At 60.6% G+C, this 46,387-nt stretch carries 47 protein-coding genes, 1 tRNA gene and 2 pseudogenes (1 of these 50 running past the window's edge); 29 read left to right on the top strand and 21 right to left on the bottom strand.

Annotated elements, in window-relative coordinates; translation table 11 throughout:
* Positions 1 to 132 precede the first annotated feature (132 nt).
* Positions 133 to 675 carry a recombinase family protein gene (locus tag GRI72_RS09455; RefSeq protein WP_160733641.1) on the top strand — a complete coding sequence of 181 codons (543 nt, stop codon included), beginning with the start codon at positions 133 to 135 and terminating at the stop codon, positions 673 to 675.
* A 588-nt stretch (positions 676 to 1,263) separates the two neighbouring features.
* Here the strand turns inward: GRI72_RS09455 and GRI72_RS09450 are convergent.
* Together GRI72_RS09450 and GRI72_RS15010 are read right to left on the bottom strand one after the other, a co-directional pair.
* Positions 1,264 to 2,391 carry a site-specific integrase gene (locus tag GRI72_RS09450; protein ID WP_160733640.1) on the bottom strand — a complete coding sequence of 376 codons (1,128 nt, stop codon included), beginning with the start codon at positions 2,389 to 2,391 and terminating at the stop codon, positions 1,264 to 1,266.
* Between the two features lie 78 nt (positions 2,392 to 2,469).
* Positions 2,470 to 2,655 (bottom strand): annotated as a pseudogene (locus GRI72_RS15010) (DUF6538 domain-containing protein); the annotation flags it as partial.
* A gap of 252 nt (positions 2,656 to 2,907) precedes the next feature.
* Between GRI72_RS15010 and GRI72_RS09445 the strand changes: the two are divergent.
* The 7 genes from GRI72_RS09445 to GRI72_RS09415 all read left to right on the top strand — a co-directional run bounded on the left by GRI72_RS09445 (position 2,908) and on the right by GRI72_RS09415 (position 12,758).
* Positions 2,908 to 3,336: a plasmid mobilization protein gene (locus GRI72_RS09445; RefSeq protein ID WP_160733639.1), complete on the top strand. Its 429-nt coding sequence runs from the start codon at positions 2,908 to 2,910 to the stop codon at positions 3,334 to 3,336.
* Entirely contained in the window at positions 3,333 to 4,577 is a 1,245-nt protein-coding gene (locus GRI72_RS09440; RefSeq protein WP_160733638.1) for a relaxase/mobilization nuclease domain-containing protein, read from the top strand. Before GRI72_RS09445 ends, GRI72_RS09440 begins: the two co-directional genes overlap by 4 nt.
* A gap of 415 nt (positions 4,578 to 4,992) precedes the next feature.
* Complete coding sequence (locus GRI72_RS09435) at positions 4,993 to 5,163, top strand: ribbon-helix-helix protein, CopG family (protein WP_202389031.1); 171 nt, start codon at positions 4,993 to 4,995, stop codon at positions 5,161 to 5,163.
* Positions 5,160 to 6,908 (top strand): Eco57I restriction-modification methylase domain-containing protein, encoded by a 1,749-nt coding sequence (locus GRI72_RS09430; RefSeq protein ID WP_160733636.1) that lies wholly within the window; start codon positions 5,160 to 5,162, stop codon positions 6,906 to 6,908. The genes GRI72_RS09435 and GRI72_RS09430 overlap by 4 nt, the downstream gene beginning before the upstream one ends.
* Positions 6,905 to 9,973, top strand: a complete 3,069-nt coding sequence (locus GRI72_RS09425) for an Eco57I restriction-modification methylase domain-containing protein (protein WP_160733635.1) — start codon at positions 6,905 to 6,907, stop codon at positions 9,971 to 9,973. The genes GRI72_RS09430 and GRI72_RS09425 overlap by 4 nt, the downstream gene beginning before the upstream one ends.
* A gap of 29 nt (positions 9,974 to 10,002) precedes the next feature.
* Positions 10,003 to 11,082, top strand: coding sequence for an SIR2 family protein (locus GRI72_RS09420; protein ID WP_160733634.1), 1,080 nt, complete (start codon positions 10,003 to 10,005; stop codon positions 11,080 to 11,082).
* Positions 11,079 to 12,758, top strand: coding sequence for an ATP-binding protein (locus tag GRI72_RS09415; protein WP_160733633.1), 1,680 nt, complete (start codon positions 11,079 to 11,081; stop codon positions 12,756 to 12,758). Before GRI72_RS09420 ends, GRI72_RS09415 begins: the two co-directional genes overlap by 4 nt.
* Positions 12,759 to 13,170: 412 nt before the next feature.
* On the opposite strand, the gene GRI72_RS09410 is transcribed toward GRI72_RS09415, so the two are convergent.
* The 4 genes from GRI72_RS09410 to GRI72_RS09395 all read right to left on the bottom strand — a co-directional run bounded on the left by GRI72_RS09410 (position 13,171) and on the right by GRI72_RS09395 (position 15,573).
* On the bottom strand, positions 13,171 to 14,229 hold the full coding sequence (locus GRI72_RS09410) for a Fic family protein (protein WP_202389030.1): 1,059 nt from the start codon (positions 14,227 to 14,229) through the stop codon (positions 13,171 to 13,173).
* Positions 14,230 to 14,313: 84 nt separating this feature from the next.
* Positions 14,314 to 14,655, bottom strand: a complete 342-nt coding sequence (locus tag GRI72_RS09405; RefSeq protein ID WP_160733632.1) for a hypothetical protein — start codon at positions 14,653 to 14,655, stop codon at positions 14,314 to 14,316.
* Complete coding sequence (locus tag GRI72_RS09400; protein WP_160733631.1) at positions 14,652 to 14,882, bottom strand: hypothetical protein; 231 nt, start codon at positions 14,880 to 14,882, stop codon at positions 14,652 to 14,654. Before GRI72_RS09400 ends, GRI72_RS09405 begins: the two co-directional genes overlap by 4 nt.
* A gap of 310 nt (positions 14,883 to 15,192) precedes the next feature.
* Positions 15,193 to 15,573 (bottom strand): hypothetical protein, encoded by a 381-nt coding sequence (locus tag GRI72_RS09395; RefSeq protein WP_160733630.1) that lies wholly within the window; start codon positions 15,571 to 15,573, stop codon positions 15,193 to 15,195.
* 120 nt (positions 15,574 to 15,693) lie between these two features.
* On the opposite strand from GRI72_RS09395, the gene GRI72_RS09390 reads away from it, so the two are divergent.
* From GRI72_RS09390 to GRI72_RS09375, 4 genes are all read left to right on the top strand, one after another.
* A complete protein-coding gene (locus GRI72_RS09390) occupies positions 15,694 to 16,557 on the top strand; it encodes a hypothetical protein (RefSeq protein ID WP_160733629.1) in 864 nt (287 codons plus the stop codon).
* 83 nt (positions 16,558 to 16,640) lie between these two features.
* On the top strand, positions 16,641 to 17,306 hold the full coding sequence (locus GRI72_RS09385; protein ID WP_160733628.1) for a hypothetical protein: 666 nt from the start codon (positions 16,641 to 16,643) through the stop codon (positions 17,304 to 17,306).
* 232 nt (positions 17,307 to 17,538) lie between these two features.
* On the top strand, positions 17,539 to 18,138 hold the full coding sequence (locus tag GRI72_RS09380) for a hypothetical protein (protein ID WP_160733627.1): 600 nt from the start codon (positions 17,539 to 17,541) through the stop codon (positions 18,136 to 18,138).
* Positions 18,139 to 18,200: 62 nt separating this feature from the next.
* Positions 18,201 to 18,602, top strand: a complete 402-nt coding sequence (locus GRI72_RS09375; protein ID WP_160733626.1) for a hypothetical protein — start codon at positions 18,201 to 18,203, stop codon at positions 18,600 to 18,602.
* Here GRI72_RS09375 and GRI72_RS09370 read toward each other — a convergent pair.
* The 4 genes from GRI72_RS09370 to GRI72_RS09355 all read right to left on the bottom strand — a co-directional run bounded on the left by GRI72_RS09370 (position 18,599) and on the right by GRI72_RS09355 (position 21,960).
* A complete protein-coding gene (locus GRI72_RS09370) occupies positions 18,599 to 20,335 on the bottom strand; it encodes a type IV secretory system conjugative DNA transfer family protein (protein ID WP_160733625.1) in 1,737 nt (578 codons plus the stop codon). The two genes, GRI72_RS09375 and GRI72_RS09370, sit on opposite strands and share 4 nt — an antisense overlap.
* Positions 20,336 to 20,453: 118 nt before the next feature.
* The gene (locus GRI72_RS09365; protein ID WP_160733624.1) at positions 20,454 to 21,182 is read right to left on the bottom strand and encodes a Fic family protein; all 729 of its coding nucleotides are present in this window, start codon (positions 21,180 to 21,182) and stop codon (positions 20,454 to 20,456) included.
* On the bottom strand, positions 21,179 to 21,472 hold the full coding sequence (locus GRI72_RS09360) for a hypothetical protein (protein ID WP_160733623.1): 294 nt from the start codon (positions 21,470 to 21,472) through the stop codon (positions 21,179 to 21,181). Before GRI72_RS09360 ends, GRI72_RS09365 begins: the two co-directional genes overlap by 4 nt.
* Positions 21,463 to 21,960, bottom strand: a complete 498-nt coding sequence (locus GRI72_RS09355) for an antirestriction protein ArdA (protein WP_160733622.1) — start codon at positions 21,958 to 21,960, stop codon at positions 21,463 to 21,465. Before GRI72_RS09355 ends, GRI72_RS09360 begins: the two co-directional genes overlap by 10 nt.
* A 260-nt stretch (positions 21,961 to 22,220) precedes the next feature.
* Here GRI72_RS09355 and GRI72_RS09350 point away from each other — a divergent pair, with 260 nt between their 5' ends.
* Complete coding sequence (locus GRI72_RS09350) at positions 22,221 to 22,703, top strand: hypothetical protein (RefSeq protein WP_160733621.1); 483 nt, start codon at positions 22,221 to 22,223, stop codon at positions 22,701 to 22,703.
* Between the two features lie 91 nt (positions 22,704 to 22,794).
* On the top strand, positions 22,795 to 23,703 hold the full coding sequence (locus GRI72_RS09345; RefSeq protein WP_160733620.1) for a hypothetical protein: 909 nt from the start codon (positions 22,795 to 22,797) through the stop codon (positions 23,701 to 23,703).
* Here GRI72_RS09345 and GRI72_RS09340 read toward each other — a convergent pair.
* Positions 23,693 to 24,193, bottom strand: a complete 501-nt coding sequence (locus GRI72_RS09340; protein WP_160733619.1) for a hypothetical protein — start codon at positions 24,191 to 24,193, stop codon at positions 23,693 to 23,695. The two genes, GRI72_RS09345 and GRI72_RS09340, sit on opposite strands and share 11 nt — an antisense overlap.
* Positions 24,194 to 24,331: 138 nt before the next feature.
* Between GRI72_RS09340 and GRI72_RS09335 the strand changes: the two genes are divergently transcribed.
* Positions 24,332 to 25,006: a recombinase family protein gene (locus tag GRI72_RS09335; RefSeq protein ID WP_202389029.1), complete on the top strand. Its 675-nt coding sequence runs from the start codon at positions 24,332 to 24,334 to the stop codon at positions 25,004 to 25,006.
* On the opposite strand, the gene GRI72_RS09330 is transcribed toward GRI72_RS09335, so the two are convergent.
* A complete protein-coding gene (locus GRI72_RS09330) occupies positions 25,003 to 25,419 on the bottom strand; it encodes a hypothetical protein (RefSeq protein ID WP_160733618.1) in 417 nt (138 codons plus the stop codon). The two genes, GRI72_RS09335 and GRI72_RS09330, sit on opposite strands and share 4 nt — an antisense overlap.
* 269 nt (positions 25,420 to 25,688) lie before the next feature.
* Positions 25,689 to 26,435, bottom strand: a complete 747-nt coding sequence (locus GRI72_RS09325; protein ID WP_160733617.1) for a hypothetical protein — start codon at positions 26,433 to 26,435, stop codon at positions 25,689 to 25,691.
* A gap of 35 nt (positions 26,436 to 26,470) precedes the next feature.
* Between GRI72_RS09325 and GRI72_RS09320 the strand changes: the two genes are divergently transcribed.
* The 6 genes and pseudogenes from GRI72_RS09320 to GRI72_RS15005 form a co-directional block, all read left to right on the top strand.
* Entirely contained in the window at positions 26,471 to 27,664 is a 1,194-nt protein-coding gene (locus tag GRI72_RS09320) for a CBASS cGAMP synthase (RefSeq protein WP_160733616.1), read from the top strand.
* Complete coding sequence (locus GRI72_RS09315) at positions 27,665 to 29,323, top strand: E2/UBC family protein (RefSeq protein WP_160733615.1); 1,659 nt, start codon at positions 27,665 to 27,667, stop codon at positions 29,321 to 29,323.
* Positions 29,324 to 29,342: 19 nt separating this feature from the next.
* Entirely contained in the window at positions 29,343 to 29,786 is a 444-nt protein-coding gene (locus GRI72_RS09310; RefSeq protein WP_160733614.1) for a Mov34/MPN/PAD-1 family protein, read from the top strand.
* 213 nt (positions 29,787 to 29,999) lie between these two features.
* On the top strand, positions 30,000 to 30,179 hold the full coding sequence (locus GRI72_RS09305; protein ID WP_160733613.1) for a hypothetical protein: 180 nt from the start codon (positions 30,000 to 30,002) through the stop codon (positions 30,177 to 30,179).
* Positions 30,180 to 30,548: 369 nt separating this feature from the next.
* Positions 30,549 to 30,812, top strand: coding sequence for a hypothetical protein (locus tag GRI72_RS09300; RefSeq protein WP_160733612.1), 264 nt, complete (start codon positions 30,549 to 30,551; stop codon positions 30,810 to 30,812).
* Positions 30,784 to 31,809, top strand: a pseudogene (locus GRI72_RS15005) (recombinase family protein); the annotation flags it as partial. The gene GRI72_RS09300 and the pseudogene GRI72_RS15005, both read left to right, overlap by 29 nt.
* A 505-nt stretch (positions 31,810 to 32,314) precedes the next feature.
* Here GRI72_RS15005 and GRI72_RS09290 read toward each other — a convergent pair.
* Positions 32,315 to 32,391, bottom strand: a tRNA-Arg gene (locus tag GRI72_RS09290).
* Between the two features lie 148 nt (positions 32,392 to 32,539).
* On the opposite strand from GRI72_RS09290, the gene GRI72_RS09285 reads away from it, so the two are divergent.
* Both GRI72_RS09285 and GRI72_RS09280 read left to right on the top strand, forming a co-directional pair.
* Positions 32,540 to 32,905 carry a hypothetical protein gene (locus tag GRI72_RS09285; RefSeq protein WP_237486961.1) on the top strand — a complete coding sequence of 122 codons (366 nt, stop codon included), beginning with the start codon at positions 32,540 to 32,542 and terminating at the stop codon, positions 32,903 to 32,905.
* Between the two features lie 76 nt (positions 32,906 to 32,981).
* Positions 32,982 to 33,476 carry an MmcB family DNA repair protein gene (locus GRI72_RS09280; protein WP_160733610.1) on the top strand — a complete coding sequence of 165 codons (495 nt, stop codon included), beginning with the start codon at positions 32,982 to 32,984 and terminating at the stop codon, positions 33,474 to 33,476.
* Here GRI72_RS09280 and GRI72_RS09275 read toward each other — a convergent pair.
* The 5 genes from GRI72_RS09275 to GRI72_RS09255 all read right to left on the bottom strand — a co-directional run bounded on the left by GRI72_RS09275 (position 33,473) and on the right by GRI72_RS09255 (position 38,732).
* Positions 33,473 to 33,853 (bottom strand): (2Fe-2S) ferredoxin domain-containing protein, encoded by a 381-nt coding sequence (locus GRI72_RS09275; protein ID WP_160733609.1) that lies wholly within the window; start codon positions 33,851 to 33,853, stop codon positions 33,473 to 33,475. The genes GRI72_RS09280 and GRI72_RS09275 overlap by 4 nt on opposite strands.
* Positions 33,850 to 35,964: a S9 family peptidase gene (locus GRI72_RS09270; protein WP_237486959.1), complete on the bottom strand. Its 2,115-nt coding sequence runs from the start codon at positions 35,962 to 35,964 to the stop codon at positions 33,850 to 33,852. Before GRI72_RS09270 ends, GRI72_RS09275 begins: the two co-directional genes overlap by 4 nt.
* 82 nt (positions 35,965 to 36,046) lie before the next feature.
* A complete protein-coding gene (locus GRI72_RS09265; protein ID WP_160733608.1) occupies positions 36,047 to 36,589 on the bottom strand; it encodes a DUF2497 domain-containing protein in 543 nt (180 codons plus the stop codon).
* A 36-nt stretch (positions 36,590 to 36,625) separates the two neighbouring features.
* Positions 36,626 to 38,089 carry a TolC family outer membrane protein gene (locus GRI72_RS09260; RefSeq protein WP_237486958.1) on the bottom strand — a complete coding sequence of 488 codons (1,464 nt, stop codon included), beginning with the start codon at positions 38,087 to 38,089 and terminating at the stop codon, positions 36,626 to 36,628.
* Between the two features lie 40 nt (positions 38,090 to 38,129).
* The gene (locus GRI72_RS09255; protein WP_160733606.1) at positions 38,130 to 38,732 is read right to left on the bottom strand and encodes a protein-L-isoaspartate O-methyltransferase family protein; all 603 of its coding nucleotides are present in this window, start codon (positions 38,730 to 38,732) and stop codon (positions 38,130 to 38,132) included.
* 154 nt (positions 38,733 to 38,886) lie between these two features.
* Between GRI72_RS09255 and GRI72_RS09250 the strand changes: the two genes are divergently transcribed.
* The 3 genes from GRI72_RS09250 (at position 38,887) to GRI72_RS09240 (ending at position 42,476) form a co-directional block, all read left to right on the top strand.
* Positions 38,887 to 40,428, top strand: coding sequence for a fumarate hydratase (locus tag GRI72_RS09250; RefSeq protein WP_160733605.1), 1,542 nt, complete (start codon positions 38,887 to 38,889; stop codon positions 40,426 to 40,428).
* Between the two features lie 82 nt (positions 40,429 to 40,510).
* Entirely contained in the window at positions 40,511 to 41,746 is a 1,236-nt protein-coding gene (locus GRI72_RS09245; RefSeq protein ID WP_160733604.1) for a sensor histidine kinase, read from the top strand.
* On the top strand, positions 41,739 to 42,476 hold the full coding sequence (locus GRI72_RS09240) for a LytR/AlgR family response regulator transcription factor (RefSeq protein WP_160733603.1): 738 nt from the start codon (positions 41,739 to 41,741) through the stop codon (positions 42,474 to 42,476). The genes GRI72_RS09245 and GRI72_RS09240 overlap by 8 nt, the downstream gene beginning before the upstream one ends.
* Before the next feature lie 122 nt (positions 42,477 to 42,598).
* On the opposite strand, the gene GRI72_RS09235 is transcribed toward GRI72_RS09240, so the two are convergent.
* Positions 42,599 to 42,895, bottom strand: coding sequence for a UrcA family protein (locus GRI72_RS09235; RefSeq protein ID WP_160733602.1), 297 nt, complete (start codon positions 42,893 to 42,895; stop codon positions 42,599 to 42,601).
* A gap of 206 nt (positions 42,896 to 43,101) precedes the next feature.
* On the opposite strand from GRI72_RS09235, the gene GRI72_RS09230 reads away from it, so the two are divergent.
* From GRI72_RS09230 to GRI72_RS09220, 3 genes are read left to right on the top strand one after another with little or no spacing between them, the layout of a single operon-like run.
* Positions 43,102 to 43,377, top strand: a complete 276-nt coding sequence (locus GRI72_RS09230) for a hypothetical protein (protein ID WP_160733601.1) — start codon at positions 43,102 to 43,104, stop codon at positions 43,375 to 43,377.
* A 38-nt stretch (positions 43,378 to 43,415) separates the two neighbouring features.
* Positions 43,416 to 44,270, top strand: coding sequence for a diacylglycerol kinase family protein (locus tag GRI72_RS09225; protein WP_160733600.1), 855 nt, complete (start codon positions 43,416 to 43,418; stop codon positions 44,268 to 44,270).
* On the top strand, positions 44,260 to 45,123 hold the full coding sequence (locus GRI72_RS09220) for a metallophosphoesterase family protein (RefSeq protein ID WP_160733599.1): 864 nt from the start codon (positions 44,260 to 44,262) through the stop codon (positions 45,121 to 45,123). The genes GRI72_RS09225 and GRI72_RS09220 overlap by 11 nt, the downstream gene beginning before the upstream one ends.
* A 6-nt stretch (positions 45,124 to 45,129) precedes the next feature.
* Here the strand turns inward: GRI72_RS09220 and GRI72_RS09215 are convergent, their stop codons facing one another.
* A protein-coding gene (locus tag GRI72_RS09215; protein WP_160733598.1) for a cation:proton antiporter domain-containing protein crosses the window boundary here: on the bottom strand, positions 45,130 to 46,387 show its 3' portion. It continues 398 nt past the right edge of the window; 1,258 of the gene's 1,656 nt are visible here — the last part of the coding sequence; its start codon lies off the right edge, out of view; the stop codon is at positions 45,130 to 45,132.

Raw genomic sequence — 46,387 nt, 5'->3', positions numbered from 1 at the left:
GCACCCATCTCATTGAGGTAAGCTCGAGCGGGACATTGGTGTGAGACAGTTTCGGCGTCCCAAATGATTTGCTGACAGATTCGAAACATCTGCGATGTCGTGGCCTAGAGCCATACGAGACAGGAGACGCGGATGCTGGTCGGATACGCACGGGTGAGTTCGTCGGGACAGTCGCTCGACATCCAGAACGAAGCTTTGTCCCAAGCTGGATGCGAAAAGGTCTTCGCCGAGAAGATGTCGGGTCGTTCTGCCAAGGACCGCATTGAACTCGCGAATGCACTCGACTTCGTTCGGGAAGGCGACACGCTCATCGTCACGAGGCTCGACAGGTTGGCAAGGTCGGTTGGTGACCTGCACCGCATCATCGAAACGCTGACCAGCAAGGGTGTCGAGTTCCGCTGCATCAACCAAAGTGGCGTCGATACCGACACCTCGACGGGCAAGCTGATGTTGAGCATCCTCGGTGCGGTTGCCCAGTTCGAGAACGACATCCGTCGCGAACGACAGATGGAAGGCATCGCGAAGGCCAAAGCCGAAGGGCGCTATAAAGGCCGTCCAGCGACCATCGACCCCGACGAGGTAAAGACCCTCCACCAACAAGGCATGGGAGCCTCTGCAATCGCCCGTGAGATGAACATCGGTCGAGCCAGCGTCTATCGAGCACTGGCAGCCTGAAGCCCCCTCAGAATGGCTCTACAGCCATCCCAGCACCATCATCGCCCCACGGGTGAAACCTTACAATGTCAATCCACGAACTCTCTGGAACGTGACCACGCTCGCGTCGGCGTGGGCTTTCGAATCGACAATAAGCTCTCGCCCATGGCGCGCGCATTATTAATCTGCACGGTCGCCCGTCATCCGCGCGCAGCGACCCGATATCGTTGACGGAAAGACGAACTGTGGCACGCTCGGTGGATGACCGAACCGACCGTTGCCGACCACGCCGATACCATCGTCATCACTACCATGGCCGAAACCGCTTCTGCCGATGTCACCGATGGTCACAATGACGATGACCAACGTTGGGTCGCAGCCGTCATCGCCAGCCTGCCAGCACGCTCACGCGAAGCGCGGCAAGCGTTGGCCGAGGCTTTGTGGAACGGTGATGCTGCCTTGTCCGCTCCTGTCGGGTGCGCCAATCTCCCAAAACCGTCGAGAAACGAGCATCTTGCCGACGCTGGTGGCGAAGCGTGTAGCACATCGGTGTCGCACACCGACCATTTCCCACATGTTGCAACTGCTTGTTCCAGCGGACAGTCTTCATCAGTCGCTTGTGGCACAACTGTCGGGAGTCGAGGAACTCGACTCCCCCAGCAAGGGCCGCAATGCATCGACATCATAAGACACGCGGGAAATTGCGTCCTGCAAAGCCGCGATGGGGTAGCCGCTGCCATATAGGTCACCAATCGACACAGTTCCCGAGCGCGACCCGCTCCATCCGCCGAGGGCGAATGCGAGTTCACGCTCGACACCACCAGCGCGGAGAGAATCACGGAAGCAATGGCGGAAGCTGTGGAAGCTTGTGCGGTCCAGCTTCGCGCCCGCCTGCGCGAGGTAGCGTGCGAACCATTTCGAAAAATAGGCGGATGCGTAGCCGAATCTGTCCAGTGCCAAATCTGGCCACATCCTCGAGCCTCCTGACGAGCACCTCTTGCGGTGATGGTCCAGCAAGCCCGCGCGAACCAGTGCTGGATGCACGGGCACGACCCGCTCGGAGGAGGCAGTCTTGACGCGCTTTCCACACGTCGGGTCGCTCTTCACGATGAAGCACGGGACACCATCGATGTCCGCGATGTCATCAGTCGTCTGCTGACAGATTTCGTTCTGCCGCAACCCGCTGAACAACGCGATGAGCGGCACGTAAAATCTCGATGGGCAAGGGGGATTGAAACGTGTTGTGGTGGGATTCCTGAGCGCCTCGAACGGTGGGCCTGTGAAGATGCGCTGAAGCTGGCCTGTCGAGAACGGGCGACGCTTGTCTCGGACGGGCACAGGGTCCGCGACGCGCAACCCGACACAGGGGTTTCGGTCAGCAAGTTCTTCCTTCACCAGCCAGTTCATCATGCCCGCCCAGCGCGTCATGTATCCATTGCAGTTTGCAGCGGCCATTGGCCGCAGGCCGTCGCGGACCGCCATCGCAGCGATGGCGGGTGGTGTCATGTCGGGCCACTTCTTCCCATAGTTCGGCGGCAGGTGACGCAGCGTGTCCAGCACTCGTCGGCAGTCTTGCCGACCGACATCGGCCACCAGCGTTTCCGCTCCGAGCACCGACACCACCACGTTTCTGACCGTCTCATAGGCGAGCGTCGTCTTGTGCGTTCGAGTGCTGCTCGGGTCGGTGAGATAGCGGTCCCACGCCTCGGCCAATGTGATGCGGTGTTGGTCGGACATCGGACGTCGTGGCGCTTGGGTCGAAGGTAGAGCGGTTGAAGGGCGGAATGATGTCGAACCGCCAGCCCGCAAAGCCTCGAACCAGTCGGTTACTTCCAACGCGACAGTTCGGCACCGTGAAAGAGCATCGGGATATGCTGCCGTCCCGAGCGTGCGATTGATGTGACTCTTGCCAATGACCGCAACAAGGTCGGCGGGGACTCGAACGCGAAATTGCCAGATTCCCCCTCGACGCCAAATGCCTCGAAGCCGCTTGTGATACACAGTTGTGCCACAAGCGACTGATGAAGACTGTCCGCTGGAACAAGCAGTTGCAACATGTGGGAAATGGTCGGTGTGCGACACCGATGTGCTACACGCTTCGCCACCAGCGTCGGCAAGATGCTCGTTTCTCGACGGTTTTGGGAGATTGGCGCGCCTAGAAGGTGAAACTTCGAACGCGCTATTCGACACTCTATCAGAGTGGAACGACCATCTCAAACATTCTGACCTGAAAGGATACGATGAGCCGACCCCATGAGGATGTCGGCTCAAGCGCCATTTTTGAATGCGGCGGACCGCCCGACCGAGGCTGCGAAGAAGGAATACCCCAAGCCAGTGTCCGTTCGCTTCACTGACGAAGAGCGGGCCGAACTTGAGCGTAAGGCAGGCGATCTGACCTTAAGCGCCTATGTCCGTTCGCGCTGCGTTGGTGATTCCGCACCCGCCCATCGAACCAAGGGCAAGCGGCCTGTGAAGGATGAGGAAGCCCTGGGGCGCGTGCTGGGAGCCTTGGGCCGTTCGCAACTGTCCAACAATCTCAATCAGCTTGCCAAGGCCGCAAATAGCGGAACGCTTGGGCTGCAAGAGGACACCGAGGCTGCCCTTCAAAAGGCAGCTTACGATATCGCATACATCCGTATGACTCTCATCAAGGCGCTTGGCTTGCAGGATGCTGAGCCATGATCTTTGTTGGCAATGTTCGCGGCAACGGCCAGAATCTGGCTCGCCATCTGATGAGTTCCGAGAACGAGCATGTCACCGTGCATGAAGTCTCGGGATTCGTGGGCGACGATCTGGCGGGTGCATTCAAGGAGGCCGAAGCAACAGCGCGCGGCACCAGATGTCAGAAATACCTCTATTCGCTCAGCCTGAATCCGCCTTCGACCGAGAACATTCGAACTGAAATCTTCCTGGAAGCCATCTCACGTGTTGAAGATCGGTTGGGCTTGGCCGGTCAGCCCCGCGCGGTAGTCTTCCATGAGAAGGACAACCGTCGGCACTGCCATGTCGTCTGGAGCCGCATTGACAGCCAGGAGATGAAGGCGATCCCTGTCTCATTCCCCAAGCTCAAGCTGATGGAGTTGTCGAAAGAGCTCTATCTTGAGCATGGATGGGACATGCCCGATGGCTTTCTCCAACCACGCTTCCGTGATCCCAAAAACTTCACGCTCGCCGAATGGCAGCAGGCGAAACGCATCGGTGAAGATGCTCGTGAGCTCAAAGCGATATTTCAGTCATGCTGGCGCCAATCTGACGATCCCAAGTCGCTTGCCAACTCCCTTCAGGAACATGGTCTCATGCTCGCCAAGGGCGATCGGCGCGGCTTTGTAGCGACCGACATCAATGGCGAGGTCTATGCGGTCGCGAGGTGGTGCGGCGTGAAAACAAAGGAGGTTGGGGCTCGGCTCGGCGATCCTGAACAGCTTCCCTCCATCGCGGAAGCACAGCGACAACTCGCCAATAGGGCCCTGCCTGGCGTGCAAAGGCTTGAACAACGGGAGGCAGCCAAACTCAACCAACTCACTGGACAGCAGGAAAAGCTTCTTTGGAAGCTCGCCGACAAACACGCGGAGGAACGTAAGGCTCTGTCAGTGAGGCAGGACATCCGCACATCCAAGGAACTGGCGCTCCGCCAGGAACGCTTCAACACGGGGTTGCGTGGCCTGTTCGATCGGATCACGGGAGCCTACACCAAACTGAAACGCCAGAACGAACTTGAAACCTTCGAGGCTGCCAAACGAGATCAGAAAGAGCGCGACGCGCTCATATTTCGGCAAATGGATCAGAAGCGAGAAATGGCTCGCAACAGTCAGAGACTGCTTGAGAAATCGCAACGTGCCACGAGAGAACTACGTCAGGATTTGGCACGCCTAAGCAAGGGGCCCGACGAGTCTCCTAGGGCTCGCGATGGGCCAAGCCGCTGAAAACTGCCAACACCCTTTCTTTTGCCCGCCCTCACTCTAGAGGCCATGGGCTACAAAGCGGTGGAAGTCTCGTTCATCAAGCTTTCGCAGCCAGCCAAATAGCGGTGACCGCTTCCAGCGGCGGAATGCTTCCGCGCACAATCCGCGCAGGGTTGATTGTGGGTTTCCAAAGGGGGCGACGATACGCTCTTTCGGTCATGGGGTTCAGCCACGCAGGAACCCGTAGCCTGATCTAAAGGGTTCAGGCCTGAACTTATTCCCCTTTTGTTCTATGCGTGGTAACGTCCCCGATACAGGCCTCAAGAATCGTGGGATGACTCGTATATGGTGCTTTGTGGCATGCACCACACTGGTGTAAGGTGGTGCAAAGAAGGATTCGAACGCCATGCCGCGATCACCCCAAAGAAAGAAAAAAATGGACAAGTCCGCCCATCGACTGTCGGTAAGCCTGACGCCGGAGCAGCACGCCGAGCTGCTGGAAATCGCCAACAAGAACAAAGTCTCGGTCGCCTGGGTTGTGCGTGAGGCGATCGAGCGCCTGCTTCGCGATGAACAACCGCTTTTTCACGTGAGGCAGCCAAGATGACCGAACTGTCTCGCATTTCCACGCAACGAAGTCCGGTAAGCAGCGCCGAACGGACCAACAGCGGACGTTTCAGCGAACTCGATCCCGACAAGCTGCGCGGGGGCTACTACACGTCCGATAGTCTGGCGCGGTGGCTGTGCGATTGGGCGATCCGGGACGCCAATGACTTGATTCTGGAACCGAGCTGCGGTGACGGCGAGTTCCTGCTCGCAGCCACGGACAGGCTTGCGACGCTGGGAGCCAAGGGACCTTCGCGGGCGAACCACCTGTTCGGAGTAGAGATATTGTCGGACGAAGCCGACAAGGCGCGCCAACGGCTCCGCAGCCAGCTGGGCCATCGCGCTGCGGACGTTGTGGAGACGAGCGATTTCTTCGCTTGGTGGAGCCGTCGCAATAGGCCTCTGTTTGATGCTGTGGTCGGCAATCCTCCATTCATCCGGTACCAGAGTTTTCCTGAGCCGCATCGAAGCCGCGCCATGGATATTATGGTGGGCCAAGGCCTCTCCCCTAATCGTCTGACGAACATCTGGGTGCCGTTCGTTGTGGCCGCCGCGGCCTCGTTGAAAGCCGGAGGACGCATGGCACTGGTATTGCCAGCCGAACTTTTACAAGTCAGCTATGCGGCTCAACTACGCTCATTCCTTACCGACAGGTTCGGCAAGATCGATTTGATCGCCTGCAATGAGTTGTTTTTTGAGAAGGCGGAACAGGAAGTGTTGCTACTTCTTGCCGACGACGCACGTGAAGCGCCTTGTGAAACTAATCCCTGCCAGGTGACGCTGACGGAAAGCGCTTCGGTCGCCCACATCGTCAAGCGCAAGCCGGCCTCAGTGCTCAAGGGGGCGTCGCCCAAGACCATCTGCCACGATAGCGAAAAGTGGCTTAAGTACTTCCTGAGCGCTGAAGAAATCGCGTTCATGCGCAAGTTGCGCACGTCGGGAGTGGCGACGCCGCTGAGTACCTATGCGTCGGTGAATGTGGGCGTCGTGACGGGCAAGAACCAGTTTTTCGTGCTGCGGCAGAGCGAAATCGAGAAGCGCGGCCTGCAAGGCCATACCATGCCCCTAGTCTCCCGTTCAGCGCACCTGCACGGAGCATCCATCGGGAAGCGTGACTGGAAGGAGCTGTCGGCGCAGGATCAGCGCGTCCACATGCTGCACCTTGCTCCGATCAACGGCTCAAAACCTAAAGGCGCCCTCGAGAGCTATATCCGCCTCGGCGAGGAAGAGAAGGTTCATAAGGGATATAAATGCTCTATCCGCACGCCTTGGTATGCGGTCCCGTCAGTGTGGGTGCCCGATGCATTCGTGTTCCGGCAGATATATGATTTCCCGCGCGTTGTTCTCAATACCACAGAAGCGACATCCACCGATACGATCCACCGGATGCGCTGTAAGACCGAGAATCCGCGCGCGGTGATTGCCAACACATATACCTATCTGACGGCGGCCTCGGCTGAGATCGAAGGACGGAGCTATGGCGGCGGCGTGCTTGAGCTTGAGCCGACTGAAGCCGAAAAGCTATTGATGCCTGCCAAACTTGGCCCCGCCATGTCGATACCGGAAGCTGATCGGCTGGTGCGGGACGGTCGTCTCGCCGATGTCCTCGAAGAAAACAACCGGCTGGTGCTAATGGGTCAGATGGGGCTTTCCAGAAACGATTGCCGTTTGTTGCAAGCGATCTGGGAGAAGATGCGTGACCGGCGGCTGGGACGTAGACGGGCCAAAAGGACGGCGAGTAAGTGACCGGCGGCGACCCAAAGGACCGCGCACGAGCGCAAGTGGCCGAACTTGTCAAACGGTTCAAGCATAACGAAGCAGACCACTTGCGGTCCACTTACAACGAAACGCAGGCACGTACCGAATTCATCACGCCGTTGCTTGAGGCGTTCGGCTGGGACGTTCACAACATGGCCGGACATCCGTTGACGTTTCGGGAGGTGATTGAAGAGGCCACCGTGGAAGTCGGCGATGAGCGTTTATCCAAACGTCCGGACTATGAGTTGCGGCTCGCTCGCCAGCGCAAACTTTTTGTAGAAGCAAAGAAACCGAGTGTCCGCATCGACAAGGAGCGCGCTCCCGCGTTCCAGACCCGACGCTATGGATATTCCGCGAGCCTGCCGATTTCGGTTGTCACCAACTTCCATCAACTGGCGGTATACGATTGCCAGCCTGTACCCACAGAGACGGATGAGGCACACGTCGCGCGGCTTTGTCTTGTGGGATACGAAGAGTTTGAAGAGCGGTTCGATGAACTCTGGCTCCTTCTCTCCCGTGAGGCTGTTTATTCGGGGAATTTCGACCGGCATTTTGCCATCGATGCGACCAGACACGGCGCAGAGCAATTCGACGACTATTTTCTCTCGCAGGTACGTGACTGGCGCGAGCGCCTTGCCGTGGACATTCATGCCAACACCCCCGGCCTTACATCGGAAGAACTCACCTACGCGGTGCAGCTCTTCTTGTCCCGCATCGTTTTTCTTCGAATCTGCGAAGACCGCGAGATTGAAAAATACGAGACTCTCAAGAACCTCGGCGGAAGTGCAACCTTCGATGCGCTGATGGAAGTGCTACGGCGCGCTGACGAATTTTACGATTCCGGTCTGTTCAGCCTTCTTGATGATGAACGGCTGGGCATCCGGATCAGCGATGCAACACTCAGCAGCATCATTTCCGAGCTGTATTATCCACAAAGTCCTTATACCTTCGCAGTCGTCGAGACCGAAGTGCTCGGCGAAATCTACGAACAGTTCCTAGGCGAAGTGATCACCGTCGGTGGCGGCGCAGTCGAGATCGTCAGCAAGCCGGAAGTCAGGGAAAGCGGCGGAGTTGTCCCTACACCGAGTTTCATCGCCGACACCATTGTCGAGCGCACGATCGGGCCGGCCATTGCAGGGAAGTCTCCGCAGGAGCTTGAAGGCTTTACCGTCGCCGATACGTGTTGCGGGTCGGGCATATTCTTGCTGTCCTCCTACGACTTCATGCTGGGCCACTATTTGGACTGGTATGTGAGCCATGATCCCCAGGCACATGCAGGCCGGGAAATCTATGAGGCCGGGGCAGGTCAGTGGAAACTAACCTTCGGCGAAAAGCGGCGCATCCTTCTCGGTCACTTGCGCGGCGTAGATATCGATCCGAATGCCGTTGAGGTCGCGCAATTCAGCCTGTTGCTCAAGCTGATCGAAGACGAGAGCGAAGCTGCGCTCAAGGACTATGTGACCACCCATAAGCACCCGGCGCTTCCCTCGTTGAGCGGTACGATCCGGTGCGGCAATTCCCTTGTCAGCACATCTGAATGGCAAATCGCATGCGGGGAGATGCCTGGGGAAGTCCGCGACAAGGTCAACCCCTTTAGCTGGGAGGAAGAATTTCCGGCGGAAATGGTAAGCGGTGGCTTTGATGTCGTTGTCGGCAACCCTCCCTATGTCCGCATTCAAAATATGGTGGCTTTTTCGCCTGAAGAGATCGCCTATTATCATGCGGAAAATTCACCCTACACGACGGCCCGACAGGATAATTACGACAAATATGCCCTGTTCATAGAGCGCTCGCTTGCGCTCGCGAAGAATGGAGGGCGCATCGGTGTCATCGTTCCTCATAAATTCATGACGATTCAGGCAGGCCGCGCGCTGCGCAGCCTTCTCGGCGGTAAGTCCGTTCTTCGTGAAATCGTACATTTCGGGGTCAAGCAGGTCTTCGGGCGAGGGACCGCGAACTACACCTGCATTCTGATTCTCGATTGCGCGGGCTCTCAATCCGTTGCGGTAGAAAAAGCCGGACCACTAGAAGCATGGCGTTATGGCCAAAAGGGGCCGGTGACCACCTATGATACCGATGCGTTCGGCGAAGCGCCATGGGAGTTCGCGGACGAAGAGGTGCGAGCTTTGTTCGAACGCATCAGAGCGACATACCCTGAACGACTTTCGGCGGTGGCGGACGTCGAAGTTGGCGTGCAAACCAGCGCGGACAAAATCTACATTGTGCGCGAGACCGCCTCAGACGCCGATACGATCACCTTCCGCTGGGACAATCAGGACTGGAGGCTCGAGCGCGACATTCTGCGTCCCTGCCTGCTCGATGCACCGCTTTATGCATATACTCGCCCCGAGGCGAACGCGTGGATGATCTTTCCGTATGAACTGATCGCCAACGAGAATGGACGGACGCGTGCGCGACTGATCCAGCCTGGTGAGATGGCTGACCGCTACCCCTTATGCTGGGCGTATCTAAATGCTCGCCGGGAGGACCTTGAGCGGCGCAACATTGTCGGTGGTTCTGCGGATGAGCGCCAGTGGTACCAATATGGCCGTTCCCAAAGCCTCACCAAGTTTGACCGGCCAAAGATCATATTGCCGGTTCTGTCTGTGGAACCGCGTTACGCCTTTGACGAGACCAACATCCTGTTCACAGGCGGCGGAAATGGCCCCTATTACATGATCCGTGCAAAGGGCGATGGTCCGGTTTCCACTCTTTATCTACTGGCGGTGCTGAATCATCCACTGTGTGAAGCGATGATACGGACGAACACCAGCCCCTTCAGGGGCGGCTACTATTCACACGGCAAACAGTTCATTCAAAGCCTTCCTGTGCCGATCCCGGATGACGCGCACAGAGCCGAGATTGAAGCGCTGGCGCGCCGCGTGGTGACGGCCACTGATGAACTGGCTGCGGCTCGAACGCCGCATGAAATCCGGCGACGCGAACGCGCGTTGGCGGACATGCGGACGCGGCTGGAAAGGCGTATTGGTGAGATTTTCAATCTGTCAGAAACGGATTGGGACACTGTGAAATCAGTGCCTATTCCGGAGTAGTCGACATCGATTTTGCGGGGCAAGAAGGAATGACAACAGATGTACGAGAACAAATTACTGAGTGGCTGACGGGTAACGACACCTGCTTCTTGCTGGGGGCCGGATGCAGCATGTGCGCAGGCAAACCGCTGATCGGCAAACTGACCGAGAACGTCCTCCAAAACGCCGACGCGAAACTCAATGAGCATTTTGGCGCGCTCAAGACCTCCGGTGACCGTGCGGCGACCATCGAAGATCTGATCAACTACCTGGTCCGCTACCGGGATATTCTGGACACCATTTCCAGCGCCGACGGTCACAGCCTTAGTGTCGATGAGATTGATATCTGGCTCACCGACATCAAGAAGAAGATCGTGAATGAAGTCGCTGACGACTGGAAGGCCGGTTCATACCACGAACGTTTCTTGCAGCGCCTGCGAGGTCCCCGTGATCGCGGGCCGCGCGACATTTTCAGTCTGAATTACGATACGTTGCTGGAAGCCAGTCTGGATTCCCTGAGACTGCCGTACACAGACGGATTCCGGGGCACCAATCGGGGCTGGTTCGATGCAGGAACATTTGATGAAGCCAGTACCGGGATAGCATACCGGATATTCAAGCTGCACGGCTCGATCAACTGGACACGCGATGCAAGCGGTTGTGTGCGGCGCGGACGTAACGCGAATGAAGACGCAGCGGACGAGCCTATCGTCGTCTATCCTTCCGAGCAGAAATATCTTCAGACCCAGTACGGCGTCTACGAAACGCTGATCGGCAGGTTCAGAAACCGGCTACGGATTGTGGGCGTCAACAACTGCCTGATCGTGCTCGGTTACAGCTTTAATGATGAGCATATCAATGAAGCGATCTGCGATGCCGTCAATGCCAGTAACAGCAATCTAACCGTAATCGCCTTTATCGGCCCCGAACAGGATCGCGGCAAGCAGGATGAGAGGCTAAAAGCCTATAGCGAGCGGTGCGATTCCCGGTTTAATGCCTTCATAGGCGACGACCAGACCGGCACATTTATCGGTCACGCCCTTGATGCCGATGCCGCCAAGGCAGTTCTCAAAGCGGACCTTTGGAAGTTTGAGAACCTGGTCGATTTCATCGCGGGGAAAGCGGCATGAGCGATCCAATTCTAAAAATCGGCCGCGTCGTCGAGGTTTCCGGATCGAAAGTCATCGGCGAACTTGAAGGCACTGTGGAAGACCTACACCGTACGTACAGGAGCCGACGCTACACGGTGGGCCAAGTGGGCTCCATCGTGAAAATCGAAGCCGGAGACAAGCTTGTATTCGGCGTGGTGACCGCGCTGCGTATGACAGAGACATTACTCGAAGGTAATAGCACCGCTCATCCTGAATCAGCTTCCAATGCCAAATGGCTGGAGATCGAACTGTTCGGCGAAGCAGTCCGCACCGGCCTTGGCGAAAGTGAGTTTGCCTTTCAGCGCGGCGTAGTGACTTATCCTCTTCCCGGCCAGGGTATATTTGTCGCCAGCGTGGCGGAGCTGGCCCGCATCTATCATCGCCCGGATAAGCCCAGCATCCATGTTGGCAGTCTTTCTCAGGCGGCTTCACTGCCCGTCTATCTGCTCACGGACGAGCTTCTGGGTAAGCACTTCGCCGTGCTGGGCACGACCGGGTCGGGAAAATCATGCTCCGTCACCGTGCTGCTTCGTTCAATTCTGGATGTCGCGCCAAAAGCGCACATGATCCTTCTCGATCCGCATAACGAGTACCGGCGTGCGTTTCCTGACAACGCAGAGATCATCGATCCGACAAGCCTGAACCTGCCGCACTGGATGTTGAACTTCGAAGAGAGCGTCGCGCTGTTTATCGGTAAAACGGAGTTCGTGGCGACGAGCCAGACCAATATTCTCAAGGACGCCATCTTAGCTGCGCGGCGGGATTTCGGAACGCAGGGGATCGATGCGGATAAGATCACCGTTGATACGCCGGTTCCATACAAGCTCAGCAAGCTGCTTGAACATGTCGATGCGAACATGCCGCCGCAGGATTCGAAAAAGGACCCCTACCTGAAGATCAAGAACAAGGTGCAAACCTTGCAGCAGGACAGCCGGTTTTCGTTTCTGATCAGACCGGATGTGAGTGTTCAGGACGACCTGAAGGATATCGTCGGGCAATATCTGCGCATACCGGTCTCCGAGAAGCCGCTCTCGATCATCGACCTGTCGGGCGTGCCGTCGGATGTCGTTGATGTCGTGGTTTCGGTGCTATGCCGGATGATATTCGATTTTGCGGTGTGGAGCCCGAGGCCAGTGCAGGTGCCTATCGTGCTGGTCTGCGAGGAAGCCCATCGCTATGCGCCGCGCCGCGATGACGCCGCCTTCCAGCCGACAAAGCAGGCCTTGTCGCGCATCGCCAAAGAAGGCCGCAAATACGGCGTGGGCCTGGGACTGATTTCGCAGCGGCCTTCCGAGCTGGCCGAGTCCATTCTCTCACAGTGCAACACATTGGTGGCCTTGCGCATGAGTAACGAGCAGGATCAGAATTTCGTTCAACGGGCGCTGCCGGATTCGGTGCGCAGTCTCGTCAACGTGCTGCCGACATTGCGCACTCAGGAGGCCTTGGTCGTGGGCGAAGGGAGCGTGGTGCCTGTCCGGTTGCGCTTCAACGATCTGGCCGAAGAGCATCAACCGCAAAGTGCCGATGTACCATTTGCTGCACGCTGGGCTGCGACCGATCACAACGGCGAGTATGTCGAGAGCGTCGTTCGGAGATGGCGTCTACAGGAACGTCCTCCGGTCCTTCAGGGGGAGACGGAAGCCTCCGCTGGATAGCTGCTCCGAGTGACGCGCACCGAACCGGGGGTTAGTCGCCACGGTATGGTCATGGGGTTCAGGGGAGCAGGAACGCTCCCTTGATGGTGGTGCAGCTTCCATGAGATGCGAGTGGGTTTCAAGGGCGGCGCGATAGCCCCCTTGATCGATGGGTGCAGGGAGAGCGAAGTCTCCATGCGAGTGATTGAACGGCGGCACGTTCACTTGGCACGGGGATGGCCCCAACATCTGACGGTTCAGTCAGATCCTTGGCGGCCTAACCCCCGCGCCAACAGCGAGAGGGATGCAACGGGAGAGCGCAGCGTCTCCCTTGCCAAGGTAGTTTTGTAATACAAAACACACCTTGCGTTTCTTCCTATTGCTGTTGCTCTGAACCTAGACCGTGCGGAAATCCTTGTCGCTGGCACCAATGCTATTTGCGAGCGTACCAGGTGCCCTTACCCTTGCCGTGCTGCTCCAGATGGCCTGCTTCCACCAGAGAGGCGAGATGCTTTTTGACCGTGTTGCGATTGGCGCGGGTCATTTCGACAATCTGGGCATTGGTCAGACGGCCATGTTCGCGCGCCAGCTCCAGGATGGTCAGAGAGAGTTCGGGAAGCGTCTCGATGATGATCTTCTCACGCGCGATCTTCTTTTCCAGCCTGCGCTTCTGCTGCTGGAGAGCGCTCAGGAAGAACCTGATCCAGGGCTGCCAGTCCGGCGTGTCGGTGCGGATCGTGCCCTGTGTCTGACGCAGGGCGAGGTAATAGCCTTCCTTGGACTGTTCGATCACGCTTTCGAGCGAACTGTAAGGCACATAAGCGTAGCCTGCCTGCAAGAGTAGTAAAGTCGTGAGAATGCGCGAGAGGCGTCCGTTGCCGTCCTGAAACGGATGAATTTCGAGGAACACCACCACGAAGATGGCGATAACCAACAGCGGGTGGAGGTCGCCCTCCTCCGTGCGCTCATTCGTCCACCGTACCAGTTCTTCCATGAGGCGCGGCGTGTCGAACGGCGTGGCCGTCTCGAACACGACGCCGATCTCGCGACCGTCCTGGTCGAAGGCGCTGACACTGTTGGGATGGGTCTTGAATTCGCCCCGATGCCTTTCGTCCTTCTGGCTGTGCACGAGAAGGTCGCGGTGAAGCTGCCGGATATGATTTTCGGTGAGCGCAATCGCCTCTGCATCGGCAAAGACTGTCTCCATGACGGCAGCGTAGCCTGCGACCTCCTGCTCGTCGCGCGTATCGAAGCGATTGATCTCGATGTCCGAGAGCAGCCGCTCGACCTCGCGGTCGGTCAATTTGCTGCCTTCGATACGGGTCGAAGAACCGATGCTCTCGATCGTCGCCACACGGCGCAATGCGGAAAGACGCTCGGGCGCAAGCGTGCCCAGCGCTTTCCACGCACCCTTGAACTCATCTATCTCGGCAATGAGAGAGAGAATTTCAGGCGTTATGGACAGTGAGTCTGTGCGAATGGGCATATCCATAAATATACCCATAAATATCCAAAAAGCAACTGATATCCAAAAATCTATCCATAAATACCCAAAGCGCGCTCAGGCAGATGCCGCTCAAAAGAGCAGCATCTGCGTATCAGCAGGGTCACGTATCTCGTAGATATGCCGCGCCATCTCAATCGTCGCGCTTCCCTCGAAAACCGGCTTTTCGAGGACATGGTTGGGGCAAGAGCGTGCGGCCCAGATTTTCAAACCTGCTCCCTGATAGCTGACATCGATGCAGTGGGGACCTCCGCTGCCGCCAAAGATGCCCAGGCATTCTTTCAAGGCGGCGGCCAATTCAGCATCGCTCATGCCTCGCGAAATCTGTTCGGCGAAGCGCTTCTCGAAGCCGGAAGTGGCCCGACGGAAGGCTTGCGCCTTTTCGTCGGGCGTAAGTGGCTTGGAGCCGGTCATTGACCAGCTCCAGCCTGTGCCGGCTTCTCCTCGATGGGGAAGAGATAGAGGCCACCGCTGATGACCTGCTGTCCGGTCAGCTTTAGATAGAAGCCTTTGCCCTCCTCCCGAGAGAAACCAATTCCGAGCTGCTCGAAATAGGCTTCCTTGCTGCCGGCCTTGCGAAGAGCCTTCAGCACATGGGTTGGGCGGTTTTTGGTTTTGGTGTTTTCGTTTGCGTTCGACATTTTCGTCTCCTCTTCGCTTTGGTTTGTCGGCCGGACCTTCCAGCCGATGAGGAGTCGATGAGCCTGTGCCGTCCGCTGATTTGCCAACAGGCAACACGGTGACCGCCTGGGCGGTCAGTGGCGCGGGCAGCCTGTTGCAAACCGAAGGGTATCGGCGGCGGTCAGCTAGAGACATGAAGCGAATGGCAGGAAGAACGGTCGATCATCAACGCGTGACCTAGAGAGACGCGGAGAAGCGCAAATAGGCACTACCCAAAAAAGAAGCCCCGCCAGGAGCTGGCGGGGCAGGCAAAGACTGGAGGAACAAGGCCTACGCCATGAGGTGCGAAGCAGACGGGTCCTCGGTGACAATCTGGCAGAACGCGTCAATCAACTGGACACGCGCGTCATGAGTGCGCCTCCCTTCACAAAAGCCATATAGCGCCTTGGTATCCAGCTGGTCCAAGTTCAGGCCGAACGATCCGTCTGGTTTACGAATGCGCCTGTTGTTTGCACCGACCACTGTAAGCAGTTCGGCAAGGAACAGCGGCATACCGATGTTCAGAAACGTCCGGGTCGCCATGACGGTTTCTCTCAATTCAAGCCGTGGTTCAGGACTATAAACCGAACGAACGAATATCAGCGGAACAGATGCGCCGATTGGATCGATCCTCGCGCCTTCGTAGTATGGGAAACGAAAAAGATCAGGCACAGCACCCTCCTTGAAATTTGGGTGGGGAGCCTCGCCTCCCCATGCGACTTGATCGACATGACCAGTGGAGGCACAAAAGCAGGAGCTGTGCCCTAGGAGCGGGGCAAAAATGAGGATTTCATGCCCCAATTTGATATTAATTTGCGACCAGACCGGGAAAGGCTACTCAGGAAGCTGTGTGAGTATGCCAAGCGCTGGGAAGGCGGACTCCGCATCAGAGAGCTAACAGATGATCTCAATCATTTCGCGAAACACGATTATGAACCACTACAGGGGGACTTCCAATGTCCCGAGCGTGAAACAGTAAAGAACTGGATGGACGGGACTTCAAAGTCCATAAGTCCCAAGCACGCACATTTCATTGGCAATTATCTGGAACTGGTTGATCAAACCGTTTTTACGATTGATCTCGGCGAACATGGGCGGCTGGCAGAGCTTCTTAGGTTTTTTGGAAGTGACCCTAAAAAGATCGACAAGATCGGCCACGAAATCGACGGGGACTGGTTGATGTATCGCAGGTGGCGGGAGCCACTGGGTCGATACATCGTATCACCAGTCAACTTTGAATTTATCGCTGAGAAACGAGTCATCACATCTGTAGATTGCGTACATTTGCGCCAGCCGGGAGCGCATTTCCATGACGCCGAGGAAAAGTGGGAAGGCGTGGCTATCCCGATGGGGCGATATACCTATTTCATTCACCGATGTTCGGATAGTGATAACGCTTTGGTAAATAACGTGAAATTTACAGTTATTGATGAGCACAGTTACTCATCTGATCTCACCGTACACGAGACGAATAGGCTTCATATCATGTCCGGTTTCACAACCATTGGCGTGAACATGCACCCCGGCGGGAATTCCTTCGTTACCGTGTTGGAGCGCGTAGCTCACCCGCGCGAATTTTCAGAAAATCCAATACCATGGAGCGAAATACCTCCACATATCCAAGATCACCTAGAGAGGCTAGAGAATAAAACATAAGTGCAATTGATTTATTATGTAATATTTATGTTGACTTATGTAATATAATTATGATTTATTTCGCCTCAACCTAGTGAGGAGAAATGAGTGATTTAGAAAAATTGAATAGATTAAGGCATCTGATGCAAATCAGAGATGTCATTCGCGCCCGAACAAGCAGCTATGGTATTGCAAGAACGCACAGTGCGAGTCTGCAGTTGTCATCGAGTTCAGGCCGATCACATTATCTTGAGTATGCTGGCGATCCTGCAAGGAACGATCACCATCTCTCTGCACCCACAAAGCAGTATAAAGGGCACGATGACGCAGTCGAATACAGGCACAGCAGAGAAGACGCCCAAAAAGACTTGGACCTTCTGGTAAGTGCTCTGGATGTGCCGGAGTTGCGCGATGAATTTGTAAGCGCTGTCGCAAAAATTGCGCGGAAAGCAAGCCAGATCAAACATGCAGCTTCGAATGCCCGAAACAATTCAAAGCCTGATGGCGTTACAGCATCCAGATTGAGAGAACGATGGGCGGGAAATGCCCTATTCGAGCTTGAGGTCAGGGGATATGAATTTACCGATCAGGAAAAGCGCGAAATTTCGCGAGAAGTGAGAGAGATCGTCGATGAACTCGGCCTGCGAGAGAAATTCGGCTATACGGGTGGGATGGACTTCCAGCTGCCATCTTACCATGAGATCAACAAGCTCTACCACCAAATGAAGAAGGCTAGCCGGATAGGCGAAACTGACGCACCCAATCCATAGGTTTTTCCAGCACACTACCTAGGTTTTGAACTGCGGCTCAGCGGAAGCTCCGCCTGACATCAAGTCAGACAGGAGCTTTCAAATGTCACAGCAATCAAACAACATTCAACCGATGGGTTCAGGTGGTGGGAACTCTCGTCCCGCGTCCCGCCCTCAACTTCAGCCCATGCAGCCTGTAGTTCAACCGCGTGGCTGGCTGCGGACGCTAGCCACGCTGAGTATGCCGGGCCTGGTGATCGTGTTCTTCCTCGGGCTGATGCAACTCTTTGCGCCACCCCAATGGAAGCCCGCCTATCTGCTCGCGGCCGCGATGTCACAATATGAAGTGACTGTCATTCGCGAGACACTGGTCGACAGGGCGGAAGCGGAACGCATGGTCGCCGAAGCCCGTGCCGAAGGCGAGCGCGAGGCCGAAATCGAATTTCAGGCCCAGCTCAAGGAGCTGGAATTCACCTATCAGGCGAAGTTCGCAACGGTGCAGGCGCAGCTTCAATCGGGAATGGAAGCTTACAAATCGCTCTATGACCGTGCGAACCTGATTCAGCAGGCCGTCTACCAGATGGAAGGCACCGTCCTCCAGCATAAGCAGCAGGCCGTCCGCGATTCCCAGGCCGGCAAGGCGTTGGTTGCCAATGCCGCCGATATCGGATGTGCATTCGTGCCCGAACTTTGCAAGATCGGGGACAACATCCGCGATGACATGGCCGATGAACTGGTCGATGCGGGCCGTCGCGGCGCAGGCCAGGTCTCGCAAGACTATCTGCGCGGGCTTCCCGACCCTGCCCAGTTGCAATCACAGCTCATGCTGCCGGAGCCTGCCCCAGTTCAATAATTACCAGACCGACTTCACCAGCCCTGCCGTTCTTCGGCAGGGCATTTTTTTGGAGAGTAGCCATGTCTACCCGCAACGGTTCCTATGCGCGTCAGGTTGACGCACAGACCGCCAACAGGGCCACATCAAAGAAGGTGGAACCCGTAAAGGCTTCGCCTTCTCCTGACTCGGCACGTCCGGCCTTTAATGACAGCAAAGCCGCGAAACTTGCCAGTAAGGCAAAGTCGGCACGGCAACAGTTCGCGCCTGTTCCTACACGGGCACCGCAACCGCGCGGCATGGGTGAGACCGGCGTCAACCGACAGGCGCATATCAATCGTGCCAATGCACTGCACGAGCAGGTGAAAGGCCCGAAGGCAGCGATGGCCAAACTGCCACCCAAGATCGCGGACAAAGCAAAAAGGACGGCACGGATGCACCGTGCCGCCCCAGGGCCGAGCAGGGATCAATCCCCCTCTCGCTAATCTTTGCTCCAAAGATCTGCGAATTCCTCATCCTCGAAATAGGGCGTGCGCCGGATGGCGTACGGCCCTTTGCCGCTGATGAAGGCGAGCATCATGCCGCTTTCGCGCGCAAAATGCGTGGCGATTTCATCGGGCGTCATAAGGTGGGTCTTGATGATCTGCTCGGACTTCGAGCGTCCCTTGGTTGTCGAATTGCTCTCGCTCGTCGATTGCGAGCGCGATTCCTGGCTGGAGCCGCCTTCGGTCCGGCTGTTCGAACTGCTCTGCGAAGTCGATTGCTGGAAGCGGCGAGTGAACACATCGAAGATGGAATGGCCGCCCTGGATGGTCGCCGTCTGACTGAGCGGCGCCATATCGGAGACAGACTGCGATGCGCTGTCGGAGTAGCTCTGTCCTTCCTGCTGACTCTCACCACTCGTTGTGCTCGTACCAGCGGTTTCGGATTCCGAGCTGCCCTTGTTCTCGCGGATGACCTCGGTTTCACCTGCACGCTTGGACAGCCATTCGAGCGTCGTGAGATCGCTGTTGGCGAAGAAAGTCATTGCACCTGCGTTCGCGAGGAAGGTCTCCCAACTCTCGCGGTAATGCTTCTTCATCTGCGTAAGGTCTTGAACTATAGGCCATAATTTGACGCCGTAGCCTGCCATCAGGCCTGCAGCCTTTTCCAGCATGTCCATGTGGCCGAGGCTCGCGAACTCATCGAGAATGAAGAGCACGGGATGACCACTGGCGGGCTTCTCGAGGCCGATTTCCTCCATGCGAAACAGCAGGAGACTGATAATCAGCCGCAGAAATCGGGCGTGGGTAGGAAAGAGCCTGGCGGGAAGGCAGAGATAGATCGACAGTCCGCCCTTGGAGGTTTTCAAGGCATCGATATCGAAATTGGTTTCTTCCAGCATCCGACTTATGCGCGGTGTACCGAGAAAGCGGATATTGCGGCGAACGGTGCTGAGCACGCCGCCGCGCTCATTGTGGCCCATTGCTCTCAAAGTCTCCGCAATGCCGATAATGGCATCGCGGACAGTCTCGTTTGCGGCGTCTGATTCCGCCATGTGTGCCCACAGCGCATCGAATGCATTCATGCTTCCCTCGCCTTCGGACGCGGCCATGACCGCGTCCCGAAACTCGGCATCTCCCTTGGTGAGAAGTTGGCGCACTCGTCCCAGGTTTCGGCGCTCCGGCATTTCCGTATCGCAAACCTGCAAGATCACGGCCCCCAAGACGTCCCTCGCTGTTTCATCCCAATGCGTGTCGCGGTCGTTGGTGCGAACGATGATCGCATCGGCAATCATGCCGGCAATATCGATCGCCTCGTCGCTCTCGATGTCGATCATGTCGAGCGGATTGAAGGTGCCAATGAAATCGGGCGGCAATCCTGCCTCATCGAAGGGGTCGAGCGCGACTACCTGATGCCCCTCGAACTTCGCCCGATGCCTCGCGGTGATGGCGGCATTCTCGCCTTTGGGGTCAATGACGACCGTGCTGCCCGGCCATTTGTGGAGGTTCGGGATAATAAGGGCCGTGCCCTTGCCGCCGCGATTAGCCGCTCCGGTGAACACATGCCTGTCATCATCGACGCCAACGGGGTTGCCATCGGCATCGCGGCCAAGCCAGATCATGCCTGGCTCGAAGGGTTGGAGATCATGCCGCCAAGCGGCTGTGGCCAAAAGTTCGGTTTTCCTGCTCTCGCGATCCCCACGGGGAAAGCGGAATTTGTTCGGATTGTCTGACATAGGATTTTGTCCTTCCAATTGTTGGAAGGACAGGCTGGAGGGGAGGCTCTCGCTATCTCAATTGAACGGGAGAGAAAGTGGTGCCCCGCAGGAGCGAAACAAGCATCTAACGCCTGCGTCAGCGCTCTCGTTCTGGGTCTTTCCCTGCATCCTTCGATAGCGCAAAGCGCTCCGCCGCCCGCTTCGCTTTTTGCTGCAACTCGGGTGAATCCTGCGATTTTCCCTTTCCTCGGTCATACAGCCGCGCAGCAATCAGCTCGGTCATTGGCTGATCCGTTCGATGGAAACCTATAAATGAGGCACGCTGCCAGTCGTCCTTATCGGCTGATCGCAGTTCAAACTGGAATCCGGCGCGATCGGCCATCAGCCTGAGCCAAGCCCGTTGCGTCCTGCCGTTGCCATCCACGAACGGATGCCCCGCATTGATGTTGTTGACGAAATGAGCGGCGCGCTCGGCAAACCGTTCCTTCGACAACCCCTCAAGATGATTCTCCGCTTTCAGGGATTTGAAGATGCTCTCCATATAGGGCTTCAGCACCTCCACCCGAGTGAAGACAGTGCCGCCCTTCTCCGGTGTGTACAGCCTTTCTTTCCCTGCCCATGAGTAGATGTCCTGGAAGAGATGGTGATGAATGGACTTGTAGCCGTCATAAGTCAGGCCATGCGCGTTTGGCGGAAACCCTTCAGCAGCTCGTTCAGCCGTTACATCCCGCTCATGCAGCTCCAGCCGTGCTGGATTCAAGATTTTGGGCTTGTTGATATAGGTGCGCGTGAGGGGATCTGTGTTTCCTGAATAGAACAACCGTGCAAATGCGGTGTGCTCTCCAGCTTTGTCTTTGTAGCTCACTCGCTTCCTTGATCAGGCGATTGCTCCTCACGCTGTTGGTGGAACGCGGTTATTCGCGCGATCCGCTCCTCGGTCGTGAGGTTGAGCTTATCCAATTCGGCGACAAATGCCCGTGCCTCAGAACTCGTGGCCATGCCCTCAATATCCGCATCGACATTGGCCTGTTCGCGCCGCCATGCCCGCGCTTCGGGTGTGTTGTCGGTCATCATCGAAGGGGTATTTTCGGGGTCATCACTCATGCACCAACTATAACGGAAATCGGCCATTTTTGCCATGAAAATCACCCGCAACGATAGACGTAGCGGGTGCCGGCAATCTCGGTCTCGGCATAATCCATGCCGAGGTCACGGGCGATCAGGTCCATGTCGAGATAGAAGCGCAAACGATCGGGAATCTCCCCGAACAGGCCTTCCTCGATGAACTGCTCGGCCAGCTCGCGCAGAGAATCCATCTGGTACACATCAAGATCGATATCGTTGATGTTGCAGGAACTGTCATAGCCGCATTCGCCAATCGCGATGATGAGAGCAATCTTCTCGTGCTCTTCGGCCATGTCGATGAAATCGATGACCTCCGACAGATTGGCCTGATTGATGTCATAGGCCCTCGCCAGTGCGGCATCGATGGTTTCGCCGTCGATGAACTGGATTTCGTATTCCTCGACCTGCTGTCCCCAGCGGTCGCGGTTGGCTTTCGCCGCTTCCTGAAAATCGTGGGCGGTCTCGAAATAGAAGCCCGTTGCATCGATGCTGTAGGGCTGTGCAAAGAATGTAGTCATGTCCTGCTCCTTTCCCGTCTTTGAGGACGCGATGGTCACAGGCGGAGGGATGAGGTCGGCTAAGTCAGCGCAGCGAAACGGGCCACACGGGGCGAAGCCGGTGCGGGCAGCCCGTTGACGTGCCACCGCCTCCGCCACATTCGCGGGCAAATCTCAAAGGGAACGGAAGGCAGGCGATGTCACTCGGCATGCCAATGGCAGGTGGATAAGGGGCACGTTTTCATCGCCGCCCCTTCAGGAATCACATAAAATTCCACTCAATGGCCGCAAACAGGATTGAGATAACCGACGAGATAAGAGCGAAGCTGGAAGCCGAGAAAGAGCGCTCCGGCATCGGCGTAAGACAGCTCATGCGTGGCCGACGAGGCGAGTACCCTGAAGGTCTCCGTGCAGACATGGTCGATGGCTGGATTGCAGGCAGGACAGCCACAGCGAGGCGTGATCATCTCGATTGGGTCTTGCGGGCTTGGGCGAGCTACACCCCTTCCGAACCGAAGAAGGATCCCGGGCCTGCACGAATTGAGCTTTCAGATAGTCAGATTGCCACCCTGCAAGCGGAAGTCGAACGCACGGGGCTTGGCGCAATCAACATCCTCAAACATGCTCCCACCCCGCTTCCGAAGGGACTCAACCACCAGAAAGTGCAGCGATGGATTTCAGGGGAGACCCGAACGGCCATTGCGGATCATTGGGAGTTGGTGTTGTCGCTCTACGCCTCTTTTCCGCAAGACACTGAAAATTAGATACAATTTTATCTAATTTTCATAATCTCTTCAGATATTTCCCATAAAATCAGGAACATCCACGAGAACAAAAGATAAGGGGTGGGACAAGATGGCGGGTGAGCCGATTACATCCGAGATGGTCCAGGAGGCAGGGATTGCAGCGCATTTGGCGGCTGATCCTGACGCGCTTCCGCCTGAAGTTTCGGAACTAAGCGACCAAGCTGCGATCTTCGCCAGCAACAGCACCAATGCCTTCATGTTTACGGGCGCAGCAGATGCTGATTCCGCTGCCACGAATTTCGGGACATCACTGGCCACCAAGGCCGTGGAGCGCATGATCGAGCTCGAAGCCGAACGCCGCAAAGAAGATGACCCTGCCTCGGACGCGAGCATGATAGCCGAAGCGGGCGCACGTCAACGTGATGCGATCGCGGAGATGCAATCCGTCACCTACTCCAATGGCCAGTTCCACATGTTCGGCATGGATATTGACGAAGAGGATATGGACGCGGTTGTCGATGAGACACTTGAGAATATTGACGAGATTGCAGCCCGTCACGGCCTCGATGCACAACAGACATCACAGCTGACCACATGGCTTATGGCATACCGAAATGCGGAAACGCCGGAGCAAAAGGCAGAGATTCTCGGACAGATTGCGGAGGAGCATCCGGAAATCGCACGGGAGATGGCCGACCAAACACAAATTGACCCAGAAATGCGCGCTCAAAACGAGTTATCTGCCGACGAAACCCAGAACGCCGAAATCAATAATATCGAGGGTGAAGTAGAATTCAGACAAGCCGCCCTGCAGACAGCAAACGAGACGGAAGTAGAACGCGCAGAGCTCGCACGAAGCGGTATGTCAAATGCTGGCAACCCCTTTGCCGATACGCGCAGCCCAAACGCAGAATTCAACGCCCAAGCACTAGACAGTGTCAGAGTCGCAGATGCTGACCGTGTTCAATCCGAACCAGGCCAGTCACAATCGCAATCTGTTCAGGAATTTAGAGTCTAAGCGCCGCAAGCTGCCGTGGGAATGCCTCGCGGTAGGCGGCAATACCAGCTTCACGCATGTTCGGACGAACTTGATCGGCAAAATCTCTACCATAAGCCGCGTCTGCCCTCGGAGTTGAAGCTGCGTAGACCTGCATGACCGCGTCCCCGTCTAGTCCATTATGGTCAGGAGCCAACACGAATGCTGTCGGTATTCCCATATCCACCAGATCCAGAGCAGCATTGTAGGCTTCCTGTTGGATGGTGCGGTTACCGCCCCAGACGACGATGGCAATCTTATCTCGTGATGCACTTGCGGCAACCAAACGTGCGCCATCATCCGAAAGGTCTTGGGCAGTCAAATACTGCACCTGAAGTTGCTGAACGGATGCAGCGACTGGCGTGGTGTTCTGATTGGCGGGAGCCGCCTGTGAGAATGCGGCGACAGGCGTCAAGGCCAATGCCCCTGCGGCAATGCTTCCGAATATCGTTTTTGCTGTTCCGTTTTTCATCGTTTCGCCCCTCTTTCAGGCTCTCGCGACAAAAGGGTTCCTTTCTGTCAAGGCAGACCAGCAACGAAACGTGGCGATTCCAAAATTTGTTGAATTTCCGCAGGAATTGCAGTAGGATGCGACACGCGCAGTGCAGAAATGAACTGCCTGAAAGTTGAGAACAAGCCGCCCAAAAGGCTTCGCCATAAACGAACCCTTTTGTCATTGCGGGCACGGCTCAAAGCCTTCTCTTTTTACGATAACCTGCGCGATTTCGACATGGCACGGATTGGATATGCGCGGGTCTCCACGCACGATCAGACGCTCGATTTACAACTCGATGCTTTGGAAGCGGCGGGGTGCGATCACGTCTTTACCGACAAAGGCATCTCCGCGATCGCCAAGTCCAGGCCTGGCTTTGCCAAGGCCATAGGTTGCCTTCGTTCAGGCGACACACTGGTGCTGTGGAAGATGGACAGGGCGTTTCGCAGCCTGCGCCACGCGCTCGATACGCTGGAGAAATTTGAACAGCAGGGCGTCCATCTGAACGTTCTTACTGAGGGCATCGACACCACCACTCCGATGGGGCGGTGCTTCTTTCAGATACGCAACGCTTTCTCCGAATTGGAGCGTTCGCTCATTTCGGAGAGGACAAAGGCGGGCATGGAAGCCGCCCGCAAGCGCGGCAGGCGCATTGGCCGTCCGCGCGTTCTATCTGCAGCGCAGATATCAAGCGCACGGGCAAGGTGTTCGGCTGGCGAAGATATGGCGGTTATCGCCGCGCAGAGCGGGGTCAGCGAGCGGACACTCTATCGGGCGGTGAACGGGTGCTAGAAATCGAACAGGTCGCCCTGCTTGTTCAGCAGGTCATCCAGCACAATGAGATGCGCGAACTCGTTATAGATATGGTTGTGCTTGAGGCTGATGCTCACATGAACGTCAGCGCATTCGCGGTCAGGGCCTGAATCCTCGCCTGCGACTCTGTGCCTTGCCAATTTCCGCGCAAATTCGCGGTATAGGGAAACATCGTTGTTCAGTTCTCTCATGGCCTGTTCACGGATTTCGCGAAGCACTTGTGACCTGCGAGGCTCATGCAGGTTATCGGCCTTGGCGATGGCATCCGCCCGATAACCTTTATAACCGCTTGCCCGCGCGGATTCCCGTATTTCCTTGAGACTCAATCGCTTGCCTCCCAGCAGGTAATACCAAGGGTGTCCCGACTTATATCCTTCGTGTGAATGCTCCATTTTCCTTCTCGACTTTCTCCCCAATGGGGTCTGGTTTGCTCATGCAAACCTGGCTCTTCGCCGAGAAGTGGGGGTAGCAAGTGCAAGGAGGCTCCGACCGAGGTTCCGCCGTCAGGTGGATGCGGTTGGATGCCTTGCACGCGCGAGGGGCAAAGCCCCTTAGGTAAATCCGTTAGCGATCGTCACCTGAATGGGCCGAGACCATCGGGCTCGGTGCGCCGCAGGCGCATAGAGCGCGGGCCGAAGGCAACGGCGAAAAATCCATGACCTCAAACAGAACGAGAGAAATGCAGTTTACCGGCGGTATTGAGGGCTCTCGGCCAGACACGCGATGTCCAAAAAGAACCTTCTAGGCTTCGCGAGGAGCTATCGTACTTCAGACACGCCGCGCCAGCGAAGCGAACATCATCAGCGATGTTGTCTGTGTCGTTTTGCTGGTCAAAGAAATAGCACAGTTGAGCAGGAGCAAACCCCTTTGCCCTTATGGGCCGGGCATCAATAGTTTCGGAGGACTTGATCGGTGTATCGCCCTGCGGGTTCCACAATTTGAGTTCGATCTTCCACCAACTCTGCTCGATCTCAGCCTTCAGGTTTACAACCAGCAAGTCTTCCAGTTCGGCTGGATCACAGTGCTTAATGTCAAAGCTGGGCGTCTCTCCTTTGGCCGCGAGAAAAAGCTGTTCCTGGCGTGACCAGTTGGACTCTAGCTTCACGTCCCAAGCCCCATTCAAGTCTGGATATATCCACTTCTCCAGAACCGGGAATCGGCGCCACAAGAACCTCCAGACCGGCTTGGCTGCTAGCAAATTCACAAACACCCAGGCCACCATCGGAATTGCAGTCCAGCGCAAATGGACCCCGGTTGCGTCGACGGCTTCGAGCAGACCATCCACGAGATCATAAAGGAACACGAAGCCAAGCGAGAGCCAGGCAATCGCTAAGAAAATGACCTTGGAATCGAAGATTCTGTACATATCTTCTTTACCATACTTGATTTTGCGGCCCTGCACACGCAAAATGAACAAAACGGGATCAAACCAAGGTTCGGGAAATGACGCTTGCTAACGCCCATGCGCTTTTTAACGGCTTGAGGACCTCCCCAAGCTACCTCGCTAATCTCGAGATTAGCAAGCAGGATAGAGTTGCGCTGATGGAGGCCCGACGGCTCATTCGCGCCACTCTGAAGGAAGCGGCCAGCGCGATTAAGACGGAAAGCGCATACTGGCAGGACAGCTACGTACGCAAAGTGAGTTGGCGGGATCGACCCGTCGTGACCGTCAAGTTTATGACGCAGGGTAGCTTCGCCTACCAGACCCTCAACAATCCTGCCCAGGTGCCAGTCCAGCAAATCGATCTGGACGACGGCATGTATGTGCCGGTGACTTTTCTGGACAATGGTGAGCCGGCTCTCGCAGCACTGGGACTTTTCAATTTCGTAGAAGCGGCGTTGGCTCCGCTCTGCGAAGAGAAAGGATGGGAACTCAATCCGGGCGAGCCCAAGAGCAGTTGCGTTCGCATCGAAATCAATTCGCGCGCGCATATTGATATCCCCATATACTCGATACCTGATGAGCAGTTTGAAGAGCTGCGAGAGGCGATGGCTAAGTCCATCGATGCAGGAATTCTTGACCGTGCGCACGCCACCTACATGGCCCGCATTCCTTCGGACAAAGTGATGCTCGCCAAGCGTAATGGACAGTGGGAGCAATCCGACCCCCAAAAGCTCCATGACTGGGTAGAAGGTCGGAGCGAGCGCTATGGAGCCGTCTATCGGCGTTTATGCCGGTTCTTTAAAGGCTGGCGGGATTACACGTGGGAAGAGAGCAAGCTCTCTTCGATCTGCATCATGCATGCGGTCGACCTTGCCCTGCAGGACGAAAACGGACGGCCGCCGGACAATCGGGACGACGAACTGATCCTGAAGGTTGCGCGCAAGCTACCGGACATCTTTCGCGGACGTGTGTGCAATCCCGTTATTGAGGAAGCATGCCTGAACGAATGGGATGCAGATACTCGAAGCGATATCGTCGGTCACGCCCAAGACCTCGCGGATGAAATGGCAACTGCGCTTGAGCGGACAGGTGATGCTGAAAGGGTCGTCCAAAAGCTGCGTAATCGCTTCGGCGAGCGGATTCCTTACCGGCCTGACGCTGTAAGAATGTCCTCCACCGAGATTGAGAGTATTAGAAAGGCTACGCCCGCGAAGGTGGCGGCCCCTCTCATCGTTCCATCGACCTCTGGGTAGATGGATCCCGATGAAGCACTAGACGTAATCGATGCCACTCTCAGGGAACGAGGTTTCCGGGAGGTTGGGCCAGGCAGGGCCGATTACGAAGGAGCAATTCGGGTTCACGGAGCGCAGGTCGATGTGCGACTGCATATTCCCGATGTTCGTTTTATCGAGCTGCCGGAAGTCCACCTAAAGGACAGGTCGCAGGTCTCACCCGAACTGCTTGCTCATGTCGAAACCAGGACGGGCATTTGCTATGCATCGCAAACAGGTTTGCCGATCGATATGTTCGAGCCGGGAGAAGCAATTCTTCTCATTCTCTCTCTTGCTTCCCGGACGCTGGAAACCTCATATGCGGGCGGCGCCTTGCGCGATGTTATAGATGAATATCAGGCCTATTGGCGGGAAAAAGGGGGCGTACGTTTCCTTGCCCCGCTCAGCCAGGAAACGGAAAAGCTCCAGCTATCGAAGATCGAGCTTGAGAGCGGTCAGCCAAACTTTGTTGTTCATACCCAAGGATCGCTCGCGCACTATAAACCTGTAAAGCTGCAGGATGTCACCGTTCGGCAATCAAGTACGCCCCTCGGACCAACGCAGGGAGTGCGTGTCCCGAGCACGCTCGCTGAATTGGAGCAATGGTACTGTCAACAAGTGGGACTGAACGGTTCGGGATGGCCCGGCGTTTTGCGGGACTTAGCCAATCAGGCATTGGTCTTTTTTGACGCTCCCAATGCATTGATCGGTGCGTCTCTCTGCATGCCGACGGAGATTCTGGCAGGGGTGAAGAAAGGGTCAATCCGTCACTCCAAATTGCCGCAACTTGTTGAGGCACGAAAGGCCACCATCGCGATTGATCGCTACGAGGGAACCCGTTCTGACCTGGACAGCATCACTTCGAGAAACATTGGGATGAGTTCGCCGATATTGGAATTGGACATCGCGCTGGTCGGTGGAGGAACGATTGGCGGATATCTTGCAAAGTTCATCGTACAGAGTGGCGGGGGTGCGAAAGGACGCCTTCGCATCTACGATGACGATATTCTGAAAGAGGGAAATCTCGGGCGGCACCTTCTGCCTTACGGTTTTCTTGGAATGAACAAAGCCAAGGCGCTGAAAGCGGAACTGGAGCGCTTCCACCCAGACCTCGAAATAGAGGCAGTGCCCAAGAATGCTCTGCGCGATTGGACAGAGCTAAGAAAATTCAACCTCATCGTCGATGCAACCGGTGACTGGAATGTGCAAAATGCGCTGAATGCTGAATTTCTGAATGCACGCGGCGATACGCTGTCAGCTATGTTGCACTGCTGGGTTTTCATGAATGGTGCCGGTGCTCAAAGCTTTCTAAATCTGGCCGATGATTTCGCCTGTTTCAGGTGCTTGAGGCCAAAGCTCTCAGGCGGTTGGAGATACCCCGCGGGTGACGAGAGGGACGAACTCAATACTGTCCCAGCGACCTGTGGCGAGGGCTCGTACATTCCGTTCTCCGTGGACGCATCGGTTACGGCGGCGGCGCTCGCAAACAAAGCATTGCTAGATTGGGCAAATGGCCAGCCTGGCCCGAGACTGCGATCTGCCATTACAGATCACACGCGTGGGAGGTATCAAAAGTACAGATCGCCGGAACCGTCGAAACACTGTCCTGCATGTGCTCATCAGCGGGGGGAAGGTGAATAGGGTTCTCATAGCTCATGATGTGATCGAGCAAATTCAGAGTTCATGTCGAAAATGCGCCCCCAGCGAGGCCGGCGGGCTGCTGCTTGGTTACAGGAAGGGCATCGACTTTGAGGTGATAGCAGCCACCCTTCCAAATCAATGGGACAGAGCCAGCTCGGCGAGATTCGTTCGTTCCGTCCGTGGCCATAGAATCCGCGCCTTAAGGGAGTGGAAGAAATCCCAAGGCTCGGTCGATTGGATTGGGGAATGGCATAGCCACCCACACGGTGCCCTGAGACCTTCCTACATCGATTTAACGAACTGGAAAAAGCTGCGCACGCAGACCGGTAAGGAAATGGTCTTCGCGATCGTCGGCTTCAACGACTTAGGTCTGTGGCTCCAATCCAGACCACTCGGAAGAGCTGTTCATCTTGATCTTAAGCTTGGCGATGATGCGGGGTCTCTCTTCGAAGTGAAGAAATAGCATGCATTTTGTCAGCATCGTCCTCCTTCGCGATTAGCAATCGGTCGCGGCGCTTTCCAAGCGACTCGACGGAAACCGAGATGCGGGGTTCAACCCTGCCAGGGTTCTCCATGTTGTTACGACCGTATGCGGTGAATCCCGCCCTGCCTGTTCCCGTAATTTGCCTCCTGAAAGGCCGCGACAAACGCGGTCTCCAAACCAAAGGAGGACGATATGCTAGATCATTTCAACACCGCTTCACTGGTAACGCTGTCGAAGGCTGAGCTGGAAACCCTGCTAGCCAGCCTGCAAGCTAAGCTCTCAGCCACACAGGCCGAGGCAGACAAGGCTTCGTTGGAGGCAGATATCGCAACAGTTCGTCGATACCTGCACAGCCTCTCGCCCAAACCCTAGGTTGCGCAGTCCACAGCGGCTTCAGCACTCAATAGTTGAGAAAGTTCAACTTTTTAAGACTTCGTTAACCATCTGATGTTGTAATAAAATTATACGCAGCTTTGTGTAAATATCTGTTTCGCCAAGAGAGCCGCTAAGAGCTATATTCATGCAAACAGGTTGTGGGGATCGCGGACCGCTGCTGGGCAAAGAAACCAGATATCCGCATGCAGTGCCGCCAGATGGCCGGCCAGTTCGAAGAACATCCGTTTCTTCTACGTTTCCTCGAAAATGCTCTGCTGTGCGTCGTACCAGAAATTGTGGCGCGCGATCCGCTCGGTGGAAACCGACCGAATTGTCGCCTGGGAAACGAGCACAGGAGTATTGGGTATGGAACGGGACGGCTTCGACATCACCACTCACAGCGAGCCCTGTCCGGCGGACTATATGGCGGACCTTGAGGATGACGGCCTGACCGACGCGCAGCGTCTCCAGCTTGTCGAAGTGCTCTTCCAGATCATGAAATCTTTTGTGCTGATGGGGTACGGCATGGAGCCTGTGAATAAGCTCATCGAAGAGTTCCAAAATTGTGCAAAGACGCAAGCCAATCTGTTAGAATTCGAAGATGACGATGAGAGCGATGGCCATGACTGAACGGCCTCCCAGACCTGCAATTATCTATGCCCGCGTTTCCTCCCGCAAACAGGTGAAGGAAGGCGGGGGCATTGAATCCCAAGCGACACGCTGCCGCTCCTACGCCTCTGCGCGCGACTATGAAGTGGTCGCCATGTTCACCGACGACATGACGGGTAGCCAGGCAAGGCGCCCCGGCATGGATGCGATGCTCTCCTTCCTGAAGCAGCATAAGGCCAACCCGCATATCGTGCTGATTGACGACATCTCGCGATTAGCGCGGGGACTGAAAGCGCACATTGCCTTGCGCGATGAACTGGCTCGTGCGGGCGGTATCCTTGAAAGCCCTTCGGTCGTGTTTGGCGACGATTCGGATTCCCAGTTTTTGGAGAATGTGCTGGCCAGCTCGGCACAGCACTTCGCCCAAAAGAACAGAGAGCAGACCATCAACCGCATGAAAGCGCGGTTGATGAACGGCTACTACGTCAATGCAAGACCACCGCTCGGCTACAGATACATCAAGGGGCACGGTAAAGAGCTTGTACGCGATGAGCCTATGGCCTCGATCGTTCAGGAAGCCTTGGAGGGATTCGCTTCGGGCCGCTTCGCCTCAAAGGGAGAAGTCAGACAGTTTCTCGAAGACCAGCCCGAGTTCCCGAAGAACGGAAAAGGCGGCGTGACCCACGAGCGGGCTCATGTGCTTCTGACCCAGCCTGTCTATGCTGGAAGGATAGAAGCTCCGGCTTGGGGCATCTCGCTACGCGAAGGAAAGCACGAGGGCCTCATCTCATGGGAGACGTTCTGCAAGATTCAGGATCGCCTCAATGGCGGTGCCCGCGTTCAGAATCGAATCGATCTGCACGAGGACTTCGTGTTGCGAGGTGCGGTTGACTGCGCCGACTGCGACAAACCGCTCACGGCCTGCTGGAGCAAGGGCAAGAACCGAAAATACCCCTACTATCTCTGCTTCAACAAGGACTGCGAGAGTTACCGCAAGTCCATTGCCCGCGATCAGCTTGAAAGTGAATTCGAGGTGCTGCTGGAGCAGCTCCAGCCCACGCGGAGCCTGTTCACGGTTGCCTCAAAGATGTTCCGTGACCTTTGGGATCACATGGCCGCAACCAACACCGAGCGCGCAGCACGGCTCAAATCCGATCTCGCGCGTCTAGAGGCCGGCATGACCAAGCTGGTCGATAAGATGCTGGAGACGGAGAATCCTATTGTCTCTGAGCAAATCGAGAAGCGCATCACTGCGCTCGAAAGTGAAAAGCAACTGGCCGCGGAAAAGATCGAGAAACTGGCAGAGCCTGCGAGGGGCTATGACGAAATGTTCGAACACGCCCTGACGTTTCTCTCAAACCCTTATAAAATATGGCAAAAAGGCACATTTGCCGACCGCAGAAATGTGCTGAAACTGGCCTTCACAGACAGGCTGAAATACAGCCGTATTGAAGGACTTCGAACACCCCAAACCTCTATACCTTTCAAGGTCTTAGGTGGATTTTGGGATGGTGGAAGAGAATTGGCGCACCCGACAGGATTCGAACCTGTGGCCTCTGCCTTCGGAGGGCAGCGCTCTATCCAGCTGAGCTACGGGTGCCGGTGCGAGCGCGGCGCTTAGCAAAGGGTTGCGCGCGGTGCCAGCCGAATTTGCCCGCCCCGGCCCGCCGCCACCGGGCGATTAGCGATTTGGCAAGCGAATCAGCGCTATGCCCTGCCTCATGAACGCGCCGATTCCCCAGGAAACGATGCCCGCGCCAGCGCGCGCGGGCGAAGCTTCGCTGAGCGCGCAGTGGTCCGCCATGCGCGAGGCGGGTGCCGCGATCGGCCAGCTTGCCGGGGTGGCGCCGCAGCGGCCCGAAGCTGCCGAGCGCAACTTTGCCGCGACGATTCGCGATGCCGGCGAATGGCGCCTGGCCCTGGCGCGCGACGGCCTGGCGGACATGGCGGCGATGCTGCGGCCGGGGCTGTCGGCGCTGCTCGCGGTCAAGGCGCGCGGCCACGACGCGAGTGCCCCGGCACGCGCCTTGTGGGAAGAATACTGCGCGCGGCGCGACGCCCTGCTCGCGCTCGCGCCGCAGGAAGGGACGATGGGCCCGCGGCGCAGCGCCTGACGTCCGCCCCCGGGGCGACCGCAGGCCGCCATCGCGGCGCTTGACTGAGTTCGCCATTTGTTCCAACGCTGCGGCCATGATCGACGCCCCGGCCTCCCTCGCCCCGGCACCCGGCGGCGCAACGGCACAGAACGTTGCGCGCGGCATCTGCCGGCTGTTCGCCCGCAACGACATCTGGTGCCTGGGCGAAATGCCGCTGCGCAACGGGCGGCGGGCGGACCTGATGGGGATCGATGCCAAGGGCCGGATCGTGATCGTCGAGATCAAGGTCAGCCGGGCCGACCTGCTGGGCGACGGCAAGTGGCCCGACTATCTCGATTTCTGCGACCGGTTCTACTGGGGCCTGCCGCTTTCGCTCGACCGTGCGCCGCTCGAACTCGCCGATTTCCGGCCCGATTGCTGCGGGATCATCGTCGCCGACGGCTACGACGCGGAAATCGTCAGGCCCGCCCCCTCGCACCCGCTCGCCCCGGCGCGGCGGAAGGTCGAGGTGGAGCGGCTTGCGCGCACGGCCCTGCGGCGGGCGGTCACGGCGCTCGATCCGCAATGCGCCCCGCCGGGCCCGGCCTAGCGCACTGCGCGACCGGGCACGGCGTGGAGGCGGAATTCCTCCACCGGCTCGCCGCCGATCAGGTGTTCCTGGATGATCCGTTCGAGCACCGGCTCGCTGCACGAATGGTACCAGACGCGGTCGGGCCAGACCACCGCGATCGGCCCCGCTTCGCAGACCTGGAGGCAATCGGCCTTGGTCCGCTGGACCACCGATCCCGCCAGGCCAAGCGCCTTCAGCCGTTTCTTCAGGTATTTCCAGGCCCGTTCGCCCTCTTCGCGGCGGCAGCATTTCTGCTTGTCCGACACCGCGCAGAGGAAGATGTGGCGCGCGATCGTCTCGCCGCCGATCGCCGCGAGTGCCCGCTGCGCCCTGGCCAGTTCCTTCGTCGAGGTCATTCCTCGCCCAGCCAGCGATCGAGCCAGGCGAACACCGTTTCATGCCACTGGAGCGAGTTCTTCGCGCCCAGGACCCAGTGGTTCTCCTCCGGGAACACCAGGAGTTGCGCCGGGACCTCGCGCTCCTGCAGCGCGGTGAACGCGCCGAGCGCCTGGGTATAGGGGACGCGGAAGTCCTTCTGCCCGGTGACGACCAGCATCGGCGTCTTCCACTTGTCGACATGGTGGACGGGGTTCCAGCGCTCGTAGAGCTCGGCATTCTCGGCGTAGGAACCGCCGAAATCCCACCGGGGGAACCACAGTTCCTCGGTCGTGTAATAGAAGCTGCGCAGGTCGAACAGGCCATCGTGCTGCACGAGGCAGTCGAACCGGTCGGGCCACTGGCCGGCGATCCAGTTCATCATGTAGCCGCCGTAGCTGGCGCCCATCGCGCAGGCGCGGGTGCCGTCGATCTGGGGATCGAGCTCGAGCGCGGCCGCCAGCCCTTTCTGCAGGTCCACCAGCGGCTTGCCGCCCCAGTCGCGGTTGATCGCGTCGGTGAAGGCCTGCCCGTAGCCGGTCGATCCGTGGAAATCGACCGAGATCACGGCATAGCCGCGGCTCGCCACGACGCGCGGGTTCCAGCGGGTGGACCAGCCATCGTTGAACGATCCCTGCGGGCCGCCGTGGACGTAGAGAACCGCCGGCATCGGCCCCTCGTGCCCTTCGAGCTTGGTGATCTGGCCCCAGACCGTCGCCCCGTCGGCGCCCGCGAAGCTGAAACGCCGCGTCACGATCGGCGCGAGCCGGCCGAGGTGGTCGCCGGCCACCTTGGTCAGCGGCACGGCCTGCTGCCAGCCGCGCGACAGGAACAGTTCGGGCGGCGCGCCGATCGAATCGCGGGTGAACAGCAGGCGCTCGCCCGGCAGGGAGACGACGTTGCCGATATGCGCCTCGTTCCCCGCCATCAGGTCGAGTTCCTCGACCGCGCCTGTCAGCGGGTCGATGCGGAATGCCGGGGTGTCGAGCACGTCCTGCGCCGTGGCGACGATCCAGCGCGAATCGGCGGTCCAGGCAAGCGACCCGAACGAACGGTCGAAGCCGTCGGTCAGCGCCCGGGTCTCGCCGCTGGCAAGATCGCGCAAGTGGACCACGAGGCGATCGGATTCGTACCCGGGCCGCTCCATCGCCGCCCAGGCCAGCCACCTGCCGTCGGGCGACGGGGCCGGGAGCGTGTCGGTCGCGGCATTGCCGGCGGTGAGATTGACCGGCGCCGCGCCCGACAGATCGTTCCACCAGATATCGACATTGGTCGATGCCGGTTCGGCCGCGTCGGAACGGCGCGCGGCGAAATAGACGCCCGAACCGTCGGGCGCCCAGGCGATTTCCTCCCCGCCGCCGAAGGGCCGCGTGGGCACGTCGCCGACCAGCGCGTCGGGCCCGGCCGGGCCGTCGAGCGGAACCCCCGCGCCCCGCGTGCGGCCATCGACCAGCTCGAAGGCGAAGACGCGGCCGAACGTGCCCGGCGTTTCCCAGCTGTCCCAGTGGCGGACGAAGCCATCCCGCGCATCGTAGAGGCGCCCGTCGCCCGGCCCCGGAAGGTGGGCGGTGCCGTCGTCTTCGCAGCCCAGCGTCGGGCAATCGCGTGCGGCATCGCCGAACAGCGCGATCCGTCCGCCGTCGGGCGCGAGGGCGAAGCCCGCCACCGGCGCGGCGACGTGGCTCACCTGCGTCGGCGCGCCGGCGGCTCCATCGGCGCCGATCGCGACCCGCCAGACGCGGCTGCGCGCCTCGCCGTCGGCGCCCGGCCGATCGGACAGGAAATAGAGATGGCCGTCCGGCCCGAAGGCGGCGGCGGAAGCCGAACCGCCGAGGTCGAGTGCAACGGCGCGGCCATCGGCATTGTCGAGATCGCGCAAGTGCAGCCGCGTCGTGCGCGCCAGCGTCTCGGGATCGGTCCGGGTCACCGGATAGACGACCAGCCGCCCGTCGGCCGAGGCGGCCGGCGCGCCGAGGCGCGGCATTGTCACCAGGTCCTGCGCCGTCATCGGGGCGCTTTCGCTGGACGCGGCGGGCGCGGCATGAGCCAGCGCGGCGAAGGAGGCGGCTAGGCCTGCGACGATCCTGATCATGCCTCCGGGCCTAGCGCCCGGCGGGAAATGCTGCAACGATCTCGCCCGCGCCCGCCGGCGAGGCGAGCGGCACCGGCAAGGCTCAGCCGCGCTTGCCGGCGATCCGCGCGATCTCCGCCTTCACAAGCCGTTCCACCATCGGCGGCAGGTTGCGGTCGAGCCATTCGGCCAGCATCGGACGCAGCATGTCGCGCACGAGCCCTTCGAGCGACGTCTCGCCCGAACGGACGATCTGCGGCGGCGCGCCGGGTTCGGCCAGCATGGCCAGCGCGGCCAGGTTCTCGCGCAGCGAATCGCGCACGGCGTCGGTCGTCAGCGGCGAATCGCCGTCGTCGTCGCCCGAATCGCCCTCGTCCGCGCGAGCCCCATCCGAACGGGTCCCATCCGCGCGGGCCCCATCTGCACGGACCTGGTCGGCACGCGCTTCTTCCACGAAAGAGGCGGCGCCGAGGTCGAGCACTTCGTCGTCCTGCCGCGAATCCTGGGTTGCGGACCCGGCCCCGGCAACGCCGGCCTCCTCGCGCCGGCGACGCGTTTCGAGCGCGCTCGCGCGGTTGTCGCGCGCGATCACCTTCTTGATCGATTCGAGGATTTCCTCGACCGATGCCTCGCCTTGATGGTGCATATTCCTGGCCCCCCGTCTGGCCCTTCTCGCGCCGGCTCAGTCGGTGTCCCGGGCCGGCAGGTTCGCTTGGCCGCGAATGTCCGCGTCCTGTGCCGGGATGTCAACGGTGCTCGTCGACTGGACCGACGGATCGGGATCGCGGTCCCAGTCGAACCACTTGCCTTCGACCCGCTCGAAATTGAGCTGCGGATCGTAGAGCAGGCCGTGGCCGTCGAGGCCGAGATCCCGCGCCTCGGCCCGGCCCATCGCGGCCAGCAGGCTGAAGCCGGCGACATAGGCATTGCGCCGCGCGGTCACGAGTTCGACCTGGGCGTTGAGCAGTTCCTGTTCGGCATTGAGCACGTCGAGGATCGTGCGGTTGCCGATCGAGTTCTCGGCCCGCACCCCTTCGAGGCTCAGCTCCGCGGCGGCGACCGCGGTCTGCGAGCTCTCGATGATCGCGAGCGCGGCCTGCCAGCTCGAATAGGCGGCGCGCACTTGCGCGATCACGTCGCGCTCGGTCGCGATGATCGCTTCCAGCGCGGCCGAGGCGCGCGCCTGCGCCTGGCGCTGCAAGGCGGCGGGGCGGCCGCCCTGGAAGATCGGGATGCTGATGGCGACCCCCGCGCTGACGCTGGCCGAAGTCTGCGGCACGCTCGTGTCGGGCAGGGTCGGATCGTCGGTGACCGCGCCGCCCAGGGTGCCGAGGAAGTTCTCGTAGCCGTAGCCGGTGAAGAGCGAGACGCGCGGCAGGCGCCCCGCCCCGGCCACGTCGATGTCGTAGCCGGCGGCTTCGGCCCGTTCGCGCGCGGCGATCAGGTCGGGGTTGTTTTCCAGCGCGGCGGCCACGGCCTCTTCCGGGCTGCCGGGCAGGCCGGGCAGGGGCGGCGGAGGCTGGAGCGCGACGGGCGCGTCCCCGACGAGGGCGATATAATCCTCGCGCGCGGCGATCAGGTTGGCCTGGGCCGAGCGAAGGTCGCTCTGCGCCGCCGCCAGCCGGGCCTGCGACTGCGCGACGTCGGTGCGGGTGAGGTCGCCGATCTCGAACCGGTCGCTGGTCGCCTGGAGATTGGTCGAAAGCACGTCGACCTGGTTGGCGGCCAGACCGACGATCGCCTCGTTGCGGATCACGTCCATGTAGGCGGCGACGACCTGGCTGAAGATCGCCGATTCGGTCGCGCGCAGATCGGCCTGGCCCGCCTGGACGCGTTCTTCCGCCGCGCGCACGGCATTGCGGACCGCCCCGCCCGAATAGATCGGCACGCCGAGATCGACGTTGGCGGTGATCGCGCGTTCGGGCGCGGTGAAGCTGGTCGAGCTCTTGTTCAGGAACTCGGCATAGCGGCCGGTGGCATCGATGCTCGGCCGGCCGGCCGATTTCTCGATCGGAACGCCTTCGTCCACCGCCCGCTGTTCGGCGCGCGCCGCCTGGAGCGCGGGATTGGTCCGATAGGCATCGGCCAGCGCCTCGCGCAGGGTATCGGCACTGGCGGGGGCGGCAACCAGCCCGGCACCGGCCATCAGGGCCGGCAAGGCCCGCCACGCGCCCCGGCGCACCATGTCAGAAGGTCCACCGCTTCGGCGCGTCGAAGACCGCGAGGCGCGGAATGCCCATTTCGGCCAGTCGCAGCCAGCCGATCCCGCCGCCCGCCGGGCGGCCCGCGGCAAGGCGCGTCACGCCGTTTTCGATCAGCCCGGTCAGCACCCGGCCATCGTCGGCCAGGCGGCGGGTCAGCGTGGCCGGGAAGACTTCCACCGCGCCGTCGACCAGGATCAGCGAATAGGTGCCACGCAGCGTCCCCTGCGCGCTTTCGGGCGTGATCGCCTTGACCGAGGCAACCAGCGGCTCGATCAGCGCGGGCAGGTAACCGCTGCCGCCATCGACGATCAGCACGCTGTCTTCGGCGACGGGGCGCGCCTCGCGCAGCAGGGCGCCGTAGAACACCGGGGCGGCGATGTGGCCACCCTCGTCGAACGCGATCGCGCGGTCCATGTAGGCGACGCCGCGGGCCGATTCAGGCACGTGATCCTCGCGCGGGACGGCGTTCATCCGTTCGAGCACGAACAGGTCGTTGACGCCGCTGGTGCGCAGCTGGCTGTCGATCATCGCGCGCCGGGCGGCGGCGAAGTCGCTGGTGGAGGGGCGGGTTTCAGCAAGGGTCATTCGAAAAGCCTCGGCGCGCTGTATTACACGCTTAACACAGTTGGTCAATCGGGCAAGGCTTTAGGCGTATCGCCCCGCCCGGCCAAGCGCTTTGACGCTAGGCCCGCGACGCGACTATGGGATTCGCCAATCGATGGGAAGGAACTTGGCTTCGATGAGCGACTTTGAAGGACGGCCCCTGGTGACGATCCGCGAGGCGGACCTGATCGAAAGCGTGGCCGACGCACTGCAATATATCTCCTACTACCACCCGATGGACTATATCCGCGCGCTCGGCGCGGCTTACGAGGCGGAGCGGGGCGCGGCCGCGAAAGACGCGATCGCGCAGATCCTGACCAACAGCCGGATGTGCGCGGAAGGCCACCGGCCGATCTGCCAGGACACGGGGATCGTCAACGTCTTCGTCAAGTGGGGGCAGGACTGCCGGCTCGATTCGGCGCGCAGCCTGCAGGACGTCGTCGATGAAGGGGTCCGCCGCGCCTATACCCATCCCGACAACAAGCTGCGCGCCTCGATCCTGGCCGATCCCGCCTTCACCCGCCGCAACACGCGCGACAACACGCCCTGCGTCCTGTCGGTCGAGATGGTGCCCGGCAACAAGGTGGAGATCGACGTCGCGGCCAAGGGCGGCGGCAGCGAGAACAAGTCCAAGTTCAAGATGATGAATCCCAGCGACAACATCGTCGACTGGGTGCTGGAACAGATCCCCTCGATGGGGGCCGGGTGGTGCCCGCCGGGGATGCTGGGCATCGGCATCGGGGGCACGGCCGAACACTGCGTGAAGCTGGCCAAGCAAAGCCTGATGGAGCCGATCGACATGGCCCAGCTGAAGGCGCGCGGGCCGCAGAGCGATATCGAGAAGCTGCGGATCGACATCTACGACGCGGTCAACGCCCAGGGCGTCGGCGCACAGGGACTGGGCGGCCTTTCGACCGTGCTCGACGTCAAGATCCTCGACGCGCCCTGCCACGCGGCGGGCAAGCCGGTGGCGATGATCCCCAATTGCGCTGCCACACGCCACGCGCACTTCACCCTCGACGGATCGGGCCCGACCTATCTCGAGCCGCCCCGGCTCGACGAATGGCCGGACGTCCACTGGCAGCCCGATTCCTCCGCCCGGCGGGTCGATCTCGACAACCTGACGAAAGAGGAAGTCGAAAGCTGGCAGCACGGCGACCGGCTGCTGCTCTCGGGCAGGATGCTGACCGGTCGCGATGCCGCGCACAAGCGGATCCAGGACATGCTGGCCCGGGGCGAGGAGCTGCCGGTCGATTTCCGCGGGCGGGCGATCTACTACGTCGGCCCGGTCGATCCGGTCATGGGCGAAGTCGTCGGCCCCGCCGGCCCGACCACGGCCACCCGGATGGACAAGTTCACCGGGATGATGCTCGACCTCGGCCTCCTGGCCATGATCGGCAAGGCCGAACGCGGCGCCGACGCGGTCGAGGTGATCAGCCGTTTCAAGACTGCCTATCTCATGGCGACCGGGGGCGCGGCATACCTGGTCGCGCGGGCGATCAAGCAGGCCGAAGTCGTCGCCTTCGAAGACCTCGGGATGGAGGCGATCTACGAGTTCACGGTGGAAGACATGCCGGTGACCGTCGCGGTCGATGCGGCGGGCAACAACGTGCACAAGCTCGCGCCCGCGCAATGGAAGGAGCGGATCGCGCGCGAGAAGCTGCTCGAGGGGGCGTGACGGCGTTCGACGAAGCGCAAAGGCGCTCCGACGACCGCGCTGGCGGCCCCGCCCCCGCCGCGGCTAGACCGGTATCCTGAACATGGCCGAAACCGTTCCTGCAGACGAGCGCGCCCGCGTGCCGGTCGTCACCGTCCTCGCCTCGATGGCGGGGCTGTGGCTGTGCTATTTCCTGCTCACCACCCTGCGCGCCGCGATCGTCGGCTTCGAACCGCAGGTGGAGCTGCTCTGGCGCCGCGGGCTGGTGACCCTGGTCGGCATCGGCATGACGGTCCTGCTGTGGATCATCCTGCGGCTGTTCGACAATCGCCCGCTGTGGGCCAAGATCCTCGCCGCGGTCCTCGTCGCGGTCCCGATCGCGGTCCCGATCGCGCAGACCAACCAGTGGATCTTCGCCGACATGCAGCGCAAGGTCGAAGAGAACTTCGGCCGCGATCGCGGGATCAACATCCGGCGCGACGAGGCGGGCAACCTGCTGGTCGACATCCCGCCCGAACGCTTCCGCGACCTGACCGGGCTCGGCGTCAGCAAGGACGCGGCGGGCGCGCCGGCGAGCGTGATGATCGCGCCGGCCCCCTCGCGGCTCGACCAGTGGCTGCAAGTGGTGGATATCGCGCTCGGGCGCTATTTCCTGCTGCTCGCCTGGGCCTCGCTCTACTTCGCTATGCTCGCGGGCGCCCAGGCGCGCGCGGCCGAACGGCGCGAGGAACGCTTCCGCAGCGCGGCCAAGGCGGCCGAGCTGCGATCGCTGCGCTACCAGGTGAACCCGCATTTCCTGTTCAATACGCTCAACTCGCTGTCCTCGCTGGTCATGACGGGCAAGGCCGACCGGGCCGAGACGATGATCCAGTCGATCGCCAGCTTCTATCGCCACAGCCTGGCCGAAGACCCGACCAGCGACGTGCCGCTGGAGGACGAGTTCGAGCTGCAACGCCAGTACCTGGCGATCGAATCGGTCCGGTTCCCCGACCGGCTGGAGGCGGTGTTCGATCTTCCGACCGACCTCGCCGAGGCGCGCGTGCCGGGCATGATCCTGCAGCCGCTGGTCGAAAACTCGGTGCGCTACGCGGTCGCCCCGCACAAGGTGCCGGTGACGATCCGCATCGCCGCGCGCGAGGACTACGGCCGGCTCGCGATAACGGTGGAGGACGACGGGCCGGGCGCGCCGTCTTCGGCCGGGCAGGGCTTCGGCATCGGCCTCGCCAACGTGCGCGACCGGCTCCAGGCCCGCTTCGGGCGCGAGGCCTCGGTCACCTCGGGCCCGGTCGAGGGCGGCTATCTCACGGAAATCCGCATCCCGCTGGTGAAACATGGCTGATCACGAAGACCAACCGCTGCGCACTCTGATCGTGGACGACGAACCGCTCGCGGTCGAACGAATGCAGGTGATCTGCGCCAAGCTGCCCGAACTGGCCGTGGTCGGCACCGCCAGCGACGGCGCGGCCGCGCTGCGCCTGGTCGAGGCGCTGGAGCCCGATCTCGTCCTGCTCGACATGACGATGCCCGAGGCCGACGGGCTCTCGGTCGCCCGCGCCCTCGCCCGGCGATCGCGCCGGCCGGCGGTGATCTTCGTCACCGCGCACGATCATTTCGCAGTCGAGGCGTTCGATCTCGACGCGGTCGATTACGTGCTCAAGCCGGTCGCCCACGAACGCCTGTCGCGGGCGATCGAGCGCGCGATCTCGCGCCGCACGCAGCCGGCGCGGGCGGAAAGCCGCTGGCTGACCGAGCTGTGGGTTCCGCACCGTTCCGAACTGCTGCGGATCGAGGTGGACCAGATCGACCGGGTGGACGCCGAACGCGATTATGTCCGCCTGCATCTCGGCGATCGCAGTTACCTGCTGCTGCAGACGATCGCGGGGCTCGAGGAAAGGCTGGACCCGGCCGCGTTCATCCGCGTCCACCGGTCCACGATCCTGCGCAAGGACCGCATCAGGGGCCTGCGCCACGACGGGCTGGGCGTGTGGTCGGCCGAACTGGAAGGCGGTGAGGCCGTGCGCATCGGGCGCACCTACCTGCCCAAGGTGAAAGCCATGGCCGGGCGCTGACGGCGGCGCGGCGGCGCCGCCGGGGGGGGGAGGCGGCGCGGGCATTGTCCGGGGCACCGATGAAAAACGGCCCGGACCGGGGGACTGAACCGGTCCGGGCCGAGGTGACAGCCGAGGAGTGATCAGCCGCCGACCCGCTGCTCGTCTATGATGGCAGCGAAGTGCCTGGTCGCCTGGCGCTTCGTTTCGGCATAGCACCGGCGCGAGGCGTTGGACGCGATGCGCGTGCCGGTGCGCTGCTGGTCGAGCGCGCAGAATTCGCGAACCGCGACGTCGATCCGCCGGTCGAGCGCCTTCTGGCCCTCGGCCGTGGACAGGTCGAGATCGCGATAGGGAATGGACAGCGTATCGGCGTGGGCGGGGGTGGCCAGCGCGCCGAAAGTGGCCAGGGCGGCAAGGGCAACAAGGGGGCGTTTCATGTGCATTCCTCCGTCTGCGGGCTGCCCCGGGGGTTGAAGTGGGGGGAAGAGGCATCCCGCAGCCCCTGTATTAGGGCGCGCGCGCCCCTGCGGCACCGAAGTCTCGACCACGGATCACGCGGTGTCGACGGACGCGCCGCCTTCCTGACGGACGGATCGAACCGCCCGACGAACCGCGTTTGGCAAACGACCGGCGGGGGTGCATGATGGCGCGCGTGGCCGTGATCTTCGTCTTCCTCATGGGCATCGGCAACTTCGCGATGCACAAGGCCGTGCTGGAAAGCGGCCACCCGCTGCTCGGCCGGATGCCGTGGTTCGTGCACATGCTGGGCGGACGGATTACGCTGGTGACCGAGTTCCTCGTCCTGCTGGCGGCTCTGCTCCTGGTCGCGAACGGCTGGCCCGCGATCGTCTGGGCCTATTGCGGCTATACCGCGCTCAACATCGCCTCCGCCTGGCTGATCCTGAGCGGCCGGGTCTAGGTGCGGGAACCGCGCCCCGCCTGCGGCGCTTCCCTCGCATGAGCCACGATCGCGCCCTCTGGATGGTCGTCAACGCGGCGAGCGGCAGCAACAGCCCCGCCGCGATCGAGGCGCTGGAAGGCGGCTGCGCCCGGCATGGCCTGTCGCTCGACCGGCGGATCGCCTTCCCGGCCGATCCCCTGCCCGATGCCGCCGCGCTCGACGCGGCCGGGATCGGAACGCTCGCGGTCTATGCCGGCGACGGGACGGCCAATGCCGTGGTGACCGCGCTCTACGGCTGGGACGGCGCGGTCCTGGTCCTTCCCGGCGGCACGATGAACCTCCTGGCGCAGCGGCTCCACGGCGAGGCGGAGGCCGACGAGATCCTGGGCCGCGTCGGCGCCGGGGCGGCGCGCCGGGTGCGCCCGGGGATTATCCGCACGGCCCACGGCGACGCCTTGGCCGGCCTCCTCGCCGGCCCCGGGACGAGCTGGTACGCGGTGCGCGAGGCCATGCGCGAGGCCGATATCGCCGCCATGGCCGACAGCGCGGGCGAGGCGATCGCCGAAACGACCGGCGGATCGATGCTGCGCTGCCGCGAGCCGCGGGTCGGCCGGGCCGACGGCTATCCGCTGGTCGAGCTGACGCCCGGCCCCTGGGGGCTGCAGGTCGATGCCTACCACGCGGAGAACGCGGGCGAGTTCCTGCAACAGGGCTGGGCGCTGCTGCGGCGCCAGTTCCGCGAAGGGCCGCACGACCGGCTCGGCCTGCTCGACCGGCTGATCGTGGAGGGGACCGAGGGCGACGCGGTCGGCCTCCTGCTCGACGGCGAGCCGGCCCGCGGCGGGGCGACGGAGGAATTCGCCATGGCCGCGTGCGAGGTCGATCTGCTAGCGACCGGGCATGGCGGCTGAACAGACACTCCTCTTCCATGTCAGCGACATCCACTTCGGGCTGGAAGACAATCGCGCGCTCGACTGGGTGAAGCAGGAAATCGCCGAGCGACGCCCCGCTGCGGTCGCGATCACCGGCGACCTGACGATGCGCGCGCGGCACCGCGAATTCGATGCCGCCTGCCGCTGGATCCGCTCGCTCGACGTTCCGGTGACGGTGGAGGTCGGCAACCACGACCTGCCCTATTTCAACCTGGTGGAGCGGTTCTTCCAGCCCTATCGCCGCTTCCGCGGGATCGCCGACCGGGTGGAGCGGGAGATCGACCTGCCGGGCCTCGCGATCGTGCCGCTCAAGACCGCGGTCCGCGCCCAGCCGCGGCTCAACTGGTCGAAAGGCTGGGTCAGTGCGCGCGCGCTGGAGAAATGCCTGGCCGCGATCGACGCCCTGCCCGACGGGGTCCGCGCGCTCGTCGCCTGCCACCACCCGCTGCGCGAAGTCGGCACGGCGGGCACCGCGCTGACCCGCGGCGGCAGCAAGGCCCTGGCCGAACTGGCCTGCCGGCCCAGCGTTCTCGCCGTGCTGAGCGGCCATGTCCACGACGCCTTCGATATCGTCGAGGAAACCGCCAATGGCCCGGTACGCATGATCGGCGCGGGCACGCTGTCCAAACGCACCCGGTCGACGCCGCCCAGCTTCAACGAGCTTGCCTGGGACGGGGAGAGCCTGCGCGTGCGCGTCCGCAACCTGGAAAGCGTGCGCACCCCCGACATGCAGATCGACGACGTGCCCGAAGACGCGCGGCCCCCGCGCCAGCCGGGCGAGCCGGTGGCCCCGGTGCGGCAGGTCCCCCGCACCGATCCGCCGGTGCACTAGCGCGCCCTAGCCGGCGGCCGCCCCCCGCTCGGCGACGAGGGCGAGCAGCGTCCGGGCAATCTCGCGCTCGCCCATGACGACGTGATCGATCCCCAGCCGCTCGAGGTGTTCGACTTCCTCGTCCGAATGGGCGCGGGCGAAGACCAGGATGCCGGGATTGAGCGCGCGCGCATGTTCGGCGATCGCCCCGCCCTCGAACCCTTCGGGAATGGCGATGACCAGCTTGGCCGCCTGGCGGATCCCGGCCTCTTCCAGCACGTGCGGGCTGGTCGCGTTGCCGATCACGACCTCGCGGCCGGCTGCCTGCGCGGCTTGCGCGAAATCGGGCTGGTCCTCGATCACCACCAGCGCCCGGCCGCGCCGTTCCGCGCCTTCGGCGACCAGGCGCCCGACCCGTCCGTGCCCGACCAGGATCACGTGTTCGCGCCGCTCGCGCTGGCGCTCGCGTTCGCGCTCCGCCGCGTCGGCCCGGGCGCGGCGCTCCACGTCGCCCAGGCGCCCGGCGACGAGCGCGAAGATCACCGGGTTGGCGAGGATCGAGAAGATCGCCCCGGCCAGGACCAGGTCGCGCCCCTCCGGCGGCAGCACCCCGAGCTGCGTCCCCAGCCCGGCGAGGATGAAGGAGAACTCCCCGATCTGCGCCAGGCTGGCGGCGATCGTCAGGGCCGAGGCATTGTCGCGCCCGAAAGCGCGGACGATGCCATAGGCCGCAAGCGACTTGCCGACGACGATGATCAGCACGGTCGCCAGCAGCGGGCCGGGCTGCTCAACCACGACCGCGGGATCGAACAGCATCCCGACCGAGACGAAGAACAGCACCGCGAAGGCATCGCGCAGGGGCAGGGTTTCTTCCGCCGCGCGGCGGCTGAGCTGCGTTTCGCCGAGGATCATGCCCGCGAAGAAGGCGCCGAGCGCGAACGAGACGTCGAAGACATAGGCCGCGCCGAGCGCCACGCCGAGCGCGATCGAGAGGACGGCGAGGCGGAACAGCTCGCGCGATCCGGTGTGCGCCGTCCAGTGCAGGGCCGCGGGGATCGCCCGCCGCGCGACGAGCAGCATGAAGGCGACGAACCCGCCGACCTTGAGCACGGTGATCCCGAGGATCGCGGGCAGGCTGGCACCGTCCGTCTCCCCCGCCAGCATCCCCGCGAAGGCGGGCAGGAGGACGAGCGCGAGGATCATCGCGAGGTCTTCCACGATCAGCCATCCGACCGCGATCCGACCGCGCTCGGTCTCCACCAGGTTGCGCGCCTCCAGCGCGCGC

It is taken from the genome of Pelagerythrobacter marinus, from assembly GCF_009827515.1.
Lineage (GTDB): Bacteria > Pseudomonadota > Alphaproteobacteria > Sphingomonadales > Sphingomonadaceae > Pelagerythrobacter > Pelagerythrobacter marinus.
This window is presented reverse-complemented; position numbering and strand designations above follow the sequence as displayed.

Coding starts and splice junctions, on each gene's coding strand:
- GRI72_RS09455 (WP_160733641.1), top strand. CDS start 133: ATGCTGGTCGGATACGCACGGGTGAGTTCGTCGGGACAGTCGCTCGAC.
- GRI72_RS09450 (WP_160733640.1), bottom strand. CDS start 2,391: ATGTCCGACCAACACCGCATCACATTGGCCGAGGCGTGGGACCGCTAT.
- GRI72_RS09445 (WP_160733639.1), top strand. CDS start 2,908: ATGAGGATGTCGGCTCAAGCGCCATTTTTGAATGCGGCGGACCGCCCG.
- GRI72_RS09440 (WP_160733638.1), top strand. CDS start 3,333: ATGATCTTTGTTGGCAATGTTCGCGGCAACGGCCAGAATCTGGCTCGC.
- GRI72_RS09435 (WP_202389031.1), top strand. CDS start 4,993: ATGGACAAGTCCGCCCATCGACTGTCGGTAAGCCTGACGCCGGAGCAG.
- GRI72_RS09430 (WP_160733636.1), top strand. CDS start 5,160: ATGACCGAACTGTCTCGCATTTCCACGCAACGAAGTCCGGTAAGCAGC.
- GRI72_RS09420 (WP_160733634.1), top strand. CDS start 10,003: ATGACAACAGATGTACGAGAACAAATTACTGAGTGGCTGACGGGTAAC.
- GRI72_RS09415 (WP_160733633.1), top strand. CDS start 11,079: ATGAGCGATCCAATTCTAAAAATCGGCCGCGTCGTCGAGGTTTCCGGA.
- GRI72_RS09410 (WP_202389030.1), bottom strand. CDS start 14,229: ATGGATATGCCCATTCGCACAGACTCACTGTCCATAACGCCTGAAATT.
- GRI72_RS09405 (WP_160733632.1), bottom strand. CDS start 14,655: ATGACCGGCTCCAAGCCACTTACGCCCGACGAAAAGGCGCAAGCCTTC.
- GRI72_RS09400 (WP_160733631.1), bottom strand. CDS start 14,882: ATGTCGAACGCAAACGAAAACACCAAAACCAAAAACCGCCCAACCCAT.
- GRI72_RS09390 (WP_160733629.1), top strand. CDS start 15,694: ATGCCCCAATTTGATATTAATTTGCGACCAGACCGGGAAAGGCTACTC.
- GRI72_RS09385 (WP_160733628.1), top strand. CDS start 16,641: ATGAGTGATTTAGAAAAATTGAATAGATTAAGGCATCTGATGCAAATC.
- GRI72_RS09375 (WP_160733626.1), top strand. CDS start 18,201: ATGTCTACCCGCAACGGTTCCTATGCGCGTCAGGTTGACGCACAGACC.
- GRI72_RS09370 (WP_160733625.1), bottom strand. CDS start 20,335: ATGTCAGACAATCCGAACAAATTCCGCTTTCCCCGTGGGGATCGCGAG.
- GRI72_RS09355 (WP_160733622.1), bottom strand. CDS start 21,960: ATGACTACATTCTTTGCACAGCCCTACAGCATCGATGCAACGGGCTTC.
- GRI72_RS09350 (WP_160733621.1), top strand. CDS start 22,221: ATGGCCGCAAACAGGATTGAGATAACCGACGAGATAAGAGCGAAGCTG.
- GRI72_RS09345 (WP_160733620.1), top strand. CDS start 22,795: ATGGCGGGTGAGCCGATTACATCCGAGATGGTCCAGGAGGCAGGGATT.
- GRI72_RS09340 (WP_160733619.1), bottom strand. CDS start 24,193: ATGAAAAACGGAACAGCAAAAACGATATTCGGAAGCATTGCCGCAGGG.
- GRI72_RS09335 (WP_202389029.1), top strand. CDS start 24,332: ATGAACTGCCTGAAAGTTGAGAACAAGCCGCCCAAAAGGCTTCGCCAT.
- GRI72_RS09330 (WP_160733618.1), bottom strand. CDS start 25,419: ATGGAGCATTCACACGAAGGATATAAGTCGGGACACCCTTGGTATTAC.
- GRI72_RS09320 (WP_160733616.1), top strand. CDS start 26,471: ATGACGCTTGCTAACGCCCATGCGCTTTTTAACGGCTTGAGGACCTCC.
- GRI72_RS09315 (WP_160733615.1), top strand. CDS start 27,665: ATGGATCCCGATGAAGCACTAGACGTAATCGATGCCACTCTCAGGGAA.
- GRI72_RS09305 (WP_160733613.1), top strand. CDS start 30,000: ATGCTAGATCATTTCAACACCGCTTCACTGGTAACGCTGTCGAAGGCT.
- GRI72_RS09300 (WP_160733612.1), top strand. CDS start 30,549: ATGGAACGGGACGGCTTCGACATCACCACTCACAGCGAGCCCTGTCCG.
- GRI72_RS09285 (WP_237486961.1), top strand. CDS start 32,540: ATGCCCGCGCCAGCGCGCGCGGGCGAAGCTTCGCTGAGCGCGCAGTGG.
- GRI72_RS09280 (WP_160733610.1), top strand. CDS start 32,982: ATGATCGACGCCCCGGCCTCCCTCGCCCCGGCACCCGGCGGCGCAACG.
- GRI72_RS09275 (WP_160733609.1), bottom strand. CDS start 33,853: ATGACCTCGACGAAGGAACTGGCCAGGGCGCAGCGGGCACTCGCGGCG.
- GRI72_RS09270 (WP_237486959.1), bottom strand. CDS start 35,964: ATGATCAGGATCGTCGCAGGCCTAGCCGCCTCCTTCGCCGCGCTGGCT.
- GRI72_RS09265 (WP_160733608.1), bottom strand. CDS start 36,589: ATGCACCATCAAGGCGAGGCATCGGTCGAGGAAATCCTCGAATCGATC.
- GRI72_RS09260 (WP_237486958.1), bottom strand. CDS start 38,089: ATGGCCGGTGCCGGGCTGGTTGCCGCCCCCGCCAGTGCCGATACCCTG.
- GRI72_RS09255 (WP_160733606.1), bottom strand. CDS start 38,732: ATGACCCTTGCTGAAACCCGCCCCTCCACCAGCGACTTCGCCGCCGCC.
- GRI72_RS09250 (WP_160733605.1), top strand. CDS start 38,887: ATGAGCGACTTTGAAGGACGGCCCCTGGTGACGATCCGCGAGGCGGAC.
- GRI72_RS09245 (WP_160733604.1), top strand. CDS start 40,511: ATGGCCGAAACCGTTCCTGCAGACGAGCGCGCCCGCGTGCCGGTCGTC.
- GRI72_RS09240 (WP_160733603.1), top strand. CDS start 41,739: ATGGCTGATCACGAAGACCAACCGCTGCGCACTCTGATCGTGGACGAC.
- GRI72_RS09235 (WP_160733602.1), bottom strand. CDS start 42,895: ATGAAACGCCCCCTTGTTGCCCTTGCCGCCCTGGCCACTTTCGGCGCG.
- GRI72_RS09230 (WP_160733601.1), top strand. CDS start 43,102: ATGGCGCGCGTGGCCGTGATCTTCGTCTTCCTCATGGGCATCGGCAAC.
- GRI72_RS09225 (WP_160733600.1), top strand. CDS start 43,416: ATGAGCCACGATCGCGCCCTCTGGATGGTCGTCAACGCGGCGAGCGGC.
- GRI72_RS09220 (WP_160733599.1), top strand. CDS start 44,260: ATGGCGGCTGAACAGACACTCCTCTTCCATGTCAGCGACATCCACTTC.